The sequence below is a fragment of the Paenibacillus segetis genome, assembly GCF_014639155.1.
Taxonomy (GTDB): domain Bacteria; phylum Bacillota; class Bacilli; order Paenibacillales; family Paenibacillaceae; genus Fontibacillus; species Fontibacillus segetis.
Map to the genome: position 1 here is coordinate 2,710,562 of NZ_BMFT01000001.1, position 57,671 is coordinate 2,768,232.

General features: G+C 43.2%; 52 protein-coding genes (2 of these 52 running past the window's edge). 9 read left to right on the forward strand and 43 right to left on the reverse strand.

The features are described 5' to 3' along the window. The 13 genes from metG to adhE all read right to left on the reverse strand — a co-directional run. Positions 1–932, reverse strand: partial view of a methionine--tRNA ligase gene (gene metG, locus IEW05_RS12725; protein WP_188540854.1) — the beginning only. It extends 1,075 nt beyond the left edge of the window; the window shows 932 of its 2,007 coding nt (coding positions 1–932); its start codon is at positions 930–932; its stop codon lies beyond the left edge, outside the window. Positions 933–1,267: 335 nt separating this feature from the next. Continuing rightward, positions 1,268–1,534 carry a membrane protein insertion efficiency factor YidD gene (yidD, locus tag IEW05_RS12730; RefSeq protein WP_229753437.1) on the reverse strand — a complete coding sequence of 89 codons (267 nt, stop codon included), beginning with the start codon at positions 1,532–1,534 and terminating at the stop codon, positions 1,268–1,270. Position 1,535: 1 nt separating this feature from the next. Next, entirely contained in the window at positions 1,536–1,997 is a 462-nt protein-coding gene (locus tag IEW05_RS12735; protein ID WP_188539257.1) for a Fur family transcriptional regulator, read from the reverse strand. A 194-nt stretch (positions 1,998–2,191) separates the two neighbouring features. Further along, positions 2,192–4,354, reverse strand: coding sequence for a stalk domain-containing protein (locus IEW05_RS12740; protein ID WP_188539259.1), 2,163 nt, complete (start codon positions 4,352–4,354; stop codon positions 2,192–2,194). A 201-nt stretch (positions 4,355–4,555) separates the two neighbouring features. Continuing rightward, on the reverse strand, positions 4,556–6,184 hold the full coding sequence (gene nagZ / locus IEW05_RS12745) for a beta-N-acetylhexosaminidase (RefSeq protein ID WP_188540855.1): 1,629 nt from the start codon (positions 6,182–6,184) through the stop codon (positions 4,556–4,558). 19 nt (positions 6,185–6,203) lie between these two features. Continuing rightward, positions 6,204–7,814 (reverse strand): response regulator transcription factor, encoded by a 1,611-nt coding sequence (locus IEW05_RS12750; protein WP_188539262.1) that lies wholly within the window; start codon positions 7,812–7,814, stop codon positions 6,204–6,206. After that, positions 7,811–9,634: a cache domain-containing sensor histidine kinase gene (locus IEW05_RS12755; RefSeq protein ID WP_188539264.1), complete on the reverse strand. Its 1,824-nt coding sequence runs from the start codon at positions 9,632–9,634 to the stop codon at positions 7,811–7,813. Before IEW05_RS12755 ends, IEW05_RS12750 begins: the two co-directional genes overlap by 4 nt. A 64-nt stretch (positions 9,635–9,698) precedes the next feature. Continuing rightward, positions 9,699–10,526 carry a carbohydrate ABC transporter permease gene (locus tag IEW05_RS12760; protein ID WP_188539266.1) on the reverse strand — a complete coding sequence of 276 codons (828 nt, stop codon included), beginning with the start codon at positions 10,524–10,526 and terminating at the stop codon, positions 9,699–9,701. Further along, the gene (locus IEW05_RS12765) at positions 10,526–11,410 is read right to left on the reverse strand and encodes a carbohydrate ABC transporter permease (protein WP_188539268.1); all 885 of its coding nucleotides are present in this window, start codon (positions 11,408–11,410) and stop codon (positions 10,526–10,528) included. The genes IEW05_RS12760 and IEW05_RS12765 overlap by 1 nt, the downstream gene beginning before the upstream one ends. 88 nt (positions 11,411–11,498) lie before the next feature. Beyond that, positions 11,499–12,881, reverse strand: a complete 1,383-nt coding sequence (locus tag IEW05_RS12770) for an ABC transporter substrate-binding protein (RefSeq protein WP_188539270.1) — start codon at positions 12,879–12,881, stop codon at positions 11,499–11,501. A 209-nt stretch (positions 12,882–13,090) separates the two neighbouring features. Further along, on the reverse strand, positions 13,091–13,834 hold the full coding sequence (pflA, locus tag IEW05_RS12775; RefSeq protein WP_188539272.1) for a pyruvate formate-lyase-activating protein: 744 nt from the start codon (positions 13,832–13,834) through the stop codon (positions 13,091–13,093). A gap of 60 nt (positions 13,835–13,894) precedes the next feature. Beyond that, on the reverse strand, positions 13,895–16,165 hold the full coding sequence (gene pflB, locus IEW05_RS12780) for a formate C-acetyltransferase (RefSeq protein WP_188539274.1): 2,271 nt from the start codon (positions 16,163–16,165) through the stop codon (positions 13,895–13,897). Positions 16,166–16,409: 244 nt separating this feature from the next. Continuing rightward, positions 16,410–19,025 carry a bifunctional acetaldehyde-CoA/alcohol dehydrogenase gene (gene adhE / locus IEW05_RS12785; protein ID WP_188539276.1) on the reverse strand — a complete coding sequence of 872 codons (2,616 nt, stop codon included), beginning with the start codon at positions 19,023–19,025 and terminating at the stop codon, positions 16,410–16,412. A 477-nt stretch (positions 19,026–19,502) separates the two neighbouring features. Between adhE and IEW05_RS12790 the strand changes: the two genes are divergently transcribed. Further along, on the forward strand, positions 19,503–20,219 hold the full coding sequence (locus IEW05_RS12790) for a Crp/Fnr family transcriptional regulator (protein ID WP_188539278.1): 717 nt from the start codon (positions 19,503–19,505) through the stop codon (positions 20,217–20,219). 93 nt (positions 20,220–20,312) lie between these two features. Here IEW05_RS12790 and IEW05_RS12795 read toward each other — a convergent pair whose 3' ends face one another. From IEW05_RS12795 to IEW05_RS12835, 9 genes are all read right to left on the reverse strand, one after another. Beyond that, positions 20,313–21,092: a formate/nitrite transporter family protein gene (locus IEW05_RS12795; protein WP_188539280.1), complete on the reverse strand. Its 780-nt coding sequence runs from the start codon at positions 21,090–21,092 to the stop codon at positions 20,313–20,315. A 55-nt stretch (positions 21,093–21,147) separates the two neighbouring features. Next, positions 21,148–21,489 (reverse strand): nitrite reductase small subunit NirD, encoded by a 342-nt coding sequence (nirD, locus tag IEW05_RS12800; RefSeq protein WP_229753359.1) that lies wholly within the window; start codon positions 21,487–21,489, stop codon positions 21,148–21,150. Positions 21,490–21,533: 44 nt separating this feature from the next. Further along, entirely contained in the window at positions 21,534–23,963 is a 2,430-nt protein-coding gene (gene nirB, locus IEW05_RS12805) for a nitrite reductase large subunit NirB (RefSeq protein ID WP_188539283.1), read from the reverse strand. A gap of 231 nt (positions 23,964–24,194) precedes the next feature. Beyond that, positions 24,195–24,905, reverse strand: a complete 711-nt coding sequence (gene ric, locus IEW05_RS12810; RefSeq protein WP_188539285.1) for an iron-sulfur cluster repair di-iron protein — start codon at positions 24,903–24,905, stop codon at positions 24,195–24,197. A 196-nt stretch (positions 24,906–25,101) separates the two neighbouring features. Further along, positions 25,102–25,668, reverse strand: coding sequence for an NAD(P)/FAD-dependent oxidoreductase (locus IEW05_RS12815; protein WP_188539287.1), 567 nt, complete (start codon positions 25,666–25,668; stop codon positions 25,102–25,104). A 73-nt stretch (positions 25,669–25,741) separates the two neighbouring features. Next, on the reverse strand, positions 25,742–26,053 hold the full coding sequence (locus tag IEW05_RS12820; RefSeq protein WP_188539289.1) for a winged helix-turn-helix transcriptional regulator: 312 nt from the start codon (positions 26,051–26,053) through the stop codon (positions 25,742–25,744). A gap of 186 nt (positions 26,054–26,239) precedes the next feature. Beyond that, on the reverse strand, positions 26,240–27,208 hold the full coding sequence (locus IEW05_RS12825; protein WP_188539291.1) for a sugar phosphate isomerase/epimerase family protein: 969 nt from the start codon (positions 27,206–27,208) through the stop codon (positions 26,240–26,242). A 113-nt stretch (positions 27,209–27,321) separates the two neighbouring features. Further along, on the reverse strand, positions 27,322–28,404 hold the full coding sequence (locus IEW05_RS12830) for a Gfo/Idh/MocA family protein (protein ID WP_188539293.1): 1,083 nt from the start codon (positions 28,402–28,404) through the stop codon (positions 27,322–27,324). Then, on the reverse strand, positions 28,397–29,167 hold the full coding sequence (locus IEW05_RS12835; protein ID WP_188539295.1) for a sugar phosphate isomerase/epimerase family protein: 771 nt from the start codon (positions 29,165–29,167) through the stop codon (positions 28,397–28,399). The genes IEW05_RS12830 and IEW05_RS12835 overlap by 8 nt, the downstream gene beginning before the upstream one ends. Positions 29,168–29,296: 129 nt before the next feature. Here IEW05_RS12835 and IEW05_RS12840 point away from each other — a divergent pair, with 129 nt between their 5' ends. After that, positions 29,297–30,115, forward strand: a complete 819-nt coding sequence (locus IEW05_RS12840; protein ID WP_188539298.1) for an AraC family transcriptional regulator — start codon at positions 29,297–29,299, stop codon at positions 30,113–30,115. Positions 30,116–30,183: 68 nt separating this feature from the next. On the opposite strand, the gene IEW05_RS12845 is transcribed toward IEW05_RS12840, so the two are convergent. Then, positions 30,184–30,873, reverse strand: a complete 690-nt coding sequence (locus IEW05_RS12845; RefSeq protein ID WP_188539300.1) for a TerC family protein — start codon at positions 30,871–30,873, stop codon at positions 30,184–30,186. A gap of 338 nt (positions 30,874–31,211) precedes the next feature. Here IEW05_RS12845 and IEW05_RS12850 point away from each other — a divergent pair, with 338 nt between their 5' ends. The 3 genes from IEW05_RS12850 (at position 31,212) to IEW05_RS12860 (ending at position 33,073) form a co-directional block, all read left to right on the forward strand. Then, positions 31,212–31,817 (forward strand): TVP38/TMEM64 family protein, encoded by a 606-nt coding sequence (locus IEW05_RS12850; protein WP_188539302.1) that lies wholly within the window; start codon positions 31,212–31,214, stop codon positions 31,815–31,817. Between the two features lie 64 nt (positions 31,818–31,881). Continuing rightward, positions 31,882–32,853 carry a peptide-methionine (R)-S-oxide reductase MsrB gene (msrB, locus tag IEW05_RS12855; protein WP_188539304.1) on the forward strand — a complete coding sequence of 324 codons (972 nt, stop codon included), beginning with the start codon at positions 31,882–31,884 and terminating at the stop codon, positions 32,851–32,853. 46 nt (positions 32,854–32,899) lie between these two features. Further along, positions 32,900–33,073: a DUF2188 domain-containing protein gene (locus tag IEW05_RS12860; RefSeq protein ID WP_188539306.1), complete on the forward strand. Its 174-nt coding sequence runs from the start codon at positions 32,900–32,902 to the stop codon at positions 33,071–33,073. A gap of 45 nt (positions 33,074–33,118) precedes the next feature. On the opposite strand, the gene IEW05_RS12865 is transcribed toward IEW05_RS12860, so the two are convergent. Further along, positions 33,119–33,781 (reverse strand): YitT family protein, encoded by a 663-nt coding sequence (locus tag IEW05_RS12865; RefSeq protein ID WP_188539308.1) that lies wholly within the window; start codon positions 33,779–33,781, stop codon positions 33,119–33,121. Positions 33,782–34,226: 445 nt separating this feature from the next. On the opposite strand from IEW05_RS12865, the gene hmpA reads away from it, so the two are divergent. After that, positions 34,227–35,444, forward strand: coding sequence for an NO-inducible flavohemoprotein (hmpA, locus tag IEW05_RS12870; RefSeq protein WP_188539310.1), 1,218 nt, complete (start codon positions 34,227–34,229; stop codon positions 35,442–35,444). Between the two features lie 95 nt (positions 35,445–35,539). Here hmpA and IEW05_RS12875 read toward each other — a convergent pair whose 3' ends face one another. Next, on the reverse strand, positions 35,540–36,037 hold the full coding sequence (locus IEW05_RS12875; protein WP_188539312.1) for a Crp/Fnr family transcriptional regulator: 498 nt from the start codon (positions 36,035–36,037) through the stop codon (positions 35,540–35,542). A 242-nt stretch (positions 36,038–36,279) separates the two neighbouring features. Between IEW05_RS12875 and IEW05_RS12880 the strand changes: the two genes are divergently transcribed. Next, on the forward strand, positions 36,280–37,533 hold the full coding sequence (locus IEW05_RS12880) for a DNA polymerase IV (RefSeq protein WP_188539314.1): 1,254 nt from the start codon (positions 36,280–36,282) through the stop codon (positions 37,531–37,533). Further along, complete coding sequence (locus tag IEW05_RS12885; protein ID WP_188539316.1) at positions 37,530–38,012, forward strand: YhjD family protein; 483 nt, start codon at positions 37,530–37,532, stop codon at positions 38,010–38,012. The genes IEW05_RS12880 and IEW05_RS12885 overlap by 4 nt, the downstream gene beginning before the upstream one ends. Before the next feature lie 103 nt (positions 38,013–38,115). Here the strand turns inward: IEW05_RS12885 and IEW05_RS12890 are convergent, their stop codons facing one another. The 11 genes from IEW05_RS12890 to IEW05_RS12940 all read right to left on the reverse strand — a co-directional run bounded on the left by IEW05_RS12890 (position 38,116) and on the right by IEW05_RS12940 (position 49,441). Continuing rightward, on the reverse strand, positions 38,116–39,219 hold the full coding sequence (locus IEW05_RS12890; protein WP_188539318.1) for a Gfo/Idh/MocA family protein: 1,104 nt from the start codon (positions 39,217–39,219) through the stop codon (positions 38,116–38,118). 22 nt (positions 39,220–39,241) lie between these two features. Then, positions 39,242–39,973, reverse strand: a complete 732-nt coding sequence (locus IEW05_RS12895) for a ThuA domain-containing protein (protein ID WP_188540856.1) — start codon at positions 39,971–39,973, stop codon at positions 39,242–39,244. A gap of 30 nt (positions 39,974–40,003) precedes the next feature. Beyond that, complete coding sequence (locus IEW05_RS12900) at positions 40,004–41,164, reverse strand: Gfo/Idh/MocA family protein (RefSeq protein ID WP_188539320.1); 1,161 nt, start codon at positions 41,162–41,164, stop codon at positions 40,004–40,006. A gap of 1 nt (position 41,165) precedes the next feature. After that, positions 41,166–42,245, reverse strand: a complete 1,080-nt coding sequence (locus tag IEW05_RS12905; RefSeq protein WP_188540857.1) for a LacI family DNA-binding transcriptional regulator — start codon at positions 42,243–42,245, stop codon at positions 41,166–41,168. A 148-nt stretch (positions 42,246–42,393) separates the two neighbouring features. Continuing rightward, on the reverse strand, positions 42,394–43,140 hold the full coding sequence (gene map, locus IEW05_RS12910; protein ID WP_188539322.1) for a type I methionyl aminopeptidase: 747 nt from the start codon (positions 43,138–43,140) through the stop codon (positions 42,394–42,396). Between the two features lie 14 nt (positions 43,141–43,154). Then, the gene (locus IEW05_RS12915) at positions 43,155–43,772 is read right to left on the reverse strand and encodes a TetR/AcrR family transcriptional regulator (RefSeq protein WP_188539324.1); all 618 of its coding nucleotides are present in this window, start codon (positions 43,770–43,772) and stop codon (positions 43,155–43,157) included. Between the two features lie 177 nt (positions 43,773–43,949). After that, positions 43,950–44,240 (reverse strand): stage VI sporulation protein F, encoded by a 291-nt coding sequence (locus tag IEW05_RS12920; protein WP_188539325.1) that lies wholly within the window; start codon positions 44,238–44,240, stop codon positions 43,950–43,952. A gap of 83 nt (positions 44,241–44,323) precedes the next feature. Then, positions 44,324–46,369, reverse strand: a complete 2,046-nt coding sequence (gene recG, locus IEW05_RS12925; protein ID WP_188539328.1) for an ATP-dependent DNA helicase RecG — start codon at positions 46,367–46,369, stop codon at positions 44,324–44,326. A gap of 14 nt (positions 46,370–46,383) precedes the next feature. After that, the gene (gene fakB, locus IEW05_RS12930; RefSeq protein ID WP_188539330.1) at positions 46,384–47,253 is read right to left on the reverse strand and encodes a DegV family protein; all 870 of its coding nucleotides are present in this window, start codon (positions 47,251–47,253) and stop codon (positions 46,384–46,386) included. A gap of 42 nt (positions 47,254–47,295) precedes the next feature. After that, positions 47,296–49,065 (reverse strand): DAK2 domain-containing protein, encoded by a 1,770-nt coding sequence (gene fakA, locus IEW05_RS12935; protein WP_188539332.1) that lies wholly within the window; start codon positions 49,063–49,065, stop codon positions 47,296–47,298. 16 nt (positions 49,066–49,081) lie between these two features. Continuing rightward, entirely contained in the window at positions 49,082–49,441 is a 360-nt protein-coding gene (locus tag IEW05_RS12940; protein ID WP_188539334.1) for an Asp23/Gls24 family envelope stress response protein, read from the reverse strand. A 293-nt stretch (positions 49,442–49,734) separates the two neighbouring features. Here IEW05_RS12940 and rpmB point away from each other — a divergent pair, with 293 nt between their 5' ends. Further along, positions 49,735–49,923, forward strand: a complete 189-nt coding sequence (rpmB, locus tag IEW05_RS12945) for a 50S ribosomal protein L28 (protein ID WP_188539336.1) — start codon at positions 49,735–49,737, stop codon at positions 49,921–49,923. 160 nt (positions 49,924–50,083) lie between these two features. On the opposite strand, the gene spoVM is transcribed toward rpmB, so the two are convergent. The 7 genes from spoVM to IEW05_RS12980 form a co-directional block, all read right to left on the reverse strand. Continuing rightward, complete coding sequence (gene spoVM / locus IEW05_RS12950) at positions 50,084–50,164, reverse strand: stage V sporulation protein SpoVM (protein ID WP_188540858.1); 81 nt, start codon at positions 50,162–50,164, stop codon at positions 50,084–50,086. A gap of 206 nt (positions 50,165–50,370) precedes the next feature. Further along, positions 50,371–51,039, reverse strand: coding sequence for a ribulose-phosphate 3-epimerase (rpe, locus tag IEW05_RS12955; protein WP_188539338.1), 669 nt, complete (start codon positions 51,037–51,039; stop codon positions 50,371–50,373). 4 nt (positions 51,040–51,043) lie between these two features. Then, positions 51,044–51,952, reverse strand: coding sequence for a ribosome small subunit-dependent GTPase A (gene rsgA, locus IEW05_RS12960; RefSeq protein ID WP_188539340.1), 909 nt, complete (start codon positions 51,950–51,952; stop codon positions 51,044–51,046). 27 nt (positions 51,953–51,979) lie between these two features. Beyond that, on the reverse strand, positions 51,980–54,037 hold the full coding sequence (gene pknB / locus IEW05_RS12965) for a Stk1 family PASTA domain-containing Ser/Thr kinase (protein WP_188539342.1): 2,058 nt from the start codon (positions 54,035–54,037) through the stop codon (positions 51,980–51,982). Next, positions 54,034–54,807: a Stp1/IreP family PP2C-type Ser/Thr phosphatase gene (locus IEW05_RS12970; protein ID WP_188539344.1), complete on the reverse strand. Its 774-nt coding sequence runs from the start codon at positions 54,805–54,807 to the stop codon at positions 54,034–54,036. Before IEW05_RS12970 ends, pknB begins: the two co-directional genes overlap by 4 nt. Before the next feature lie 6 nt (positions 54,808–54,813). Next, positions 54,814–55,860 (reverse strand): dual-specificity RNA methyltransferase RlmN, encoded by a 1,047-nt coding sequence (gene rlmN / locus IEW05_RS12975; RefSeq protein ID WP_188539346.1) that lies wholly within the window; start codon positions 55,858–55,860, stop codon positions 54,814–54,816. A gap of 218 nt (positions 55,861–56,078) precedes the next feature. Continuing rightward, positions 56,079–57,671: the 3' end of a DUF5704 domain-containing protein gene (locus tag IEW05_RS12980; RefSeq protein ID WP_188539348.1), read on the reverse strand. 1,638 nt of this gene lie beyond the right edge of the window; the window shows 1,593 of its 3,231 coding nt (coding positions 1,639–3,231); its start codon lies beyond the right edge, outside the window; the stop codon is at positions 56,079–56,081.

Sequence of the window (57,671 nt, forward strand, 5' to 3'; positions counted from 1 at the left end):
ATTTTACCTTCCTTAGTAAGCAACCATCCGTGTCCAAACACTTTCTTTGGAAGTGGAAGATCAAGCGCCATCAACATGATTGGCCAATAAATCGTATGGAAACGAACGATCTCCTTGCCAACCAAATGAACGTCCGCTGGCCAAAATTTTTGAAACTGCTCATCTTGGTCCGTACCGTATCCGAGCGCAGTAATATAGTTAGACAAAGCATCAATCCAAACATAGACTACATGTTTTGGATCTCCTTTAACTTTAACTCCCCATTCAAACGTCGTACGGGATACCGCCAAATCTTCTAGGCCTGGCTTGATGAAATTGTTAATCATTTCATTCTTACGAGATTCAGGTTGAATAAAGCCTGGGTTATCCTCATAGTACTTCAATAGTCGATCCACATAATTACTCATCCGGAAGAAATAAGATTCCTCTTTTACCAGCTCCACCGGATGTCCGCTTTCCGGACTTTTACCACTAACGATTACGCCCTTGTCATCGCGTACAACATCCACGAGTTGTGTTTCTGTATAGTAGGTTTCATCAGGAATACTGTACCATCCTTCGTACTCCCCTTTATAAATATCGCCTTGTTTCAACAATCGATCGAATATTTCCTCTACAACGATCTTATGACGGGGTTCTGTTGTACGAATAAAATCATCATAAGAAATATCAAGCTTCTTCCATAATTCCTTAATCCCAACAACGATGTCATCGACGAATTGTTGAGGTGTCTTCCCCTTCTCCTGAGCTTTACGCTCGATCTTCTGTCCATGTTCATCGGTTCCCGTCAAATAATGGACGTCGTACCCACGCAACCTTTTATAGCGCGCCATTGCATCTCCTGCGACGGTAGTGTAAGCATGCCCGATATGCAATTTATCGCTCGGATAATATATCGGTGTAGTAATATAGAACGTTTTGTTTGTTGACATTAGTTCTTCCTCCTTAAGTTTATGGGCATACAAAAAAACTCTCACCCCTAATGGGACGAGAGATTGCTCACGTGTTACCACCCAAATTCCCCATGTCTTCGCAGACAACGGGCTCTGTCGGTCTTTACGACCCTCCATTAACGCCGGATTACGCGTCATTCCCTTACCATAGGCAGATGCCGTAGGCTCGAAAGCGATTCCTCCAGGACCATGTTCCAAAGCCAATTCAGACCGGTTTGCAGCTCCCCCGGCTCTCTGTTGCTGAATCCCTTCCTTGTACTTATCCATTCATCGGAAATGTATATGACTAATATTAAGAAAAGATAGTAACCCTGTCAAGTTATCTCATCTTCTTCATGTTGTTTCTTAGCTGTATTTGACTTGGGAGGAACAAGATCTATCCCTCCGGGATGAAAAGGATGACATTTCACGATCCTTCTCGCTGCAAGCCATGAACCCTTTAGAGCCCCGTGAACCTCAATCGCCTCTAGCGCATAAGCAGAGCAAGTTGGATAAAAACGACATGTCGGTGGCTTCAAAGGAGAAATGAATTTACGATATACATGAATAGGTCCCTGAACTACTTTACGCATGACAGCCATGTTAAGAGTTTCCATCCTGATGTGATTCTGAATGCGTTCCTTCTTGAGCTTCTGGACGACAAAGTTTACAATATCCAAAAACTTCAAACTTATGCTTCACCACTTGAAACTGATCCGGTGCATCCGTAAGTGGCATAGGGCAAAAATGAATGGGGTACGTCTTCTCGCATTGTAAACAAATCATATGATGATGATGGTCACCTTCATTACAACTAGCTCTGAATTTAAGGCCATCCTCAAACATCACTTGTTCTAGTACTCCCAGTTCTTCCATGACGCGTAGATTCCGATATACTGTATCAAAACTGAGTCCGCTATACTGCTTCCCCATATATTCATATACATCCTTGGGAGTTAAATAACCGTCCTGCTCTGCGAACAGTCTGGCTAGACTCTTCCGCTGGTCCGTAATCCGTAACCCCCGGTTAGACATAACTCCGATTATTTGGTCTGTCGACAACATATGACCTTCCTCCAGTCTAAACCTTGCACCATATACCTTATCTCTACTAATAATGCCTCAAAATACATACAGCGTCAATGTTCGAAGGCTACGAAAGGACTATAGACTATGTTAAAAAAGGACGCGGATATGAAAACCCGCGTCCTTTTCGTTCTTATCCTGAAAATCAAGTTTCTCAAGAGATTGAATGTTTATTAACGTTTGATCTCCGGCATCGGTTGTAGAAGAAGGTTCACCGATAAGTTACTACCTGGTGCAGCTGTGAATGTGAACTCCACTGTCTGTTCACGATCGCCTGAACGGAACAATACACTGTTCTCATTCGGCGCAGACAGACTTCCCGAACTCGACAATTGTACAATGTCTCCATTCACCATGATAGATCCATAATATCTTCCCCCACGAGGGTTAAAGGTAATCAATGTATTTGGTGCTACACGATATAACTTGATATGGTAGACAACCCCGAAATTACCTGCATTCATTTTATATTCGCCTTTTGGACCCGTGCCGATTATGAATGGATCCAAAGAATTGTCACCTATCATAAGACGAACTGGCGAATTACCAACTAAATCCCCATATTCAATAATACGAGTTGCATCCTTATAAGTCCCACGGTTATGCACATCTTCATCTAGTAAATTTAGATATGGTAGTGTTTTGAACGGATCCTTATTGGCATCAATCATGATGACGTCGTATTGAAGGGTATTATCACTATATAAATCTGCGAACAAAGAGATGACCTCTCCCTGCTTCATGGCAACAGCGTTCAACTCTGGCATGATAATTTTACTTTCACCTGGAGCAATCCATACATCCTTGTATTTATCGCCAGTTTGCATCGATTTATAATAACGATCAACCGAAACCTTTCCAGCCGCTGTTGCAAATGGGGATGGTCCACCAAAACCAAAATTAGTTTGAGTCAAACGCGTTGTTTCCGTATTCTTATTGGTAGCAATGACATACATCTTCACATTTTTACCGGTAGCATTCACATGGTGAATCATAAAACGCGTATTGCCGCTGGCTGTTTCCGTATACACACGACCATCAGAATATACCGTTTCCGGGCTGTTAACACGGATCAAGGTCGTAGGCTCAGATGAGAAAGTATAATTAAGTTTATCCCAGCTTGGAACTCCTGTTCCATCAAAGGTATATTTATCACCAACAGGGGTAAAGATCTTATTAAATTCATCTCTGGTATATAATACTTCATCTGTAATTGTGATTGTCTTCTCTACTGTTGAGTACAATCCGTATTTATTTACAACTTTCAAGCGAATAGTTGTTCGTCCTGGATTAAAGAAGGCCAGTTCCTTATTTTCCCATACCCGATCCTTAATCGAGTTTTCTTCATCCGTACTTAAATCCGTATAGGTAATAAGTTCACCCATTTTGTAAGTGTCTTTGTCTGTCGTAAAATTAGCTACTGGTGGTGTATGTGGCTTAACGACATTTAAAGTAAGGGAGAACGGATTACTCCATTGTCCATTGGAATCTTTGACACGATAAGTTACAACATAACTCCCCGGGGTAGTGAAAGTATCTTCGCGACCTTCCCACTGCTCTTCAACGATTTGAAGTCCCGACGGAGAATAAGAGTTAGTATTGTATTGAACAACCGTCTCACCCGCAACGATCTCTTTGTTTCCCACACTAAAAGAAGCCACTGGATTAGTAGAAAGACTCAGAATAACCCGCTTACCAGGCTGATCGACTGTATAAGGAATATTTAATGCACTTGTAATTGCTGTCAGTGGAACCATGAAGTTATTTTTTGCTGAATAGGACATGCCTTTCATCGGTTTAGCTACACCATTTACTTTATAATTGCTTTTGTTCATTTGGAAACGTAATTCGTCGCTACCTCGTGTAATAATTGTTTCTTTGGTCTTATTATCAAAACTCAATTGTAATCCGGCACGTTCCACAATTGCCCGGATCGCAACGTAGGATACTCCGTTTTTAACTTCCATTGGGTTGCCCGCAAGATATAAAGTGCCGTTTTGATACATCTTGTTGCTGTTCATCATCAGAATCAGTTCGCCTGCTCCTGCTCCTGCCTTACCTTGATCAATTGGGTCAGTTACAGGATCTGTCACGGGCTCTGTTACAGGAGGAAGGACTTCACCCTCAGTTCCCTGCTCTTCATTCTCAAGAGCTTTCTCTGCATCCAACTCAGCATTTAAGTCTACATCGTTATCCTCTACTTGATTCTGATTCTGATAAACTTGTTCAGTTACATTTGTAGCTTGTAGGGGTGCTTCTTCCGCACTAACAGGAAGGACCATTGCCACTTGTGATGTTACCAATATCGCAGTGATCAGTATTCTCTTGAAATTCATGCCTTAACTCCTTCTGCTTCCGATTTATGACTCTTTCAATTTTTACACATACATATTAAACGCTGTAAAAAGGGAAAAGTTGCTCCAAATATTATAACAATGTAAAAACCGGTAGAAAAACCGCAAAAGCGGTGGTTCTACCGGCTCATTTGTAAGTTGTTAGCTTAATAGTAATATAACTCTTTATTTGAGTTTATTCTATTATAATAGACCATGTCCAACAGGATACTCAGAATTCAAGCTCACAGGTAGGATGCCCTTTGGCTTCAATTCACCCGTTAATACTTTGGCAAGTGCCTCCAATGAGAATACTCTATTCTCATATAGACACAAATATGTTCCGATATTTGGAAAACCTTGTATATCATATGGATTTCTTGTCGATACAACGACTAATCTTGATCCATCTTCACTTTCCAAGGCTTCAACCAAACGACGTTGTCCTTCTGGAATTTGACCTTCCGACGTATACGTCACGACAACGATCTGTTCATATCCAGAGCTTTGATCAAGTACAGCTTGTATTTCTGCTTCCTCAGGATGAGTACCAATAATGCTTAGAGCAATGTTATCCATATAAGGCTCAAGTGCATCCTTAAGACTGTATGAGTGTAGGGATGGTTCATCGACCTCGGTACGATGTCGCAATTCTGGCCAAACTACTAACACAGGCTTATTTCTCTGCAATGGTACATTACCTGAATTACTAACCAATGTAACGCTATGCTCGGCAATCTCACGTAAGAGAGCTTCGCTCTCTTCTACCGGTGTCAGAACGTTTCCTACTGGAATGTAATCAGAAGTTGAATCCACATCTGCCAATCGCTTGGCCTTCAACTCCAAGACACGTCTTACAGATTCATCAATCTGTTCCTCCGTTAGAATCCCCTGAGCAACTGCATCTCGAACTGCTTGAATCGCCTGTACCTGACCTTCCAAGGTATGACTAACTAACACTATATCGGCACCCGCTTGGATCGCTCGAACAGCTCCATTAGCAATTCCGTAATGCTCCGAAATCGCGTGCATTTCAAGACAATCCGTGATAATCAATCCCTCATAACCCATTTCTTCTCGCAACAAGTCATGAAGTACACGACGAGATAACGTTGCTGGAATTTCCTCAGGCTCAAATGCCGGGAAAATTACGTGAGCGGTCATCATGACATCAACGCCCTCTTCAATCGCTTTACGGAAGGGCAGTAATTCTATTTGATTCAATCTTTCTTTATCATGAGGAACTACAGCCAGACCTAAATGTGAATCTACCGCAGTGTCACCATGTCCCGGGAAATGCTTAGCCGTTGCGCTAACACCTTGACTCTGATATCCACGGATAGCAGCAGCGCCGTGTTCAGCAACGCGCACAGGGTCCTCACCAAATGATCTTACACCTATGACAGGATTCATAGGATTATTATTAACATCCACACAAGGAGCAAAATTTAAATTGATACCTAATTTGAGCATTTCTTTCGCAGCAAGTACAGCTGCTCCTTCTGTCAATTCTAGGTTATTGGCTGCTCCAAGTGCCATGTTCCCTTGAATCCGGCTTACACCATCGTGATCCAAACGAGATACCATGCCACCTTCTTGGTCTATCGATATAAACAATGGGATATCAGGTGTACTGCGTGGAATTTGCTGCAAACTATGCGACAATGCAGCCAACTGCTCAACAGACTCGATATTCCGACGGAAATATACGACACCGCCCACATGAAATTCACTGATTAATTTCTTAATTTGATCATCCGGAACAAGACTATGAAAACCACAAATAAATAGCTGCCCGATTTTTTGATCCAACGTCAATGAAGATAAATCCATCATAGTTCACCTTCTTTTCTTATGATCCAACAGAATCCTTTAATCGGTATTCCGATGGGGTCATTCCCGTGTATTTCTGGAACACCTTCGTAAAATACCGACGCTCATGATAACCAACCTCAGAACCGATTTGAGTAATCGATTTGTCGCTGCTATAGAGCAAAGATTTTGCCATTTCCATACGCTGTTTGGTCAGATATTCAACAAATGTTTCACCAAAGTAGTTTTTGAAGAGAAGACAGAAATAGCTACAACTAATCCCAAGATATTCAGAAATATCATCGATTCCAAAATCGCTCTCTAAATTATGTTGAATGTAATTTTGCGCGGACATCATTAACAGTTCAGAGGACTTTTTGGTTGATAGAGAGTCTCGGGACTGCTCTATCAATGATACAATTAGAGACAAGAGCTCTTTTAAACTTAACGACCCTTGCAGCCTTTGCCAAATATTTTCCTCTTGTTCCCCAGATAATAATTGCATCTCACGCATTTCACGAAGCAAGTGGATCAAAAGATAATGCAGCATTTTTTGCGATTGGCCAATGCTGTTCTCTTGCAAATGGCCCACAAAAGATTTAAGATCGTGAGTCATTTGAGCAAGGACCTCTACATTCCCATTCCGAAGTCCACTGCTTATCTTCTCAATCCAATGCCACTTCGATTCTGTTACACCTAGCTCTGGTCTGGATGTCGATTCTAAATTATTAGTACCCGCTTCCAAAAACCATTCATTAGGTGAGTTAAGTATTAGCTTTTGCTGCATTCTTTCGTATACCATGGCTAACTCATTTAAGGAAAGATAGTTTTGTTCTAAGCACATTTGAAATAACATACCATCGTTGTTGTCGACTAGGGTCTGTAAAATGATATATCCCGGGTACAATTGTTCTTTTGTAATCGGGTGGTCCTGATCTGGAGAAGGGAAGATAATACACCATTCCCCCTCCCGAATCTGCAAGACCGTTTGTCCTTTTAGGATCGGGCTGAAAATATCTTTTAGCATGTTTTTAATCCGTAGATTCCATGCTTTCCGTTCGAGAACGGTCCAGGATATAGACCGGTGTGAATAACCCTCCAGGTCAATTAACAAGACGGAATAAGCCTTTTTATTAGCAAGTCCATCCTCTTCATCCCACAATACGCCCTCTTCCTCCGTCTCCTGTCCCAATAACGAATGAAGCATATAGTTTTCATTAGCCAGGTAAGCTACCCGGTTTAACCTTTGCTCCTTCTTCTGTTTCTTACTCTTCTCTCTAATTTCGGCAGCAAGATTTCGAACGGTATCTTCCAGTTCAAAATAATTAATCGGCTTGCAGATATAATCCCTTACTCCATGCCGAATCGCCGTTTGAGCATACTCAAATTCCTGATAACCTGTTAATAGTAGAATCTCGCAAGTTAACCCTTGTTTGCGGATTTCCTGAAGCAGAGTCATTCCATCCATTACAGGCATGCGGATGTCGCTTAAGATCAAATCGGGATGATGCTGGATAGCTGCTTCTAAAGCATCTATACCGTTCTTAGCCAAACCAACAATTTCTATGTCCATATCTTCCCAAGGAAGTACCTTAGATAAATTGTTTAAAATGTGGACTTCGTCGTCAACTAGCAAAGCTTTCAGTCTCAATCTTTATCACCCAATTCATATTTAGGAATCACGCATTGTATAATGGTGCCTTGCCCCGGTTGCGAGCAGATGAAAAGTCCGAATTTATTACCATATTGAAATCTTAAACGATCGAACACACTTCTTAATCCCAAACCCCGACGTTCATGACTTGGATACGGTTGCAGCAAATGATAATCAGGATCGTCTATATCTGCATATTGAATGGAAGACAATTGTTCACTCGACATCCCAATACCATTATCCTCAATTCTCAGTAATATCCTTTCCTCTTCCATTTTACCTGTAACCGTGATTCTACCTTTATAGTCGATGCCTTCAAATCCATGTTGAATACAATTCTCCACAAGTGGTTGAAGCGTAAGCTTGAGGAGTAGACAGTTCATCATCTCATCTGGGATCTCTATATGATATTCAAACAAATCATCAAATCTGAACTTCTGAATTTCCAAATAACTCCGAAGATGTTCGATTTCGAGACTCAACCTGATCTCTTCCTTGTCCTGAATACTGATACGCAAAATACTTGCAAGACGTAATACCATCTCGCTGACCTTACGTCCCTCATTCTGGACAGCAAGTACATTAATTGACTCTAGTGTGTTGAACAGGAAGTGTGGCTTAATCTGGGCTTGCAATACTCTAAGTTCGGCATTCGTCTTCTGAAGTTGTTCACGTTTAACCTGATGGAACAATTCATTGATTTTATCCATTTGATTGTTAAATCCCTTTTGCAATAACAGTAGTTCATCATCGCCCTTTTCATCCACCCTGGCGTTCAAATCACCGTCCTCGACTTTACGCATGAAACGTACAATCAAGCCGATCGTACCGGTAATCCGATTCATGAACAAGACGTTAAAAAGGATTGCAGCAACCACACAGATAGAAATAATTAATACAAACCATTTAGCAAAGGTTGTTAACTCCTGAGATAAATAACTCCAAGAAGTCACCGACACCAAACTCCATGGGTACTCCTTTAAATTATAAATCGATATAACGCTTTCTTCCCCGTTGAATTTCCCTCTAAAGCTTTGATAATCGCTATTCAATTGAAACTTTTGCTTCATATGATCCTGAATCAATTCGCCATCAAATTCAGATTTATAATCATATAAAATAAGTCCTTTATCGTTAACGAGCATAAATTTAGTGTTCCGTTTACTGCTTCCCAATTCCAAGTTCTGAAAAATCTTTTCAAATTCCCAATCCTTGATTTGTACTACCAAAACTCCTGCCCTTTGCAAATTGCTCAATTCCTTAATTAAACGAATTTGCGTAAAAACCTTATCTGACCCTGTTAATTCAGGATATTCATGGGGAGCAATCCATTTCGGTAATCCTTTCAAGGACATCACTTCATTATATAATGGATGCTCCTTAAACTTTTCGTAAGGCAAGGTTTGGAAATTTTCTTTATTGAAAATAGAGATTACATTGGACCCTTTTCCACCATGTACATCATATAAGAACGCATAATCAATAGCAGGATGGTTGTATAATAAGGAACGAAAATTTCTCTGGTTAGCATTTAGTTCAAGTTGAGTTGACGCCGTCAAATTTTGCGAATCAGGATCCTTTGCAACAATCGCCGCTTGAAATACTCCCTTAGCGATCCCATTGTCGGTCACAGTATCCATTTCTTTAAATACGCTCTTGATACTGTAACTAATCGCTTTAAGCGAATATTCTTCCTGCTGACTATGCTTCGTCTCGATCGAACGAAACGTAACAAAGAAGGTAATAATCCCAAGAATAAACAAAGGAATAATAACTAGCGCAATAAAGGCCGTAAATAATTTGATTCGCAGGTTCATAAGCGGCAGCTCCCAAATAGACTACTAACGCGTCATATAATGACAGAGATATTATTCACCTCTATTATCCTTTTACGCTGCCCGCCGTTACCCCTTCAATAATCTTCTCTTGCAGAATCGCATAGATGACCAATACAGGTACAACGCTAAAGACAATACCAGCAGACATTTGGGCATAGTTCGTGTTATAAGCATCTCTGAAGCCAACCATACCTACAGGAAGTGTCTTCAATTCATTACTAGATAGGAAGTAGTTTGCAAGCAAGAATTCGTTCCAGTTTCCTAGGAAGTTAACGATGAATACGGTTACTACGGCAGGAATGGTAAGCGGTATTATAATTCTAGCAAATAACCCTGCAGAGCTCAATCCATCAATAACCGCTGCTTCCTCAATTTCCCCTGGTAGAGATCGCATAAACGCAGCTAGGATGATAACCGAAAATGGAATCGCGTTAGCCACATAAGGTAGAATCAGAGCCATGTGCGTGTTCAAAATATCCAAATTTCTCATTATTCCATAAATCGGAAGCAAGAGAGAGTTGTTCGGAATCAACATACCAATGAGAATTAATTGAAACACAATTGCACTAATCTTGTTGTAACGCATACGAGTCACGGCAAATGCAAGCATCGCTGCAAACAAGATAGATACACATGCAGATAATATACCGATGTACAAACTGTTAAAGAAATACGTACTAATTTTAGCATTTACCCAGGCATTCACGTAGTTATCAAACATGATGGAACTTGGAAGCCCAAACGGATTAGCAGCAATAGATTGGTTATCCGTCTTCACGGAAGAGAATAGAACGAACAAAAAAGGATATAGAATAATGAGCAGGTAACCCATCAGAAAGATATGTGGAATAAATTTTTTGAGTGCTCTCATTAGTATTCAATCCTTTCTGAACGTCTAGCAATCAAGACTTGATATAGTACTGTGATAATCATTGTGAAAATAAAGATCAGGATAGCGATTGAGTTACCAAATCCATGTCTAAAGCTTGTGATCGCATATCGGATCATATACGTTGCCATAACATCCGTTGAACCAGCAGGTCCACCTTTCGTCATAACGAGAATGATATCCGCCGCTTTCATTGCACCAGCTACTGACAACATGATGACTACAGAAACAATTGGCATAATAAGTGGAAGTGTAATCTTCATAGCTCTTTGGAAACCAGTTGCTCCGTCGATCGCAGCCGCTTCATCTAGCTCTTTAGGAATAGAAAGAATCGCTGCTAGTACCATGATGATATAAAATCCGGTCCATTGCCATGCATTGGTGATCAGGATCGCTATCATGGCCCAATTCTTATCAGACAACCAATAAATCGGTTCGATTCCGAATATACCCAACAACTCATTCATGAGACCGAAATCTGGGTTATAAATGAACCCCCACAAAATCCCAATAACTGCTGTTGACATAATAGATGGCATAAATACTGCCGTTTTGTATAGACCTTTGAGTTTCTTCACGTTAGCGATAAGCAAGGAGAAGATAACAATGAGTGGTACTTGAATGAGACAAGAGAATAAAATGAAATACAAGTTATTACGTACAGACTTCCAAAATGCAACATCTTTGAATGCCGTTACGTAGTTGTCCAATCCAATATAGGTCATATGTTTAGATATTCCGTTCCAGCTAGTCAAACTGTTATTTACCGCAGTGAAAATTGGATAAATGAAGAATGCGAGAAACAGGACAAATGCCGGCAATATAAACACAATGTAGATCAGAGGGTTTCTTAGCGCTTTATTCATGGTAACCTCCGTAGTTTATGCCTTACTTAATATAAAAGGGTGCCCCCACATGTATCGAGGCGGGTGGCACCCTTTCAATAATTCTAAATTATTCCGCTGTTGCATTTGCTGCATCTTGAGCAGCTTGCACGTTTTCTAACATTTTCGCAGGGTCGATTTCGCCACCGATGACTTGTTGGATACCCATGCTAAGCGCTGTGTTAACTTCTGCTTGAACAAGAGCATCAAATGCTGGGAATGAAGTTCCGATTTCACTAACTGCTTTGAAAATATCTTGCATTAATGGATCGTCGGAAGTCGATTTCATTTGATCAAGGCTAATTTTCATAGCTGGAAGAACTCCATCATCTTTCAATCCACGAAGCTGCATTTCATCAGTCCACATGTTCTTGATGAATTCTTTAACTGCTGCTAATTTACGAGGATCTTCAGCAACTGCACTAGAGAAACCATAACCATTGTTAGCATCTTGCATCACGATAGCTTTGTCTCCAGCGTTTACAGGAGGCATATTGAAGTAACCAATTTTACCAACCATGTCACCAGCTTGAGCTGGATCTCTGAATACGGAGTTAGCCCAAGATCCGTCCATCATCATGATAGCTTCACCAGTGATAACTTGGTTTCTCATATCAGCGTACTCAAATCCGAGTTCGCCTTTTTTGTAGTAGCCTTTTTGAACCCATTCTTGGTGCTTAGTAACCGCTTTCACTACGTTTGGATCAGTCCATTTAGTAGTGCCTGATTTGAATCCGTAAGTAATGTCAGCTCCTGCATAGTACGACCACAGGTTGTTCGTAGTCATCAAAGGAATCCATGCGTCTTTTGAAGATTGAGCGAAAGGAACTTTACCGTCCGCTTTAATTGTTTCAGCTAATTTGTCTAACTCATCAAGAGTTGCAGGAACTTTAAGTCCTTTTTGTTCAAAGTACTCTTTGTTATAGAAGAATCCTTCGATTGATCCACCGATTGGAAGACCATAAACTTTATCTTGGTAAGTAAATGGAGCTAAAGTATTAAATTTTTCTTTGATACCGAGCTCATCCAAAATTGGAGTCAAATCAAGCATCAAACCTTCTTTAGCATAGAGTTGAGCATCTGGACTACCAAATACATCAAATACTTCAGGTGGTTTACCCGCAGCCATTTCGCCTCTGAGCTTTTCTTTACGGTTAACTTCAGAATCTACACCGTCTAGCTTGATTTTCAAACCAGGAACAGCCGCTTCTGTTTGCTTGATTACATCTTCTAGCATTGCCAAACGGAATTTCTTAGCTTCCCCTACTTGAGTGTGACGAATTGTAATTTCAAACGGTTCGTCATTCACCTTTGGTTCATTTGTTGCGGCATTCGTTGCAGCTGGTTCTTGTGTCGGAGTGTTCTTAGCTTCGTTGTCTGATTTACCGCAACCTGCGAGTAAACCGGATGCTACGAATACTAGTGATACTAGCAGCACCAAACTCTTTTTCATATTTCTTAGACCCTCCTCAAGATCGGTTTGTGTTACATCTTTATTATAGAAAGCGCATTCACTTTTGTTAAGGAGGACATTTTTCTATTATAGGGATAATATCATCCAAACCTCAATAAAATGAAAACGGTTAAACCTCACATCTGCTGTAGGGTTTAACCGTTTAATGGAATTTTACACGTTTTGCGTCATGAAACATGACACGAAGCTTATTTAGTTGCAGACACTACCTGCTGCCGCCCCTCTTCAATTAGGCGATTTGCCCGCTCGATTTCCTCAGCCGTAGGAGATGGAACTCCTTCCAACTCATATTTCCAGCCGAGCTCCTGCCATTTAAACACACCCATTTGATGATAAGGAAGAAGTTCAAATTTCTCAACTGCATTCAGTCCACCAATAAATCTGCCTAAATTCAACAAATCTTGCTCATCGTCATGAATTCCAGGTACATAAACGTGGCGAATCCACATATTTCGATTATGGTCAGATAACCATTTTGCCATATTTAGCATTCGTTCGTTTGATTTACCTGTCAACTTGATGTGCTTCTCATCGTCAATATGCTTTAAATCGAGCATGACCAAATCAGTAACATCCAGAAGGTCGCGAATTTTATCCCCTTCATTATAACCGTTTGTATCCAGCGTAGTATGAAGATTCCAACGCTTCTTCACTTCTCTGAACAATTCGGTTACAAAAGGCGCTTGAAGCGTCGCTTCCCCGCCGGATACCGTTAACCCACCGCCTGATGAACGGTAATAGCTTAAATAAGGTTCGATTTCAGACAGAACCTCTTCTAGGCTCATTTCCTTACCGTCCGTCAGGCTCCAAGTATCTGGGTTATGGCAATACTGGCATTGCAACAAGCAGCCCTGCATAAAGAGTACGAAACGAATACCGGGTCCATCGACCGTTCCGAAAGTTTCTAATGAATGTATACGACCTTTTAGCATCTTTCGTCACTCTCCATTCGGCTACTATAGTTTGAACATGCTAGTTATATGAAGAAAAAGTTACATCGAACCGTGGAAGGTCCGGTTAATTACATCAAGTTGTTGCTCACGAGTCAATTTAATGAAGTTAACGGCATAACCAGATACACGAATGGTAAGTTGCGGATAGTTCTCTGGGTGCTCCATTGCATCCATCAATTGCTCACGGTCAAATACGTTAACATTCAAGTGATGTGCATTACTACCGAAATAGCCATCCATCATGGATACCAGATTGGATTTACGTACTTCTTCTTCTTTACCCAGTGCTTTTGGCACGATGGAGAATGTATTAGAAATACCATCCAAGCTGTGCTCATATGGAAGTTTAGCAACGGAACTCAAGGAAGCGAGTGCGCCTTTCTTATCGCGACCATGCATTGGGTTAGCACCTGGAGCAAACGGTTCGCCTGCTTTACGTCCATCTGGTGTAGTTCCTGTTTTCTTACCATAAACAACGTTAGACGTAATTGTCAACACAGATTGTGTTGGCATAGCATTACGATACGCTTTGTGTTTACGGATCATACCCATAAATGTTTCTACCAATTCAACAGCGATTTGGTCAACTTTATCGTCGTTGTTACCGTAGCATGGGTATTCTCCTTCAATTTCGAAGTCAACAGCAATACCATTTTCATTACGGATTGGTTTTACTTTTGCATATTTAATTGCACTCAAGGAGTCGGTTGCTACAGACAAACCGGCGATACCACAAGCCATGGTGCGAAGAATATCGCGGTCATGCAGAGCCATTTCGATCCGTTCGTAAGAATATTTATCGTGCATGTAATGGATGACATTAAGAGTGTTCATATATAGTTTAGCTAGCCATTCCATCATCGGTTTGAAACGTTTCATAACTTCATCATATGTTAAATATTCAGAAGTGATAGCTGGGAATTCAGGTCCCACTTGCACACCAGACTTCTCATCTTTACCACCGTTAATAGCATACAGCAAAGCTTTAGCCAAGTTCGCACGAGCTCCGAAGAATTGCATTTGTTTACCGATTTCCATTGCGGATACGCAGCAAGCAATACCATAGTCGTCGCCATAGATCGGACGCATCAAATCATCGTTCTCATATTGAATGGAGCTTGTTTCAATGGATACTTTTGCACAATATTTCTTGAAGCCCTCAGGTAATTTCTCAGACCAGAGCACTGTCAAGTTTGGTTCCGGTGCAGGTCCCAAGTTATATAGAGTGTGCAAGAAACGGAAGCTGTTCTTTGTTACGCGAGTTGCACCAGTTACAGACATACCACCGATGGATTCAGTTACCCAAGTAGGGTCACCACTGAACAAATCATTGTAGTCTGGAGTACGCAAGAATTTAACAATCCGCAATTTCATAACGAAATGGTCAACTAATTCTTGAGCTCCTTCTTCTGTCAATGTTCCTTCTGCAAGATCACGTTCAATGTATGCGTCAAGGAACGAAGATACACGACCAAGGGACATTGCCGCACCATTTTGTTCCTTAATAGCTGCTAGGTAACCGAAATATACCCATTGAAATGCTTCTTTAGCAGTATTTGCTGGTTTGGAGATATCAAAGCCATGAGCTACTGCCAATTGTTTCAATTCGCCAAGTGCACGAATTTGTTCAGATAGCTCTTCGCGAAGACGAATAACATCTTCATCGATTACATCAACTTCAAGGCTCTTTAACTCTTGTTGTTTTTGTTTGATTAGGAAGTCTACACCGTATAGAGCAAGACGACGATAGTCACCGATAATACGTCCACGTCCGTATGCATCTGGAAGACCTGTGATAATACCAGCCTTACGGGCAGCTCTCATTTCTGAAGTATATGCATCAAATACGCCTTGGTTATGCGTTTTGCGGATATTCGTAAACATGTCTACAATATTGCTAGGAAGCTCGAATCCGTAAGCTTTACAAGCATCGATCATCATTTTGATGCCGCCAAATGGTTGAATGGAACGTTTGAAAGGAGCATCAGTTTGTACACCGACGATTTGTTCCTTGTCTTTATCCAAATAACCTGGAGCATGTGATACGATCGTCGAAGGTGTGTTAACGTCTACGTCAAGCACGCCGCCAGCTTCGCGTTCTTTCTTAGTCAGATCCGATACAATTTCCCATAATGCTTTTGTGTTTTCAGTTGCACCTTGCAAGAATGATTCATTTCCGGTGTAGGAAGTAATGTTACTGTCGATAAAATCGCGAACATTAACTTCTTTCATCCATTTACCTTTTTTAAAACCTCTCCAACTCGACTGTACTTCTTTAACTTCTTGGATTTCTCTTTCAATCACCGACATCTTTATTCCCTCCATTTATATTGTTTGGAGTACGCGGTTTGAAGGATATGTTCCGCGTCTCATGATCCCTAAAATTTGTGATGTTTTTCACAACTTTGTCACTGATAATTCCAACCTATAATAATAGCTATCAATGAACAAGGAATCATTTATGCTATTATCATATAACAATTACTATATAAGCAGTGTGACAAATATCACTTTTGGAGTGATATTTGTCACCTTTTTCAAACTAATTGTTCACTTATTCTTCAAATCTTCCGTAGAACGCGTCACGGTAAACTTCAGCTAGTTCGGTAACCAATGGAAGCTTAGGATTAGCTGTAGTACATTGGTCTTCAAAAGCACGGTCTGCCAAGTAATCTACGCGTGATTCGAAATCTTTCGGATCGAAACCAAGTTCTTGGAAAGTTTCAGGAATTCCAAGTTTCTTGTTCAAATCGCGGATAGCTTTGATCAAGCTCTTAACGCCTTCTTCTGTTGTACGAGCTGGCAATCCCAAGATACGAGCAATTTCTGCATAACGCTCGTCAGCAACGAAGTGAGTGTATTTAGGGAATGCAGCAAATTTAGTTGGTTTCTTAGCATTGTAACGAATAACGTGTGGCATTAGAATTGCATTCGTACGTCCGTGCGCAGTGTGGTATTGACCGCCCCATTTATGCGCCAAGCTGTGATTGATTCCTAGGAATGCGTTGGCAAAAGCCATACCAGCCAATGTAGATGCGTTATGCATTTTTTCGCGAGCAAGTTTGTCGCCTGTCAATGCCGATTTTTCTAACCATTGGAATACCAGTTGAATCGCTTTGATCGCAAGTCCATCTGTATAGTCACTAGCCATAACGGATACATAAGCTTCAATCGCATGTGTCAATACGTCCATACCAGTGTCAGCAACAGCGAACTTAGGCAAGCTGTATACGAATTCTGGATCGATGATTGCAACGTCTGGAGTTAATTCGTAATCCGCAAGTGGATACTTCGTGTTACCATTTTCTTTGTCTGTGATAACTGCGAATGATGTAACTTCCGAACCTGTACCCGAAGTTGTTGGAATCGCTACGAATTTTGCTTTTTGTCCAAGACGTGGGTATTTATAGATCCGTTTACGGATATCCATGAATTTTTGTTTCAAGTTGTTAAAGTCTGTGTCTGGATATTCGTAGAACAACCACATACCCTTAGCAGCATCCATTGGAGATCCGCCACCTAGTGCAATGATGCAGTCAGGTTGGAATTTTTCCATCATTTCAGTACCACGTTGTACTGTTGTAGTCGATGGATCTGGCTCAACATCCGAGAATACTTCGATAGCTACTGGTGTTTGACGTTGACGAAGATAATGTTCAACTTTTTCTACATATCCTAGTTTAACCATCATAGGGTCAGTTACAATCAGTACGCGAGTAATATCAGGCATTTTCGCAAGATATTGAGTGGACCCTTTTTCAAAGTAAATTTTGTTAGGAACTTTGAACCATTGCATATTCACAGTACGACGATTCACCCTTTTCACGTTGATTAGATTGATAGCCGTTACGTTCGACGAAGTCGAGTTACGTCCATAAGATCCGCAGCCAAGTGTCAGCGATGGCAAGTTTGTATTATAGATGTCACCGATACCACCTTGCGAAGAAGGTTGGTTGACCAAGATCCGGCATGTCGGCATACGATCGGAATATTTTTGAATAATTTCTTCATTATTAGAATGAATTACCGAAGAGTGACCCATACCACCGAAATTAACAACTTCAAGTGCACGTTCGATACCTTGTTCAGCGTTCTTCACTTTGTAGCAAGCTAGAATAGGGCTTAGCTTCTCTGCAGAAAGTGGATATTTAGGTCCAACACCTTCAATCTCAGCTACTAGAATTTTAGTTCCAGCTGGTACGCTGATTCCGCAAATTTCAGCAATCTTCGTTGCAGGCATACCTACGATTGTTGGATTCACTGCGCATTTGTCTGCAATAATAGCACCTGCAGTCAATTTTGCTACTTCTTCTTTATTTACAAAATAGCATCCGTTTGCGATCATTTTCTTCTTCACTTGATCGAAAATCGGTTCTTCGATGATAACTGCTTGCTCAGAAGCACAAATCATACCATTATCAAATGTTTTGGATAGAATCAGGTCGTTAACAGCTTGATCCAGATCAGCAGTTTTCTCAATGAAGCATGGTACGTTACCTGGGCCTACACCTAGTGCTGGTTTACCACAGCTATAAGCCGCTTTAACCATTGCAGATCCGCCAGTTGCAAGAATGCAAGCTACGTCTTTATGATTCATAAGTGCGTTGGTACGATCCATCGAAGGATTCTCGATCCACTGAATGCAATTTTCAGGAGCCCCATGTTTCACTGCTGCTTCTAACAAAATCTTAGCTGCTTCAGTACTACATGCTTGAGCAGATGGATGGAAACCGAAGATGATTGGATTACGAGTCTTGATTGCAATCAAGGCTTTAAAAATTGTAGTTGATGTTGGGTTAGTTGTTGGTGTAATACCCATGATGATACCCACTGGTTCAGCAATTTTTTGGAAGCTGTCATATGGATTATCTTCAATAACGCCTACCGTTTTGTTGTTCTTAATGCTGTGGTAGATATACTCTGTTGCGAACATATTCTTAATGATCTTATCTTCATATACACCACGACCAGTTTCTTCAACAGCCAATTTTGCCAGGTGCATGTGTTTGTCGAGTCCTGCCAGTGCCATAGCCTGTACGATATCGTCAATTTGTTCCTGGTTCATTTCAAGGAAAGCTTCCGTTGCTTTATTTGCCTTGTTAATCAGACTTTGAATGTAATCCTGTGCAGTAGGTTCTGCCTTTGTCGTCACTTCGTTTTTAATCGCCATCTCTCTCATCCTCCTAAGTATTGGTAGCGGATCGACCTTGGAAAGTTTCGTGAAAATTTTCACTTACCAGTTCGCCCTGCGAAGCTTTGTGCTTCTCTTTATGAATAAAGCATATCACATGAATTACGTCTTGTATAGTGAAATATTTCACATACTATAAAGAAAATGAAAATATTTCAATTACGTGAGTGTATTTTCATGTATTATTTACAGAAAAAGTATGTTTAGCAAGATGAAGGCCTTACAAAAAATAGTCACTTTTTTTCCCTTCTATAAAACGTCACAAAATGATGCATCATAAAAAGGCTATCCGATTACCTTGCATGTTTTTCCAATTGAAAAAATAAAGTGAAATTAGTCACAATGTTGAAAATTCGACACTTTTTCACGCTTGAAATGTCCCTCAAAACTAAATAAACAGGTTATAATTAATTTAAAATTTTCAGAAAAATTTGGAGTACAAAGGGGAAATAACTGATGAATGAAATGATGAATGCTGCCCTGCCCCGTGGGAATACGAGTTGCTTCTCAGAGCAAAACTTCAATCGACTTCTCGTGACCATGAAAGATAAGGCGTATCCAGAAGGAACGCATTTGTTCTGGGAAGGCGACTTTTCCGATAAACTGTTCTATATTAAGCGCGGACGCGTTAAATTAACCAAATCAACCGACGAAGGCAAAGAACTTATTCTCTATATGTATGGCCGCGGCGATATGGTCGGTCAAGCAGATCCATTCTTTAGCACGAAGCACAGTTTTACGGCTGAAGTTATTGAAGATAGTGAAATTGGAGTTATTGAGCAAAAAGATCTAGAAATTATGATCTGTCAGCACTGTGACTTTGCCATTGACTTTATGAAATGGATGGGTATCCATCACCGTCTGACTCAAACGAAATTCCGCGATCTCATGATGTACGGCAAACCAGGTGCTCTCTGCTCCACACTCATTCGGTTGAGTAACACATACGGCGAGAGAAATGGTGACACAATCCTAATCAACAAGAAGATCACGCATACGGATTTGTCCAACATGATTGGAGCAACTCGCGAAAGTGTAAACCGGATGCTTAGTGATCTGCGTAAAAAAGATGCTTTGGAATATGAAAATGGGATGATTGTCATTAAGGATCTTGTTATGTTACAGGATATTTGTCACTGTGAACTGTGTCCTAATGAAATTTGCCGAATTTAATGTATGGTGCCTGGAAATTATCTGTTTCATGTCCTGTATATGCAAAAACAAGGTTGGGGGGATGTTACCCTCAACCTTGTTTAATTTATAGTTCTATTTTTTTCTCACAGGGGAGATAAACCAATAAGCCATTCCAACGAATACCGCTCCACCCACCATGTTGCCGAGGGTAACCGGAATCATGTTGTGCATCCAGCCTGCGATCGTAATCGTATCCGGATGATTCGGCAAAATCAAGGACAAGCTAAGCAATGTCATATTAGCTACGCTATGTTCATATCCACTAGCGATGAACGCGTATAGACACCACCAGATCAAGACAAGTTTGGAGATATCATCTTTGGCCCGATTAGCCATCCATAGGGCAAGACAGACAAGCCAGTTACACAAAATGCCTCGGAAAAACAATTCTGAGATCGGAGCTGCCATCTTTTTGGCTGATGCGGCAAAGATAAGATGTTCGGGAGCGGCGGTCTTAAATATACCGCTACCTACTACAAGCAAAGAGAGCAACACTGCACCTGCTAAATTACCCAGGAAAACTATAGTCCAGTTCTTAGCTGTATCCCTCACTGTAGTTCTTTTTGCGAGTGTACTCATTGTAAAAAACATATTATTGCCCGTAAACAGTTCGGATCCCGCAAATACGACAAGTGTGAGCGCAAGCCCAAACGACATCCCCATCAATGTCGTCTGGAACGGTGATTTGACTGCTGCAAGTGGCGCACCAATACTGAATATCAATATAATCCCCAGCCCCACATAAGCCCCAGCTAACATGGCAGCAACGATATATCGCGGTAAGCTCTCATTCATCTTCTCTTTCTTTTTTACTGCCGCTTCAATGATGGTCTCCACATTTTGTGTGAACATTCCGGCCTGCCTCCCCAAACTCTTATATGATTACTTAATTAATCAACGGCTTAGGTTATACCGCCAAAAATTCTGACGTAGCAACCCATACTTGACCATCTTCCAATCTCACAGGATATGTTTGAACCCTTCCGTTATCTGGAGCTTGAACATTCCCGGTCTCCAGATCAATTTTCCAATCGTATAATGGATCGTATAAATAATGACCTGATACGATGCCTTCAGCCAGCGGTCCACCTTTGGGGTGTGGACTCTGATTCCGTATAGCAAACACATTGCCGTCTGAAGTGCGGAATACCGCGATCTGCAGCCCATTTAATTCAATTACACGGCCTACTTGTATCATAAATTGATCCAGTGAACCAACAGGATAGAACGCTTCATTTGATAAGCTCATATTCATGACTCCCTTCTCTCATACCGCTATGATAAGCCTACAACTTAATGACTGACTTCCAATCGGTGGAACATTCTATTGCGACTCTTATCATCACTTAGCATCTTTTTCCAAGGATCTTCAACTTGCTGAAGTGCAAATTCGATCCGATTTACAAGTTGCTTGCGCGAATCCATGTTATCTACAATAACTGCTTTGATCTCTTCGAGCCCGATCCGCTCTACCCACTCGGAAGTTCGCTCTAGATAGTTGCCCGTCTCACGGTAATGTTGAATGATAGCTGAGCAAATATCGATCAATTCTTCGTCCGTCTTCACCTTGCAGAAAGAATCCGCGAGACGAGCTTTGATCCCGCCATTGCCACCAATAAAGATTTCCCATCCACCATCGTTACCGACGATGCCGATATCTTTCGTGCAGGATTCAGCACAGTTACGTGGGCAGCCGTTGACTGCCATTTTAAATTTTGCCGGAAGATCGAGCCTTTCGAACTTGCGTTCCAGCAGTGCTCCCATACCCATTGAATCTTGTGTACCAAAACGACAGAACTGTGAGCCTACACAGGTTTTTACTGTGCGTAGTGACTTGGCATAACCATATCCCGATGGCATATCAAGCTCTTGCCAAACCTTCGGCAAATCTTCTTTCTTCACACCAATTAAGTCAAGACGTTGGCCACCTGTCACTTTTACAACTTTGACATCATATTTCAAGGATACATCTGCAATCTTCTTCAATTCCTCGGGTGTGGTAACCCCGCCATACATTCTCGGAATAACCGTATACGTTCCATCCTTCTGGATGTTAGCGCTCATCCGTTCATTGACAAAGCGTGATTCCTTTTCATCCTCATGACTGTCTGGGTAGATCATACCTAGATAATAGTTAACTGCAGGACGACACTTCGAGCAGCCCTCTGGTTGGCTCCATCCCAACACGTTCATCACTTCTTTAGTTGTTTGGAGACCTTTGGCTTTGATCTCCGCCACAATTTCATCCCGTCCCATGGTTGTACATCCACAGATGCCTTGTTTGGCCGCGGTTTTAAATCCATCTCCAAGTACATATTGTAAAATTTGTTCCACTATTGGTTTACAGCCGCCGCATGAACGAGTTGCTCCGGTACAAGCTTTAATCTCATCAATGGTCGTTAATCCTTGATTCGTAATAACATCTACGATGGTGCCTTTCGTGACACCATTACAACCGCATACTATTTCTTCATTAGACATATTTTCGACTGAAGTAGATTTCTTACCCGCTCCACCACAGCATCCCGAACCCATCAGAGATTCGTATAGTTCATCTGTCATCTCTGCTTTCTGCTTAATGAGCTTTTGCAGCTCTGCGGAATCTGAAATATCACCGAACAACACTGCCCCGACCATAACTTTCTCCCTAAGCAAAATCTTCTTATATGTCTGTTTCCATTCATCCTTGTTTGCAATGATCATATGACCCGGTCCATCGATAAACTCTCCGGTTGAGAACACGTCAACACCCGATATTTTCAATTTAGTTGACACAACGGATCCTTCGTATGGTGCAGTTTCAACGCCACAAATATGTTTAGCCAAAATCATTCCTTGCTCAAACAAAGGAGCTACAAGGCCATAGCAAGTTCCACGATGTTCTGTGCACTCTCCAACCGAATACACACCTTCCATCGAGGTTTGCATGTAATCGTTCACGACGATTCCACGGTTCACCATAATCCCGCTCTCTTTAGCCACCGCAATGTTCGGTTTAATCCCCACTGCCATGACTACGAACTCCGCTTCCAATACGGAATCGTCCGCAAATCGCAATCCGCTTACTCTTTCATCGCCTAGTAACTCAGCCGTTTGCGCGCCCATTTTGAATTTAATTCCTTGACGCTCAAGTTCTGCCTGAAGCATTGACGAAGCCTGATGATCGAGTTGACGCTCCATTAAGTCTTCCATTAAATGAACAACCGTTACGTCCATGCCGAGTTGGACCAGGCCCTTGGCTGCTTCTAGTCCAAGTAGTCCACCACCGATTACCGCAGCTTTTTGATATGTTTTGGCCGCTTGTAGCATTTGGTTGCAATCCGCGATATCACGAAATCCAACAACGCCCTCTTTATCGCTGCCAGGAACCGGAAGAATAAACGAATTTGATCCAGTGGCAATAAGTACTTTGTCATAGGGAACCCGTACTCCATCAGCGGTTACAACTTCCTTCGCTTGTTCATCAATCTTGGTTACCGTTGTTCCGATATGCAAGGTAATTCCGTTATCCTGATACCATTGCAGATCATTAAGCACGATATCATCGATCGTCTTGCTCCCCTCCAAAACATAGGAAAGCATGATCCGGTTATAATTCGGATGTGGTTCACTTCCGAACACGGTAATGTCAAATTTAGTAGTAAGTTTTAAAATTTGTTCAACCGCACTGATTCCCGCCATTCCGTTACCAATCACTACAAGTTTCTCTCTATACGTTGTCATTATAGATTGCCTCCTTCAAAATCCTACGGATACGACGATATGACGATCACAACTTCTATTTCAGAATCATGCTGAAAGTCTACAGTAATAGGCATCACTAGATTGTGATTCCATTCACATTAATTGTGAAATTTTGCACAATAATTGTCATACTTATCTATTTATAGTTATTGAAAAATCCGCAAACCCTCCTATTGCAGAGTGCTTGCGGTTAAATGAGCCGAATTTATTTTAAGCTTTCATATAACGTGGAAATAATATATTGTTTTCCAAATGCACATGTGTAAATGTCATGCCTTCCAATTCTTCCAGACGTGCATAGGTCATCCGGTAGGTCGTACAGGCGTGTGCAGGAGGTACAAAATCACCCGTTAACTCCCGAAGCTTCTTCAGAATATTCCCCGCGGCATCATGTTCCGCCTCTAATTCATCAATAGAGGAGCGAAGTTTAGATAACGTATCATCGTGCCGGTCTAATTCCCATTGAATCATTTTGGGGAACACTTCTGCTTCTTCTTTCTCCGTATGTTCTAATAATTCAGACATAAGTTGTCCATATAGACGCTCTACCTCTATCAAGTGAGGCCCACTGTCACCATGAACGCGTGCCACTTTCATCACACTTTTCTTTAGTTCGGGTAACTCTTCACGCAAATAACGATGGTGTTTATTAACAATATGCTCAATCAAATCCCCTGACTTCGCTCCGTTTAAAAAGTCTCCTTCTTCCTTGTCGGGATGATCCGCGGCTAGCTGGGCTAAATCCACCAGCAATTCGTTTACATCAATACCCTTCTCCTCCGCCGCTTCTTGAAGAGGACGGTTTCCTCCACAGCAGAAATCTACTCTACGGTTACGGAAATAATCCGCGGACTTCGGGAACCTCACAACAATGTCCCTAACTAAATCATCTTTATCAAAATACAGCTGTGCGTTAGCCATATCATATTCCTCCTTGGAAATAGGATGTTGAAGTAATTTTCTTCAAGACCATCGTACTCCAAGGATTCGAAGCCCCTTGTGATTACAGTCACTTGTGATACGCGGTTAACTAAAAACGTCAAAAAAGGCCTCCCCCACTGGTATCCAGTTGAAGGAAGCCTTTCCTCATCAAACGTTATTCCATCACAATACTTATTTATTTAAGAACGTCGTGATCCACATAACGTTCACCGTTCAATTCGCTAATCAGCTCAATCGCTACCTTAGCTCCATCTCCCGCTGTAATGATCGTGTGTACACTGACCCCAGCTACCGTTCCGGCTGCCCAGATACGCGGCTTGCTCGTACGTCCAAATCCGTCAGTATCAATCACGGTCTTGATACGTGGCTCTCTGCCATCTCGAAGTTCTAGCCCGATAGCGCTTGCAAGTTCAGTTATAGCACCTGTTGCCAAAATAATGTGGGCAGCTTCGTAGCTGCGGCCAGATTCCGTTTTGACGGTAACCTTTGTCCCGCCATTCGTATCCACGACAGTAACTTTTTCTGTAATAAACTTAGCGCCGAATGTCTCAGCTTGTTCCCGTCCAGTTTTAAGCAAATCTGGTCCGGTTACATCTTTGGCACCATAATGGTTCCTAAGCCAAGCTCGTTTCGTCATACTGGCATTGCTATCAAGGACAAGCGTTTCCTTTCCCGCTTTTGCCAGGAACAAAGCTGCGCTGACTCCCGCTGGCCCCGCTCCGATTACAATTACCTCAGCCACAAATACACCCACTTTCATTTTTGTTCATGCCGCACTTTCACTAGGAACGGCATGCCTTATGCCTTGCTTACTACTACACCCACTGCTCAGCCCAATTTTGTACCTGATCCATCACTGGACTTAGCGCACGTCCCTTGTCAGTTAACTCATACTCAATTCGAACAGGTGTCTCTGGATAAACATGACGAACAAGAATTTCTTCATTTTCTAAATCCTTCATACGCTCTGATAACATCTTATCACTCATCGAAGGAATTTGGTTGGAGATATCCTTGAATCGCTTCGGTCCACTCATTAAGGTATAAATAATAAGCCCGTTCCAGCGTTTTCCCAGAATAGAAAATGCCGTTTCAAAGCGCGGACACATTGCACATTGCTCCTCCATTACAATTTCACCCCTTTACTAGTTAGAAGGTAACAAACCTCATGAAAACTTACGTTTAGTTAGTATATATCATTTTAGCACACTTTTGAGTTGGTGCATACCGAGATGATTTGTTCATTATTGCTAATAAGAAACGACCACCTGGGCGGTGGCCGCTATTCATAGTATATTTTGTTCTATACTTACTTATACCCACCAAGCTTCAGTAGGAGCATCTTCTATAAGAATACTTTGCAAATTGCGCACAGCTTTGGTTAAGCCTTCCTCAATTGACATCAGCCCATCCTCATGCTCAATGCTGACCGCATAATCATAACCAATCAAACGTAATGCACTGATGATATCAGCCCATGTCTTAAGATCATGACCATATCCAACAGTACGGAACTGCCAAGCGCGATCTAACATAGCCGTATAAGGCTGCATATCAGTAATGCCATATTTGTTCACATTTATTGGATCAAGCGATGTGTCCTTCGCATGGAAATGGTGAATCGCACCTGCCCGGCCAAGAATGTTAATCGCTTGTACAGGGTCAATTCCTTGCCACCACATATGACTTGGGTCCAAATTGGCCCCAATAACTTCCCCTGCGGCTTCACGAAGGCGAAGCAATGTAGCTGGTGTATGCACGGAGAATCCACCATGAAGCTCTAATCCAATTTTTACATTATGATCGGCAGCATATTTGCCCCACTCTGTCCAATAAGGAATTACCTTATTGTCCCATTGCCATGTCAGGATCTCTTGAAAATCATTTGGCCATGGAGCAACGGGCCAGTTCGGATATTTAGCATCTTCATGATCGCCAGGACAACCCGAAAATGTGTTAACTACTGGTACTTCCAGTAGTTCAGCAAGCTGAACCGTTTTAACGAATGTATCGTGAAATTCTTTGGCAATCGCCTTCTGTGGATGGAGCGCATTACCATGACAGCTAAGTGCACTAATCACCATGCCACGGGACTCCACTGCCTTCTTAAAAGCATCCCGCGCTGCCTTATTCTCCAAAAGTTCATCCGGATTACAATGAGCATTACCTGGGAATCCACCAGTACCGATCTCTACCGCCTTCAACCCTTGAGCCGCTGCTAAATCCAATGCCTTCTCAAATGGTTGGCCCCCAAACAATACTAGAAAAACTCCGAGTTTCATATCTGTTTCCTCCTAAAAGTTTTGTTTAGCATTACATCTATGATTCATCTTCGGACAAAACTTGCTTCGTAAGCATATGCTTAGTTTTGTTTAGCATTACTTCTACTTATTAATTAATCAAAATAGACCGCTTTCCCTGTCTTAGCTGACTCGTAGATAGCCTCTAAAATTTGCGTTACAACGAGTGCTTGTTCGGGTTTTACCAATGGCTCTTTATCCTCAAGTATAGCTTCTACCCAAGCTTTTGCTTCCCGAGTAGCATCTGTCTCCTCTTGTCCATCAAAGAAAGCTACGCCGCCTGCTCCAAGCTCTACCTTCGTCTCATACAATCGGCTAAGCTTCTCCCCATTGATACGAAGACCATCAGTCATATCTGCACCGCCTTCAGTACCGCACAGCAATGTCTTGGCTTCACCCGTTTCGACCACGTTCAACGCCCAGCTTGCTTCCAACATAATCGTAGCGCCGTTCTTCATCGTAATGAACCCAAACGCTGAATCTTCAACCTTAAATTGTTCTGGATCCCAAGGGCCAAAAGCATTAGCTGCATTTGCACGGCCGCCTAGCTTATGGAATACGGATCCTGTTACACTCTTTGGTTCGTAGTTGTCCATCAACCATAATGTCAAATCGAGTGCGTGCGTACCGATATCGATTAATGGTCCGCCGCCTTGTTTCTCTTCATCTAAGAACACACCCCAGGTTGGCACCGCACGACGTCTAACCGCCAACGCTTTACCGAGATAAATATCTCCTAGCTCCCCGTTCTCACATAGTTCCTTCAAATACAGACTGTCACTACGGAAACGATTCTGATAAGCAATGCTCAGCTTCTTACCGGTACGTTTCGCCGCTTCCAGCATTTCGCGTGCTTGTGCTGTCGTCTTTGCCATCGGCTTCTCACACATCACGTGTCTACCTGATTCCAAAGCTGCCACGGAAATTTCAGCATGCGAATCGTTTGGTGTACAAACGTGAACCACATCAAGCTCACATTCTTGAAGCATTTTCCGGAAATCTTCGTATACTTTGGCACCCTCTGCGCCGTACTTAGCTGCTGCTTGTTCTGCACGATCTACAACGATATCACAAAAGGCGACCAATTCCACCTGAGGTTGAACTGAAAGACTTGGCAAGTGCTTGCCATTAGCAATACCTCCGCATCCGATAATCGCAACTTTTAACTTTTTAGACATTTAAATTTCCTCCTTGTTTAGCGTAACCTTTGATCCAGTCCATACTAACCTTAATACTTTCAAGTGGGTCTTGCGCACAATAGTCTTGTTCTACAACCAACCACTCAACTCCTGCTGCCACTGCAGCGTCTGCAATTGCTTTAATCGCAATCTCACCTTTACCAAGTTCCACAGTCTCCGGAGATCCATCTTCCTTGGTAACCATGTCTTTGAGATGCAGGATCGGTAGCCGATCACTATATTTTGCAATGTACTGTAAAGGGTCGTAACCAGCATACGATACCCAGCACGAATCTAACTCTACTTGAAGCAGAGATGATGGAACTTCATCATATATAGTATCCAGAACGGTCTTATCCCCAAGCAACTGCGTTAATTCAAACTCATGATTGTGATAGCAAAGGACGAGACCTGCTTCTGAGCAACGTTTACCGATTACTTTCAAATCCTCAATCACTTCGTTCCACCGATTACGATCTTCTTCAGTCAAATACGGACAAATAAGAAAGCGGTTACCAATGGCTAAATTAAAAGCAATTTCTTCTTCTAGTTGATCACACAGATTTGTATATGGTGTATGAGCACCTAGAACGATCAGGCCTGTCTCATTTAGAATTGAAGTTACCTGTTCAGCTGAGCGACCGTAGAATCCTGCAAATTCAACGCCCTGATAGCCAAGTTCAGCCACCTTGCGCAGTGTTCCTTCAAAATCATTTTCCATAGCTTCACGAACCGTATAGAGCTGTAATCCTACTTGTGCCAAATGAATCACCTCTTAATGTTTAATTTCACTCTCTCATGGTATTTCAATTTGCATCAATGTAAAATGAATAATATGATTGAAACATGAACAATCTGATCATTATTTTTGATAAAACAATGGAGGACGGTCATGAATGAGAAACAAAACATAGCAATATTAACAGCAGGATACTCGATGCATCGCAAACCTTACCTCATGATTCGAATGGATGGATTAGATCATTATTTAATTCGTCTGCAGACTTCAGGTAAATGTCGTATCCGTTTGAATGGACGCTTAGAGCTTATAGAGCCCGGGGATTTGGTTCTTTTCGCACCTAACGAGCCTTACGAGCTTAGAATAGAATCAGAGCAGAACCAACTAGGAGAAGCCTATGTCTCAAGCAGTGATTACCATATTTTCTTGGAAGGGGAATGGGTTGAGAACTGGTGGAAGCAACATCAACGTCCGAACAAAATTAAAGTTCCGCTCTCCGAAGGGATTATCGGCGCTTGTCGACAGATTATGACTGAGCAACGAAGAATTTCAAATCCTTGCCCAGAAATTGCGGAGTATTATTTAAAAATATTATGTATGGATATCGATCGAAATCTACTGCAGCAGCCGCTACCAGCCTATCGAACCTATCTTGCCCACCGTATCAAGAATTATATCGAAGAAAATGCTTCATCTACATTTAAACTTGAGGATGTCGCTGCTCATGTTGGAATCAGTGTGTCTCGTGCTGTTCATCTGTTCAAGGAAGCGTTTGCCACAAGCATTATCCAATACACATTAGAGGTTAGGCTTACTATGGCCCGTGAGCGTATTCTTTTCAGTCCCTTGTCTCTAGAGCATGTCGCAGAGAGCTCTGGCTTTCCGAATTATAATTATTTCCATAGAGTTTTTCGCAAGCGTTATGGTATGTCTCCAAAACAATTTCGCCTTGATGCTCAGCAGAATGAGTAGGTATTGTGGACATATAAAAGCCGCTTGACAGAAATCATCAAGCGGCTTTTTTGTGTATGAGTGCTCTTTTAGCTATGTGGATGATTCATTATACTAGGTTGCTTCCGGTTTTTCTTAACATAAGTTCCTATTCCTACAATTACCACAATAACAAGCAATTCAAAACCATATTTTATAAATCCATTTGCGAACCAATCATGTACGAGTGGTTCTTCTACAAGCATCTTCGCTGCTGTCCAAGCTAGCACTGCCGCACCAATTGTAATGACAATCGGAAAGCGTTCTGTGAGCTTCAAAATCATGGTGCTACCCCACACCATAATCGGTACAGAAATTGCCAGCCCAATCACTACTAACAAAAAGTCGCCATGCGCCGCTCCTGCTACGGCAAGTACGTTATCCAATCCCATCATCGTATCTGCGATAATAATAGTCCGGATAGCGGCCCACATTTGATTACCTGCTTTAATATCATGATTCTTCTCATCCACGAGTAGCTTATATGCAATCCACATAAGCGCAAGCCCCCCGGCAAGGCGAAGACCTGGAATGTTAAGTAATTGAACCACGAGTACCGTCATAATAACCCGTACTACTATAGCACCGACCGTTCCCCACAAAATAACTTTTTTCTGATCAGCTTTTTGTACATTCCTTGCTGCAAGTCCAATGACAATCGCATTGTCGCCAGCTAGCACAAGGTCAATCAGTACAATAGACAGCAATGCTGTCCAAAACTCTACTGACATGAAATCCATTTGCTTTCCCCCTTTGTTGTTTATGATGCCCAATTCAAAAAAAAAATGCGCCGTGCCAGTTACTTGGGCACGACGCAAAATCGCATCAAAAGAGACCTTTACCCAAGTACTAACGCCGGGCAAAGGTCTCGCTAACAACATCAATTGTTGTCAATAAAGCCGGGGATTTCTCCCGTAATGACGACTTTACTGTTATAAGCTACTCCCCTTTGGGAACCATGCATGTTTAATTGTCCACATTATAGCACGTACTTTTCCTTTGCGCTAGATTTTTTCCCGCTCTATTAGATGCAGAGTCCTGTTTTTGATATGATAGCAGGAGTTAACAGGAGGTATTTATGAAGAAATGGCTAACTTTTGCTACATATGTCGCATTATTCGTTTTAGCTTTTACATTTAGGGAAGATTTAGCTACCTTAACTACAGGTCATCCTTCCATTTGGAGCTTATTTGCTCTCTCCATATTATTGGCTATGTTTCCTGTTATTCCTTATAAAATTGTAATCGCTGCTGTGGGTTTTGTAGCTGGTACATGGACCGGTGGTGTAATCACATTGATTGGCTCTACAGTAGCCGGAGCATTCATATATTGGGGTTCTGCATATGGATTCCGCGAGCCTGCACTAAAATGGATCTCATCACTTAAGACATTAGACCTGGTAACCCAGTTTATCAATCATCGACCCTTTGCAGCTATTATCGTATGTCGCCTCATTCCCGTGTTACCCCAGACCGCAGTTAATATTTATGCTGGGGTTGCTGGTATTCCGTTCATAACCTTTTTGCTAGCCTCCATCATAGGAAAACTCCCCAGTATTTTCTTATATGCTTATCTGGGTAATTCTATTCTAACTGCCCCTATGACGGCACTGAGTGTTTTCGGAGTGTACTGCGTATTTCTCTTGGTCGTATTTTGGGCATATCGACGTCTCAAAAGAGACTAAAGCAAGTAATTTTTGGTTTTTATCTCAAAATTGATATAATAATTCATGAAACGGAGGGATAGATATGAATCAAGCTACAGATAGAGAATTAGCTACTTTTGCTGGCGGTTGTTTCTGGTGCATGGTATCACCATTTGAAGAACTACCCGGCATTCATAGTATAGTCTCGGGTTACACGGGTGGGCATACGGACAATCCGACTTATGAAGAAGTTTGCTCCAGTGACACCGGTCACTACGAAGCCGTACAGATCACGTTTGATCCAAGTATTTTCCCTTATCGGAAATTACTTGAGTTATTCTGGCAACAGATTGATCCGACGGATGCAGGAGGACAATTTCACGATCGGGGCCAGTCGTACCAGACAGCTATTTTTTATCATAACGAGCAGCAACAAAGAGAAGCGGAGGACTCCAAGCAGCAACTTGCACAGAGCGGCCGATTCGACAAACCTATAGTTACACCGATTTTACCCGCTTCCCGGTTCTATCCGGCAGAAGATTATCATCAGAATTACCATAGGAAGAACCCAGGCCACTATAAGCGGTACCGCAAAGGGTCCGGCCGAGAAGATTTCATTGAACATCATTGGTCTGGTCCAGTAAATAAGGAAGAACTTAAGCAACGACTAACGCCAATTCAATACGAAGTCACGCAGAATAGTGGTACGGAACGGCCTTTCACCGGCGAATATTGGGACCACGAAGGTGAGGGTATCTATGTTGATATCGTATCGGGTGAACCATTGTTCAGTTCCCGTGATAAATATGATGCAGGTTGTGGATGGCCCAGCTTCACACGCCCACTTCGCGAGTACAATATCAAAGAGAAGGTCGATTCGAGTCATTTCATGATCCGAACTGAGGTCCGTAGCAAAGAAGGTGACTCCCACCTTGGTCATGTGTTTAATGATGGACCGGGACCTAACGGACTTCGTTATTGTATCAATTCTGCAGCGTTACGCTTTATACCTACAGAAGATCTGGAGAAAGAAGGATACGGAGAGTACCTTCCGTTATTCGGGACGAACGTTTAAGAAATGGGTAATAACAAGGTATATTCCCTTATAAGGAGGACAAAACATGCCTTGGAATAAACAGGAATACCCACCATCCATGAAAAACCTTGATGCTCGCGTTCGGAATAAGGCGATTGAAATCGCCAATGCCCTACTGGAAGAAGATTATGAAGAAGGTCGTGCAATTGCTACGGCCAAAGCCGAGGAATGGGATCAGAACCATCCACAGGATGAATGATCGGTAACTCCCCCAGTCACAAAACGCAAAAAAACGGCCTGAGCTTTAAGCTCGAGCCGTTTTCTTTTTCATGCCATATGGAATGCGAAGCGGTGCCAGATCTCTCTTCCCGTAATTCACGATCCATGTGATTACTTTCCCTGAAATCAATACTGCCATAATCGTAAACATTGTTTCTGCAAATGGTAAGAAGAACAATGATATCGTTAGTACTACTGCATCCATCAGAATAAATACAGTTCCGATCTTGATACCAGACCACGAACTTACGATCAGAGATAAAATATCATCCCCGCCCGTCGCTCCTCCAGCTCTCAGCACCATACCCGCACCAATTCCAATAAACACGCCAGACAACAAAGCTGCTAGCGGCAAATTGTGATGCAAATTAAAAGTAAGTGGCGAGAACCTCTCGCATAACTCGTAGAACGCAGAGAACATCATCGAAGCGAACAAGCTGCTTACAATGAATTTTCGTCCTTTCAGAAACAGAGCTAGAATAAAAATGGGAATATCTAATGCAATCATCGATAACGCAGGTGGCAAATCAAATAAGTATTTACCTAGGAGCGCAAGCCCCACAAAACCGCCTTCCGACAGCCCATTTTGAAAATTAATATGATAATAAGTAAAAGCTAATAAAAAAGACCCAAGCAACATCATTAATAACTGTGAACCTTCAATTTGCCATTTGTGCGCTTTCCTCATCCGGAATCCCTCTAATCGTAGTTTTGTTGACCTTACGGCAACTCCCTACGAAGAAGGTCCTTGAGGACTCTATCCTTCGCATTGTCACACTCTTCTTTCGTAGGGTTGTTGGCCATAAACCGACACGCCACGAAAGAAGCTAAGTATAAGAGAGATCACAACGTTTCCAAATCGTCCTTTGGGGATTCGTCCTTCGGGAACTCATGGTATCCTGATCCTTTCATGTTTATTTATTTATAATTATTATAACACAGACTCGTTAATGACTAAACAGTATGAAAATAAACTTTTTATTTACATCCTTGATTTGTGATAAATTTCATTGCACGATTTTCAGAGTTCATATTTTAGAAAATATTTATGTGACCAAAATCACATTCCCGTTTTTTTCTGCTGCCTATACTGATGAGGTATTTGATTAACTCTTTAGGAAGAAGGTTCTTACATGCTCGACTCAAAAATGATTGAAATTATTAAATCCACCGTCCCGGTACTTGAAATTCATGGACAAACCATTACAACAACATTCTATCAAGCTATGTTTAAAAATCATCCCGAACTCCTCAACATATTTAATCATGCTAACCAACGTCAAGGTAAACAACCTACAGCGTTAGCCAATGCTGTCTATGCTGCCGCTGTACACATTGATCGTCTTGAGGAAATTCTCCCTGTTGTCAAAGGGATCGCTCAAAAGCATCGGGCTCTAGGTATTCGGCCAGAGCATTACCCCATCGTAGGAGAAAACCTGCTAGCTGCGATCAAGACCGTACTTGGTGATGCTGCGACGGACGATATCTTGGAAGCATGGGGTCAAGCTTACGGTATCATCGCCGATGTGTTCATTAGCGTTGAAGCGCAAATGTATAATGAAGCCGCACAGCAAAAAGGCGGATGGGACGGTTTTCGTCGTTTCGTAGTTGATCGTAAGGTGAAGGAAAGCGAGGTTATTACCTCCTTCTATTTGAAACCAGAAGACGGTAACGAAATTGCTTCCTATCAGCCAGGACAATATATTACAATTCGCGTCAAACCCGAGAATCAGGAGTTCACCCATCTTCGTCATTACAGTCTGTCTACTGCTCCTGGCCATGCTTATTATCGGATTTCCGTTAAGAGAGAAGATGCCATCTTGAACCAACCTGCGGGTATCGTGTCCTCTTATCTGCATAATGAAATCGGAGAAGGAGATATTCTAGAGCTCACTGCACCAGCTGGAGATTTTACTTTAGACCAGTCGAAACAAACTCCAGTTGTCTTGCTAAGTGGCGGTGTCGGACTCACTCCAATGGTCAGTATGTTAGAAACGATTGTACAGAATACTCCGGAGCGGAAAGTCACCTATATCCATGCTGCACGTAATGGAAGCCAGCATGCGATGAAGGAACATATCATTGAACTCACTAACCAGTATTCAAATCTTCAGTCCTACCTCGTCTATGAATCACCTGAAATGGATGAAAGCTGTGATAAAAGCGGATATATTGACCTTCCATGGTTACAAACCATCGTTGATCCCCAAGCGGATTTCTACTTCTGCGGGCCTGTACCGTTCATGCGAGCGATCAACCAGGCACTTCGAGAATGGGGTGTACCCGAAGAACGTATTCATTTCGAATTTTTTGGTCCGGCGGATACCCTAGAGAACACAGCATCAGAATAAGCACATCGATAGTTTTCATCCTCCTACGCCAAAAGGCAACGATCTCTATAAGAGATCGTTGCCTTTTTAATATTTTACATAGCGAAATTTATGATCTAATGTCCACGCAGTAATCGATTAACCGTCTCCCGCCTAACACCAATCAGCTGGCCTATCTCTTCCTGCGTTAAATATTCAGTCAGAGGGATACCCTCCGCATGGTTTGTCAACCATTTCTCCAGCAGCTTGAGCCGCTCGGCAGGTGTACCCACGGTGAGATGATCCAGTCGTTCCTGCATGAACCTTACCTTTTCCTGTAACAACTTAGCTACTTCAAGCGGTTTCTTAGGATCCTCCTGCAACTCTCGGTACCATTCCTGGGCAGGAATCGTCTCTACTTCACTGCGTATAAGTGCTATTGCCGTGCCATGGGTCTCCTTAGGTGAAATTAGAGAATGATGTGGGACTGTTTCCCCAGGGTATAAAATATTGAATAAAACCATGTTCCCATTTTCATGTAGACGCGTCACTTTAAATAGCCCACTCTTGATATGATATAAGAACTCCCCGTCATCCCCCTGATGAAATAAAATCTCTCCCTTATGTAAAATCATTCTATCTCTCCATTCCGACAATCGCTATTAAGGCTTATTATACCAAAAAACTAAGACAAGCTTCACACTCAAAAATAACCTCTGGATTATTTACCCTTTGTATTATTAAACTGAATCTGGTATATAATAAAATACGAACATACTTTCGCATTTTTCATAAAATGAAGAGTCATGGAGTCAAAGTTTATGCTTGAATATACCCTGTTCCATGATCACGATCATTTTTAACGGAGGGTTAACCCATGACGAGACAAATTTTTCTAATTGACGGACAGTCCTTTTACGCATCCGTGGAAAAAGCGGCTCATCCCGAATATCGCGATAAGCCCGTTGCCGTCGGAGACCCTGCAAGGTTAAACGGTATTGTACTGGCGGCATGTCCTATCGCTAAATCTTACGGTGTAACTACGGCGTCACGAGTCGGAGAGGCATTAGCTAAATGTCCAGAATTGATTGTCATCCGTCCCAGAATGCGGACCTATATTCAAATCTCGCTATTCATCACGCAAATCTTCGAATCCTATACAGATCTTGTGGAGCCTTACAGTATCGACGAGCAATTCTTGGATGTTACGGGCTCGTCCACCTATTTCGGATCTCCTCATGAACTAGCCAAAACGATTCAAAACCATGTGCTTCTATCAACGGGTGTCTGGACGAGGGTTGGCATCGGGCCCACGAAAGTTCTCGCCAAAATGGCGACCGATAATTATGCCAAAAAGATGCCGGAAGGAATATTTGAACTCTCATTTGATAAATTAGAATCCACCCTATGGAAGCTTCCCGTGCATCATATGTTCATGGTAGCATCCGCGATGACCCGTCATTTTACCCGAATGGGTCTATCCTGTATCGGTGATATTGCATGTATGGAACTTGCTGAATTTAAGCAACGAATGCGGCGTGAAATGGGCAAACAAAGCGATATCCAGGCGGAATATTACTGGCAGGTTGCAAGGGGTATCGATCCAAGTCCCGTTGTATCTGGAATACGCCATCAATTAAAATCAGTCAGTCATGGCAAAGCGCTTCGCTGGAGTCTATATACCCAGCTCAAAGACATTGAAATCGTCTTACTCGAGCTAGTCATAGAGGTCTGCCGACGCACCAGGCGGCATCATTATATGGGCTCAGTTGTTTCCGTCTCCGCTGCGGAAACGGATGGTAAACGCTCCACTTGGTTTAGTCGACAAACAACACTACCACAACCGACTTCCCTAACCCATGAAGTTGCTGCTGCTGCACATAAGCTATTCATAGAACACTGGAGTGGATTACCTCTCAGCAACCTAAGTATTTCCTTGTCTCAACTGACGGACGATAGCACGATCCAACTTACCCTTTTTGAAGATCGATCGCTGGCTTATCGTAAAGAACGAACGATCGATGGAATCAAAAATCGATACGGAAGCGATGCTATTGTGCGCGCCTCTTCTCTAATGGAAGCCGGTGTGGCACGAGAAAGAGCCGAACAAATTGGAGGGCATTATAAATGAGTAAGCTTGACGATAACGAACGATGGAAATCTAAAATGTTATTGACAGAGCATGTTGAGGGATATGAACAACGACAACAGTCTCATGAGAATAAGATCATTACTACCGAAGAACGGACGATGATCCGTGACTATATTTTACTACCGTACATGGAAAAGATGGTTCAGAAGAGCCTGGCTGACATTGAATACTCAACTAATATTCTAAAGCGCTTGTATCTGATGGCTGGCCAAAAGATCCTAGATCAGATCGTAAACGATTTATACAGACTACGACGTGAGCTTAAACGGCGGAATATCAAACTTTTGACGGAAGAGCAATCCGAGATGGTTATCTATCATCGTTATTATTGCCGGGGATATGAGGAACAGTTTGGTATGACTCGTGATATTATGCGAGCAGAGATAAGCGTACAATTGACAAAGTATATCTCTGGGTTAACCGCGCAGCTCAAAGAATATTCCAAAGAAAAAAAATAAAATAAGATAAAATAAGATAAGGAAGCATCCTATAACTAACGACAAAAAAGAACTCTAGCCGATAGACCAGAGCTCAGCAAAAGCTTATTTAATCATTTAAACTTTAATCTAAGGTATATGGCGCAAGTCCCAATGGCAACGCTAGAGGACGGCTGCACGTACTCTTCATCTCGTAATGGCTACGGGAATCAGACGAATCATGGAAAGCCCACATCGCCTCAAGCACATGATAAGCAAGCTGGCCGCTGGCACGATGCTGCCTTCCCGTAACAATCGCATACGCCATATCCGCTGGTCCAATACCACGTGTATTCTCATCGTATCCTGGTAGCAGAGGTTGCTCCGTCCATTCGCTTTCACCTTTCCGGCGGATCTTGACCGGGCCACCAAACGTGTTCGGATCAGGTACTTGTATCGTCCCTTCGGTACCGTATATTTCGATAGGAGGAAGATCGCTACCTCCAAAAATATCAAAACTGGTAATCAATGTGGCAATAGCTCCATCCTGGAATTGTATTGTTCCCGCGACATGAGTCGGGATGTCTACCGGAATCTTTTGTCCTGCTTTCTTCTCACTTGTGATGGTCCGCTCCTGAAGTGCCTTACTAGTCATTCCCGATATCGTACGAATCGGACCCAGTAGTTGCACTAGCGCTGTTAAGTAATAGGGCCCCATATCAAACATCGGCCCCCCTCCGGCAGCGTAGTAAAATTCAGGATCTGGATGCCAATGCTCATGCCCCCGAGACATCATAAATGAGGTTGCTGCTACAGGACGGCCAATCTTTCCGTCTTCTATCAGTTGAAGCGCCGTTTGGATTCCCGCTCCAAAGAAAGTTTCCGGTGCACTTCCGACCAATAGTCCTTTGGAGTCTGCGCTCTCCAGCATTTTGCGACCATCCTCTGTTGTAACAGCCAGTGGTTTTTCTACGTATACATGTTTTCCAGCCTCAAGCGCCTTCAAGCTGACCTCTGCATGTGCTGCCGGAATCGTTAAATTAATAACCAATTCAATCGCAGGATCATTAAGCAATTCCTCGGTAGTATAGACGTGAGGAATATTATATTTATCCGCCTGCTCCTGAGCTCTCTTCAGATCCATATCAGCGCAAGCAACAAGGTCCAGTATCTCGAACTTTTGACAATTTTCCATATAAATACCGCTAATTTTTCCGCACCCGATAATGCCGACCTTTACTTTATTCATGAATGATCTCTCCCAAGAGGTTTTATTGACTATCTCCCATGCCGCTATAGCTATTTCGAAGTGTAGGGACTTCTTGTTCTGCAGACAAGGCAATTCGTTTACCGTCCGCTGCCCACAATAATCCTCTTCGCATCAGCTCTTGTACTTGGGGCATTTCAACGATGTCCGCATGATGGCCTAGAGAGTTATAATATACACGCCCTATCCCCCAACGTTTACTCCAAACTACGGGCATATCCACTGCTTTGTTCAGCGCGTGAGGTCCATCCACTACAGGAAAACGGGTTGTTGCCAGCACCTCTACAGCGGGATCGACATGCAGGTAATATTGCTCCGAGGTAACGCTGAAATCCTCTATCCCCTCAACTAGTGGACTTGTGCTCTGTCTGATTTCTACAGTATATGTAACGCCATCGTTACCAGGATGAGCTACCCATTGCCCTCCTGTCATAAACTGCCAGTCTACGTTATTGCGGAATGAATCGCACATTCCACCATGGCAACCCGCTAGTCCTGTTCCATTCTGCACGGCTGCCGATACGTTATCAACTAATTCCTGGGAGATTTCTCCCATCGTCCATACCGGGACAATAAGATCTAATCCCATGAGCTTCTTTGCATCCGCAAAGGCTTCCAGTGTATTCGATACTTCTACTTCAAACTGCTCCTGTCGTAAAATGGCTGCGAAAATGCCTGCAACCTGCTCCGGCTCATGTCCATCCCAGCCGCCCCAGACGATCAATGCTTTTCTCATCATTTGCGTTCCTCCCAGTGGTCTATTACATTACATTTCAGATATATTCACCCAGCGGCGTTCATCAATCGAGCGTTCAACGGCTTCAAGCACGGCCTGGCATTTCACTCCGTCATGGAAATTAGGCTCTGGCTGTCGCCCTTCCTCAATAGCGGATGACAGCTCTAACATTTCATGAATGAACGTGTGCTCAAAACCAATCGTATGCCCCGGCGGCCACCATGCTTCGGCATAGTCATGTGCAGGATCTGTTGCCAAAACTCGGCGAAATCCTTGTACATCCTCATGATCGGAAGTTAAATAAACTTCAAGCTCATTCATCCGTTCAAAATCAAATTTCACACTACCTAAACTTCCGTTAATTTCAAAAGAATTCGTTGAGCGGTGTCCAGCGGCAAATCGCGTTGCTTCAAAACTACCCATGGCACCGTTTTCAAAACGGGCTAAAAACAACGTCGCGTCATCAACAGTTACAGGACCCTTAGGATCATCCTTACTTCCTTTAGCGCTTAAGCCCGTCATTTCCGTGGCAATCGGACGCTCCTTGATGAAGGTCTCACTCATCCCGATAACCTCATGTATATCACCAACTAGAAAATGAGCCAAATCAATGAGATGAGCACCAAGATCACCATGTGAACCTGACCCAGCGATTTCCTTCTGTAATCTCCAAACCAATGGGAATTCGGGATCCATAATCCAATCCTGCAAGAACCAAGCTCTAAAGTGATAAATAGTGCCTAATCTTCCACTCTCCACAAGCTTCTTCGCCAATCTTACCGCGGGAGAAAAACGATAGTTAAATCCGACCATATGAACGATACCCGCTTCTTCAGCAGCATGTAGCATTTCCCGAGCATCCTCTAAAGTTAGCGCAAGCGGCTTTTCGCAAAAAATATGTTTACCCGCCTTAGCTGCAGCCAGCGCAATTTCCTTATGCGCATTGCTAGGTGCATTGATATCAATAAGATCGATGTCTTCCCGAGAGATTAGTTCCCTCCAATCCGTGACACTGTCACTCCAGCCTAACTGAACTGCCGCCTGATTCACCGCGCCAGCATTTCGCCCGCAAATAACAGACATCTCCGGCTTTATGGCCTGGGGGAAGAACATCGGCAAGCTTCGATATGCATTACTGTGAGCTTTGCCCATAAATTTATAACCGATCATTCCGATACGTAGTTGCTTCATCTTAATCCTCCTTTATTTTTTGTGGAGTAAAGTGACCTTCGGAGTCATTCTTAACTAAAGATGACTCACGCACGACGAGACTAACAGGAAGCTTGATCCGAATTGGATCTTCTACGGGAATTCCATTCCTCAGCATTTCGAGTACACTAGTAGCAGCAATTTCACCTAGATTATAGAAGGGAACTCGGACGCTGCTTAGGGCAGGCGTAGTCAATTCAGCTACCTCCGAATCGTCATAACCAACGATTGCAGGCATTTTCTCTTCCGTAATACCCAACTTTCTTAGTCCCTGCTGCAAACCGATCGCCATTCTGTCATTCGCTACAGCAATAGCCTCAATTTTGTCCAAGCAAGGCACAATGTCTTCAGCAGCTGAGATCCCGCTCTTACGGCTAAAGTTACCTTCGAATTGTAGTGAAGGGTCCCATTCTATACCGGCTTCTTCTAAAGCACGGATATAACCACTCAGGCGATCACGACTGTTCGAATAAGCCAGCGGACCATTTAGAAAAGCAATTCTCCGATATCCTTGCTGAAGCAAATGCATAACAGCCTGCCAACTTCCTTCAACATGATCAGCATCAACCTCATGAAATGATTCTCCTTCAAAATGCTGATTAATCAAACAGAAGGGATGACCTTCGTCCTTCAGACGACGTAGGGCCTCAAGCTCACCATATTCTTCTTTGGCACCAAGTATGATACAAGCATCGATCTTCCGCATTCTAAACAGCCTATTATAGTCCATGACTTCATTAGGATCACGAAAGAGCATTAACAGATCGTAACTCTCTTCCCGTGCTATACCACCGATTCCGCTCAAAATCTCTGAGAAATAATATGCCGAGAACAAGCGTGCCTTAGGCAAATAAGGCATAACAACCCCCAGGCTTCCGCTTCGTCTACGTGCAAAACTGCTTGCTAGCGAACTTGGTATATAGCCTAATTGTTTAGCCGCTTGCAGCACCCGTTGCTTCGTCTCTTCTTTGATGGGACCCACATCATTAATTACACGAGATACGGTCGCTTCAGATACGCCAGCTAGCTTTGCAACCTCTTTACGAGTAGAGATATAAATCATCCTTTCCGTTAATGTACACGCGTACATTTTCTCACAGAGAATGACCTTGGTCAATCCCAGATCTATAGATCCCACCACTTTTTAATAAAAAAGATCGTTCACCAGCTACGCTCGCGAACGATCTCCTCAATTGTCTGTCCTATGGTCCTTATTGGGCCGTCAATATTTGTGGACCACTCTCCGTAATAGCAACAGTATGCTCATATTGAGCCGACAATTTGCCATCAGCAGTTCTCGCAGTCCATTCATCATCATCGATCGAAATACGATACGTCCCTTCATTGATCATCGGTTCAATCGTTAGGACCATGCCTTCCTTCAATCGAATTCCTTTACCCGCATGCCCCACATGCTCAAAGTTGGGCTCTTCATGCAAGCTTCTGCCAATTCCGTGAGCAAGTAGATCACGTACGACGGAGAAACCGTTGGATTCCGCATGAGCTTGAATAGCTGAAGTCACATCACCAAGACGATTGCCCGGTAACGCCTTCTCGATCCCGATATATAGGCATTCCTTCGTAACCTTCATCAGTTTCTCTGCAGTCGGACTCACCTGTCCAATGGCATAAGTCCAACCTGAATCACCGAACCAGCCATCATACTCCACCACGATATCAATCGTAACGATATCACCCTCTTCTAGCTTCCTCTTTGACGGAAATCCATGGGCAACCACATCATTGACGGAAGCACATGTTTCAGCAGGAAAGCCGTTATAGCCTTTAGTAAACTGCTTTCCGCCCAATTTTGTAATATGTCTAGCGACCATATCGTTAATTTCGAGCGTGCTGATCCCAGGTCCAATGATCTTGGCAATCTCCCGATGACAGTCTGCTACAATCTGGCTTGCTGGTTTCATTTGCTCGATTTCTTTAAGTGATTTCAATATAATCAACTTTCTCTCACTCCTTAAGTTTGGACTTGCTTATGTTGAATCAGACCCTCACACAGAAAGTCAGCGATATCTCTGGCATCTTCACTCAAGCTTCCACGACTGAGGGGAGCTAAGGTACAACCGGTCATCGCGGCGAGTAACATCTCCGCTTTCCTTGTTGCGACTGACAACGACCGTGAGGTTCCATACCCAATGATTCGGGCCAATGGGATAATCATTTTCTCCTGGTAAGCAGCGCTTAGCTGCTGTGTAGTTTGCTCCTCAAACAATGAACGAAAATCATCACACTGGAGTTTACACAACAAATACATTGCGTGATCCTCCGCCCAATGTTCCATAAGCGAAACAACGACGGATTTGAGCTCCCTTTGAGTAGAGTTACCATGAGTGGCTATGTCATACATCCAATCAGATGCCCGCTCCATAGCCTGCCATAACAAATCATGAAGCAGATCACCTTTATTCTTGTAATAATGATAGACCGTTCCATACCCCAGACCAGCCTGCAGAGCCACATCCCGAATTTCCATAAGCATACCCTTATCCAAATAAACGTCGGCCGCAGCATTCACAATTTGAGACATTCTGCTTCGCCTGATTTCTTCGTTCTGTTCCCTCGTCCGTGGAGTCATAGATATATCGGCCCCTTCTTGTTTTGACCTACTGTCATGTCAATATAAAAGAAGTATATACCAAATAACAAATTTATCATAGCCCCAACGTTTGTGAATATGAAAAAAGGAAAAGACAGCCAGAGTGATCTGACTGCCCTCTCGAACAAGATAAGCTTTAAAATACCTATTTCTCCCTTACCGGAACATACCCCATAGCTTAATTAAATGGAGCGTATTACGCGGGTCGATTTTCTGATCGACCACAAATTGCACAATTTTGTCTTCGTCTGCGCTAGTCAAATTTTCATTTAACACCTTACTCGCCGACTTAACGAGTCTACGCACTTTTGCGCGATCCTGTAGATCTGATTTGGTTAATCCGTCTACAAGATTTTTGACCCGATCCTTCACAGCTGGATTTTTCATTTTGAGCTTGATTCGCTCGACTAACTGCGGACTAATTCCATATGTTTGATAACTCGCCAAAACTACTCAACACCTCCCGTCACTTGGAGACCTTCTCTAATATATGACGGAAGGACCGGAATTAGTGCCGACAAAAAGAAAAGCTAATCAATCAATTCACCTTGTAGTATTTGCTCACGTCTCAAATAACTTCGCAGCGGCTCATATTGTGGCGATGTCCAGAAGGACGGTTCGCGCACCAATCTTGCGGCGTCATCCCGCGCCGCCTCTAACACAGCGAAATCGCTGACCATGTCCGCAATTCGAAATTCCGGCACACCGCTCTGCTTCGTGCCAAAGAAATCGCCGGGCCCGCGCAGCTCTAGGTCCCGTCTAGCCACTTCGAAGCCATCGTCACTTTCGGTCATGACCTTCATCCGTTCCTGACCTACCTCTGACTTCGGATCGGCGATGAGCACGCAATAAGACGCGTGCTCCCCCCGGCCTACCCGCCCCCGCAACTGATGAAGCTGTGACAGACCGAAACGGTCTGCGTCCATCACAATCATCAAAGTTGCGTTTGGAACATCGACGCCGACTTCCACAACCGTCGTTGACACGAGTAGCTGTATCTCATTGTCGTAGAAGCCACGCATGACTTCTTCCTTCTCGGATGCCGTCATTCGGCCATGTAGTAAGCCTATTTTGAAATCCGGGAAGGCCTGACTCATCGAGACATAGAGGTCAATTGCATTCTGAACATCCAGCTTATCCGACTCCTCGATCAATGGACAAATAAGATACGCCTGACGCCCTTGTAATACTTCACGTGATATGAAGCCAAGTACCCGGTCCATCATATCCTGCTTCACCCAATAAGTTGAGATGGGTTTACGTCCCTTGGGACGCTCCGATATCGTAGACACATCCATATCACCAAATGCGGTAATAGCCAGCGTTCGTGGAATTGGGGTTGCCGTCATGCTCAACACGTCAGGATTAAATCCTTTACGCCGCAAAATGCTGCGCTGATTCACACCAAAACGATGCTGCTCATCGGTCACAACCATACTCAGAGAACGAAAGAAGACATCCTCCTGAATTAATGCGTGTGTCCCAATCACAATATCTATCAGGCCCATCTGCAATGAGCCCAGCAGGTCCTTCCGTCTTCTACCCGTAACACTTCCCGTAAGCAAGCCTACAGCAATCCCAAATGGCTCAAACAGCTTGGTCAATGAGCGAACGTGTTGCTCCGCCAAAATTTCGGTTGGTACCATAAAAGCGCCCTGATGTCCGGATTTAACCGCTGCAAATAAAGCAATCGCCGCAATCACCGTCTTACCTGAACCAACATCCCCTTGCAACAGTCGGTTCATACAAAAGGAAGCGCGCATATCATGTAAAATTTCAAGTTCAACTCTTTTCTGCGCATCCGTCAACTCAAAAGGTAGACTACGTACGAACTCACGGATCGTCGCATTATCGACTTCATGACGCACACCATCCATACGTTCGTGATTCATCGCTCGGTATGCTTGAAGCTTCAATTGAAACAGAAACAGCTCCTCATATACCATCCGCCGCCGAGCAGCTTGACCTTCCTCACTATCCTGCGGCTGATGAATACGCTGAATGGCGCGTTTGCGGGCCATCAAATGATATTCATCCAGGAGCTCCTGCGGTAATATTTCTGGAATCATCTCGCCATATTGGAGCAAAGCTTGTCCGATACTCTTACGCATCCAAGCCTGTGTGATATTTCCGCCAACGGAATAAACAGGTTGAAGACTTCCACTCCGTAAAGTTCCCTTATCCGGAAACTCTGACTCCGACACCGTTAACTGGCTGCGCCGTTGATCCCATTTTCCCGTCAGTACAATCTCCCGGCTCACCGTCAACTGGTCTCTGAGAAAATGACGATTAAACCAAGTAGCCGTGAACATCCAATCCTCCGCAATCATCTTACAGCTTAATCTGGATTTACCACCATACCGCTGTAATACGGGAACACCTATAATTTTGGCCTGTACCGTTATCTTGTCCCCATCCTTGACCTCAGTCAACGAGCGAAGTCGGTAGTCTTCATAACGATATGGATAATATTCAATTAAATCATTTACTGTAGAAATGCCAAAGGCGTGAAGCTCTCCAGCTTTCAGAGCACTCACGCCATTAACTTTTCCAACCATAATTTCTGTTAAATTCATGGTCGAACCTCCGCTTAAGCCGGCCACACGAACACTGCTAGTGTGCCCTGTCCGACATGTGTACCTACAACGGCTCCTATATTCGTACGAACCACTTCGTGTAAAGTGAAGTGCTCTGACATTAATTTCAGAAACTCTTCCGTGCCTTCCGGATTAACAGCATCACAAACCGCTATATTTAGGTCCTTATGATCACCGAAATCTTTAATGAATAACTCAATAACACGGGATAGCGCCCGTTTACGACCTCTTGCTTTATCTACCGCATATATAATGCCCTCTGAATCTACGGAAAGAATAGGTTTAATATTAAGAAGTGTGCCTAGGATTGCCGCGGCTTTCCCAATTCGGCCACCCTTCTGCAAGTATTCCAACGTATCTACTAGAAAGTAAAGTCTACGCTGCTTGCCTAAATCAATCACCTGAGCAGCAATGTCCTTAGCTGCCAGCCCTTGCTTAGCCAATCTAGCAGCATGAACCACTTGTAAACCAAAACCGTATGTAGCACACAAAGAATCAATCACGGTAATATCGAGGTCCTCACCTAACTCTTCCTCTAACATCGTTTTAGCTAATAACGCGGCTTGATACGTGCCGCTCATGCCAGATGAGAGGTGAATTGAAATGATCGAAGCACCGGGATTGTCTTGCATCAGTTTACGGTAAACTTCAACATATTGGGATGGAGACGTCTGGGAAGTCGTTGGCAACTCACGTGACTTCGCCAGCTTGTCGTAGAACTCCACCGCAGTAATGTCAATGCCTTCTTGAAAAGATTCCTCTCCAAATGCCACTCTCATTGGAACAATATGAATACCATATTCAGAAAGCATGGCCTGCGGGACATCTGCCGTACTATCGGCTACAATAACGACTTGACTCATTGGATCTCCATCCTTTCAGTTTTTCACTGATTTCAAGTCCAATCAGGATTCAACAGAAAATAAATAATAATAAATAGGTTGACCCCCTGAATGGGTCTCTACTTCCACATCAGGATAATGCTCATGAATCCAAGTCGCAAGAGATTCTGTCGTCTCGTTTGTCGCTTCCTCACCAGCAAGAATAGTGACAATTTCATCACCGCCAGCTAGCATGTTTGCAAGCAACTGCTGGCTCGTCTCCAATAATCCTGAATCAGTTGCAACAATTTTGGAGTCCGCAATACCGATATAATGTCCGGCTGTAATTTCAAGATCGTCAAATACCGTATCCCGAACCGCAGTAGTTACCTGCCCTGTCTTGACATTCTTCACAGCATTCACCATATTGCTGCTATTGCTCTCAACCTCATCTTCCTCTTGGAAAGCAAATGCTGCAGCTATCCCCTGAGGAATGCTCTTACTCGGGATCACCGTCACACTACGTTCGCCTTCAAGAAGATCCTTCGCCTGCTGAGCGGCAAGTATGATATTCGAATTATTAGGCAATACAAACACATGCTGAGCCGAGATCGAATGAATCGCTTTAACGAAATCTTCGGTACTTGGGTTCATCGTCTGCCCACCAGATAGAACGACATCTACACCTAGACTTGTGAAGATATCTGAAATCCCTTGTCCAGAAGCAACTGCGATAAATCCATAAGGTGCGAGTTCATGGGCCGGAAGTTCTGCAGGTTCTGGTTGCCGAGCTGGCTCCGCAGGCATATCTGCAAATAGCTCTGGCATCGAAGCAGCATCCATTCCAGTCGATAACAGGTCACGGTGTTGCTCACGCATATTTAAAATGTGAATCTGAGTAATTTCTCCATAACGCAGTGCCAGATTCATTACCTCACCTGGCTCTTTGGAATGGACATGAACTTTAATGATTTCATCATCCGCAATAACGATGATGGAATCCCCGTTGATGGATAGATCTTTACGGAACTTATCCTCATCAAATGCCGCATTTCTCACTCCGCCCAATTGGCGGTTAATGAAGAATTCCATGTCATATAAAAATTCGATATCCTCTGTTTCAAGTCGTGCCTGAGCTGACACAGGGGCATGAGTAATCACACGAGGTACAACCGGAGCTGCATGGGATACAGGGGTAGTAGCTTGTCCCTGAGCCGGTACATGTCCTGGAATATTACCTGCTGTTAATACTTCCATAAATCCTTCATAAATATATACAAGACCTTGTCCACCAGAATCAACGACTCCTACTTGCTTCAGTACAGGCAACAAATCAGGTGTGCCCGCGAGAGCTTCCCGTGCTTTGGCTAATACTTCAGTCATCAGCTCTACAACATCGGTTGTCCGTCTAGCACAGTAAACTGCATGCTTAGCGGATTCCTTCGCGACGGTAAGAATTGTACCTTCAACTGGCTTCACGACTGCCTTATAAGCAGTATCGACACCACTTTGCAAAGCAGCTGCAAATTGAACTGTATTTAACTCTTCATATGGAGCAGCATATCGACCAAAGCCGCGGAATAGCTGAGACAAAATAACACCAGAGTTCCCCCTAGCACCCATCAGCAAACCTTTGGACAAAGTGCCTGCAAGACTACCTAGTCCTCCAGCTCCGTTATTCTTCAGTTCGGCCACACCAGCCGTCATCGTCAAATTCATATTCGTTCCGGTATCCCCATCAGGAACTGGGAATACATTAAGGGAATTGACGTGCTCGGCTTGCTCCGCAAGCCGCTGTGCCCCGGCAAATACCATGGCGGTGAAATCTGTTCCATTTAGAGAACGCTTACTCAATTGAAAATTCCCCTTCCTAGCTTGATACACGTACGCCTTGAACTGAAATGCTGACTTTATCTACAGTCAGTCCAACGACTTCATTTAACACGTATTTCACTTTTAACTGTATGTTGTGTGCAACCTCGGAAATTTTAGTACCATAACTGACTATAATATGAAGATGGATTGATAATCGATTATTCTCCAGGTTTACTTCCACACCCCGGGCTAGATTCTCACGCCCGAGCAATTCGGCGATGCCGTCTTTAAACTGCTTTCGGCTTGCCATTCCTACCAGTCCATAACATTCCATGGCGGCCGATCCGGCGATAACCGCTATTGCTTCATCCGATATATTGATTTGTCCATACTCGGTATCCAGTTTTATAGTCACGCCCGTACTCACTCCTCCCTTGAAATTATTATGGACTAAACAATATTGTACTATAAGAGCAAGGAGAAATAAATAAAAGAAGCCGGCAGGACAGAAATTAAATTTAATGATCGGTTGACGGCGCTTTTTTTACTATGATATTATAGGTAAGTATTGTTTTATGAGGTTTCCATTGCCTAAGCGGCATTGATGAAGGAAATCAACCGGTAGCATACCGGCTTGAACAATAACTGTGCATAAATAAATTAACTGTTATTTTCAAGACAGGTGTAATTGAACAGGAGGTGTAATGAATGTCTCGCAAATGTTATGTGACAGGTAAAACTCAAGGTAGCGGTAACCATGTATCCCACGCAAACAATCGCAATCGTCGCTCTTGGGGCGTGAACGTGCAAAAAGTCCGTATCTTGGTAGACGGTAAACCAAAACGCGTATACGTCAGCACTCGGGCTTTGAAATCCGGTAAACTGACCCGCGTCTAGTGGTGGGAATAAGCATATAGACAAAAAGCACCTTTTTTGATAAGGGTGCTTTTTTGATGTTCACTTATTCCTGTATCACACTTCACAGGGCGAGCGCCGCAAACCTGGATGTTCAAGATCCGCGCACGCCCTATCCGTTTCACCTCTCCAGAGATGACCCTTAGTTTTTGTGAAATGTGTTCAGAACGGCTTTTACAAACCCTCCCAAAAACTTAGGCAGCCTGAATGTGTAAAATTTCATCGTTTACCCTCCCCATCATTCTCATGCCTTCACCCTATTCTATGTCACAAGCCCATTACCCGTGTGTTCTCGTCGCAAAAAAAAGGCTACATGAGAACCCTCTCATGTAACCCATTGTATGCACCGCACTTGATCCCTATTCCACTCAGACAAGTAGAAGAACTTAACAGATTCGAGAAAGTAGGTGCCATTCCTAGATAAAAAAATTAAAGTGGCAAATTAACACTACTACGAATTGCAGCCATGGCTGCACCGCGATCAGCCTGACCAAACACCGCACTACCAGCAACTAGGACATCAGCCCCAGCTTCTACAACAAGCGGTGCTGTGGCAGCGGTGATGCCCCCATCCACTTCAATATGAAAATCTTTGCTGTTCTGCTGCTTCCACTCACGCAGCTCCTTTATTTTGCGTACCGTTCCTGGAATGAATGCTTGCCCTCCAAAACCAGGGTTAACTGTCATCACCAGAACCAGATCAACATCCTCTAGTACCTCACGAATCGCAGACACAGGTGTAGCTGGATTTAAGGCAACACCCGCTTTTACGCCATGCTCTTTAATCATATGCAAGACACGATGCAAGTGTACACAAGCTTCCGCATGAACCGTAATCACTTGGGCTCCTGCTTTGGCGAAAGCAGGAATGTATTGTTCAGGATTTTCTATCATCAAATGTACATCCAGCGGTAGCTTTGTATGGGGGGCGATCGCCTCCATTACAAGCGGTCCAAACGTCAAGTTAGGTACAAAATGACCATCCATGACATCCACATGTAACCAATCGGCTCCCCCGCATTCTACTTCAGCTACTTCTTCCCCAAGCTTAGCAAAATCTGCTGACAAAATAGAAGGTGCAATGATAATGTTCGTCATGAAGTTAATACCTCCGTTTTTTTTCTTTCATTTCTTCATGAAACTGCACGTAATGTTCATAACGGCTTGCAGAAATTTTACCGTCTTCCAGCGCTTGTTTGACTTTGCAACCCGGCTCATGCAGATGACTGCACCCACGGAATTTACAATTTTCAGCATATTGCTGGAATTCTCTGAAGCAAGTAGATAGCTCTTCTACGCCAAGCTCTAGGAAATCAAGCTGACTAAAGCCTGGTGTATCAGCAACATATCCACCGTTATCAAGTTCAATTAGTTCCACATGCCTTGTTGTATGACGACCACGCCCAAGTCTCATGCTGATCTCGCCTGTCTCAAGTGATAGATCAGGCAACATAGCGTTCAACAAAGTGGATTTACCAACGCCCGATTGACCGGAAAATACGCTGATTTCTCCAGCTAAGTAATTTCTGACTTCCGCCGTTCCTAGCCCCGTAATGGAGCTTGTAACGATCACGTCATAACCGATACTCTTATACAATTCAGCGACTTGCTCTGTTACGTCCTTGGCTTGATGCTTCTTATCCTGTGCCAGTAGGTCTTCCTTCGTCAGGCAAATCAGCGTTCGAAGTCCCGAATGTTCAATGTGTACAAGAAACTTGTCCAACAGCTGAAGATTTAGATCAGGTTCTCGCAGGGAGAACAGAAGCACAGCTAACTTTGCGTTTGCTATCGGTGGACGAACCAATTCCGATATCCGCGGCAAAATTTCATCAACCATGCCCTCTCCATTCTCCGTTAAAGAATAGATAACCCGGTCCCCCACAAGGGGGGTTACCCCATCTTTCCGCAGAATCCCCCGTCCCCGACACTGAATATTATCATTTTGAGTTAAATCAGCGGGTTTCACATAATAATATCCGCTTAATGCCTTAACTATTAATCCCTCAGGCATATATGCCGGCCTCACTTTCATGTCTCATCAACCGTTATTCGAATTTCCTTCTACATTTTCTGGATTATAGGAATTGTTATCCGTTCCACCACTGACAGGTAGGTCTGGAATAGGTACTGTCCCCTGTTTTGCATCAAAATACGAAATCGGATAGGTATCTATTAGAATACCATCTCGCTCGACCTTAACTACCCCATTCTTATTCGGAGACAGAATTAGGTCGATGGAAAGATATTGCGGCTTCCCAATGCCTCTTGTTCCCCATTCCCGATTGTCCCCACGTGCATCATCGTAGATGATACGGATTTTACTCTTTTTGCCGTCTTCCGCTGGAGCAACTGGAACCTCAAATGTATAATTAATCGCTTCTGGCGGGTAACCGGAACTAATGGTGAGAATGAATTCAGTTCCCGGAGTCACCATGTCGCCTGCTGCAGTTGGCCACTGCTGGGTCACTTTGCCTGCCTCAACTTCAAAGCTAGGTTCTTGCTTGATTCCGTCTTTAGCAACTTTCAGACCCAGTTGTGCAAGTATTGCTTCTGCTTCCGCTTGAGTCTTCCCAATTAGATTTTGCATTTTCACTTCTTCTTTTCCTTTACTAACCGTTAAGACAACTTGGACTATAGCAGGATCAAATTCTTCATTTGCTGCAGGATTTTGTTCGATAACTTTTCCAGCCTCAATATCGTTGTGAAATTGTTCGTCCTTCTTGATGCTAGCTTGGTCCACACCGCGTTCAATCAACTGTTCGACAGCCTGTTCATAGGTCAAATCATTCAATGAAGGCATTTTTTCGAGTGGCTGGGGGCCTCCAACCATCAGATCAATACTTGATCCTTTCTTAACTGAGGAACCTTCCGGTTTACTTTGGTCGTATACTATTCCTTCTGCTATACCCTCTTTATAGATCCGATCTACCTTACCTACTTCAAGACCCTTCTCACCCAAGGTAGAAATCGCTAACGTTTCCTCCAAGTTGATTACATTCGGAACCGTAACGTCTGGAACAGTTAATGTTGTTTTGACGTACCATACTACGCCTATCATAGCTGCCAACAATAAGACAGTAAGACTAACCCATAAAACAGGCTTACCCCATGAATTCTTCTTTGGCTCATTGTCACGTTCATCGGAGAATTGGGAATCTCTCGATAATTTAGATGAGTTTCCTCCAGAATTTCTTCCCTGTGGCTTAATAGCAGGTATGATACGTGTACTATCCTCATCATCATCATCTACAAAAGCAAGCTTGGACTCCTGACGTCTCTCTGGAAGCAGACAGGTCTCTAAATCACGCAACATTTCTCTTGCCGATTGATACCGTTCATTTGGATTTTTGCGCATCGATTTGAGTATGATGTTCTCCACACTCTGAGGAATCATCGGATTCACTAAGCGTGGTTCCTCGAAATGCTCTTGCAGATGTTTCAGAGCAACACTAATTGGACTCTCGCCTAAGAAAGGCAGGCGTCCTGTTAGCATTTGATAGAGTACAATCCCCAGGGAGTATAGGTCTGATTTCTCTCCAGTCGCTACGCCCTTGGCATGTTCCGGTGAGAAATAGTGTACAGATCCTACGACTGAACCCGTCTGCGTAATTGTTGAAGAAGTAGCCGCGCGAGCAATACCAAAGTCGGTTACCTTCACGCGCCCATTACGTCCAATTAGTATATTATGAGGTTTAATGTCTCGATGTATGATTTGATTATGATGGGCATGATCTAGAGCATCAGCAATTTGCGATGCGATTCGTACCGCCTCTTCAATTTGCAAAGGCGCACGTTCTTTAATAATTTCATTCAGGTTCTGGCCTTCAATATACTCCATTACAATGTAATGAATTTCATCTTCCTGGCCTACGTCGTATACACTAACGATATTAGAATGAGACAATGACGCCGCCGATTGTGCTTCACGGCGGAAACGACGAATAAATTCCTCATCGTTCACAAATTGCTGGCGCAGAACTTTAATGGCCACATTGCGATTCAGTAGAATATCACGCGCTTTATATACAAGCGCCATTCCACCTCCGCCAATTCGTTCAATAATCTGATAACGACCACCCAATTCGTGTCCGATCATGAATTCCACTCCTTTGTGCTTGACCCAGCTTCTTCATGAAATTCCAGTAAGGCGACCGTGATATTGTCATCGCCTCCTGCATTTAGTGCAAGCTGTAGCAGGTCATCCGCTTTCTCTTTGAGAGAGCGTGAATCTGAACCTAGCTTCATGGTCATTTGTTCCGTTGTTACATAATTGCTTAGACCATCACTGCATAAGAGCAGGATATCCCCAAGCTCCAAAGTGAGCGGATCCATATCAACCGTCACCTGTTCATCGGTACCAAGCGCTCTAGTCAGCACATTGCGACGCGGATGAACACTTGCTTCTTCTTCACTAATCTGTTTATTCTTCACAAGTTCGTTGACCAACGAGTGATCATCGGTCAATTGAACCACGTTCCCTTGACGGAACAAATAAGCCCGGCTATCGCCAATGTGGCCGATAATTCCTGCCTGGTTCTTAAGTAGAACAGCAACAACCGTAGTTCCCATGTTGTGATACTCTACATTTTCCTGTGATTTTTGATATACAACTTCATTCGCATGCAAAATAGCTTGTTTCAATGCATTGTCGCAATCTTGTAGAGATAGATCAGCAGGCAGAGTACTTAAATCTTGCACCATCGTCTCCACCGCAAGCTGACTGGCTGTTTCTCCAGCCTGGTGCCCACCCATGCCATCAGCAACGATTCCTAACGTGTAGCCATTCTCTAAAGGAGCTACCCAGGCATTATCCTCATTCACCGAACGAACACGCCCTACATCACTAACATAAACTGTCCTGATCAAACTCCATCACCTCGTACCAGACTCCATATGCTTCGCTCGCAGTTGACCACAAGCGGCGGCAATATCATGTCCTTGCTCACGGCGGATCGTTACATTTATGCCTTTATCCGCCAATATACGCTGAAATTGAAAAATATCATTTCTCGAAGTTCTAACATACTTCCGCTCCGGCACATGGTTTACCGGAATTAAGTTCACATGACAGAGCATGTCCTTCAGCACGTCAGCCAGTTCCTCTGCATGCTCTGGACGGTCATTAACACCTCCAATTAGTGCATACTCAAAGCTAACTCTCCGCCCTGTCTTGGCGATATAATATCGGAGCGATTCCATCACGTCGGCAAAAGGAAAACGACGGTTAACCGGCATTAACTTAGAACGAAGCGCATCATTTGGCGCGTGGATCGAAATGGCAAGATTAATTTGAGTGCCTTCATCTGCAAACTTATAAATGTTCGGAACAATACCGCTCGTTGATACAGTAATATGCCGTTGTCCGATGTTCAAGCCCTTTTCATGAATCATAATCCGTAAAAATTTCATCGTAGCTTCATAGTTCTCAAACGGCTCACCCGTTCCCATAATAACAATACTGCTCACGCGTTCCCCACGAGTATCCAAAATCCTCTGAGCCTGAACCACTTGAGCTACAATCTCACCTGCAGTCAAATCTCGCTTCAATCCACCAAGTGTGGATGCGCAGAAGGTACATCCTACTCTACAGCCTACTTGAGTCGTTACACAAATGCTGTTGCCATAGTTATGTTTCATAACGACCGTTTCAATCGCATGATCATCATGGAGACCGAACAGGAACTTGACCGTTCCATCCTTCGATTCAAACTTCGTAATCTCGTTCAAAGTTACAAAGGAGAATTGTTCGTCCAGCTTTTGACGAAGCTCCTTCGACAGATTGCTCATTTGTTCAAAAGAGTCCACTCTCTTAACATATAACCAATCAAATATTTGACCTCCACGGAAAGCGGACTCCCCTTGCTGCACAGCCCACTCCTGAAGTTCTTCTAAAGTATAATTGTATATAAAAGGTTTCATCTTCACACACCTATTCTATAGTATATCGTAAGTCATTCCTTACTCATTCTACCCATTTTAGCATAAATCGTGCTCACACTAAAGTGCAAGCCATAAGGGAGGTATTTTGGGTATCCACTTTAGCAATGATATTTGTCTTTTTTATAAATAAAAAGACCAAATCAACGCTCCATCACGAGTGTAAATTTGGCCTCAATACTTGATAATATAAACCATACCTAATGTGTCACCATAGAACGGAAATCGTCCCGACTTGATTTGTCCGTATTATAGAGGACAACATCTCCATCCATCAAAGATAGAGTCACTCCATACGGATCCCGCACACTACTGGAGAATCCCTCCATCTGCTTCCATTGATTCATTAACTGAGCATCGATGTACTGCAGATACGGAGCCTTCACCTCCCCATTTCGCACGGTCTCAATATTAAAATTAACGACAATATAACCATTTTTCAGAAAAATTGGCGATTTATCGCTCAATCCACCATGGGTCCGACCATATTCCGCAACGTTAACTCCTGTCTTGACCGCATATACGTCGGCTGGCAAGCTATACTCTCCATACCATTTTTGCACAGAAGCATTGACTCTTGCCGGATCTACGCTAACAGGGATCGCTGTTTTTGGCCCTATGAAAGTACGGATGCTCTCCGTTAAACGTAATAGACTCAAACTTCCTATTGGCGTTTTCAGTTTAGTCGTCTTCTCTATATATTTTTGTACAAACTGAGATCTTCCAGTAGCCGCAATCTGATTAAAAGTATAATAATGATCGTACTTATACAATGCCGTATCCGTTAACTCTTCAGTGGGTACACTACGAAGCCGTTCATTTAGTATGACATACCGCTCAACCTGATCACGTGACGAACCGATCTTAACGTAACTTTTACTACTCGTTTGATAATAAAGATCCACACTTGTACGACTTCCATCTTTGGCGTTAATAAAATAAAAACTTGGCTTAATTGTAATCTGATCCAGCTTACCAAACATATTTCCTTTCGTTTTCAGGTCGAACTTAAAATGATAACCGGTTTTGATCACTGCATTTTTGTATAGCGGATGACTTCCTGGGCGGATCGGCAAGGTATATCTCTGAGTAATTCCCCGTGCCGCCCCGTCGATTCCGTTAAGTCCCACCCAATAAGATGTTCCAGTAGGAGTCGCCGCGCCCTGTGCCGTACGAAATACGGTCTCCCAGTTATAATCAGCAATATCCGTAATCCGGAAATCATACACCCGACCAATAGCATCCACTGGGACAGTATCATAAGCAATATGGTTGGTTAGATCTAAATTGGCATTTGTTTGATGTGACGCTCCTGAAGGTGCGTTATGAGCGATCGTTCGAAATTCAACGTCGTAGAACCCTTCGTCCACCCATACCGGAAGGAAGAACGGGAAAGTTTCCTGCGACTTCTCAACTTCTATCCACGTATTTTTAGGATAAAAAGTGGTCTTCGAACCGTCATACACATCAAATGGGAAACGTACTTGCTTACTGCCTATATACTTAAGATAATTACGATTCCCGTAACCAAGATAATTTGTGTGTTGGCCACTATTTGGCATGGTAACCGTGAATGGCCGATCAAGGATAATTGCTGATCGTCCAGCTGCAGCTTTTGTCTTCTGGTTATGTGCTTTGTCATCCGATACATCCGGATAGATGACAACGGGTGTATGTACAGTAACTGAGTTGATTCCATAGATCGGATAATTCAAAGTCTCAGACCCATTCACCTGGTTATAATAAATGGTTCCTGTGCTTGGCTGGCTTGCCTTATTTGTTTTAGACATCGG

Excerpts from the sequence above, each read along its gene's own strand:
- ric (WP_188539285.1), bottom strand. The coding sequence starts at position 24,905 with ATGGCTAACGCACAGCTGTATTTTGATAAAGATGATTTAGTTAGGGAC.
- fakB (WP_188539330.1), bottom strand. The coding sequence starts at position 47,253 with ATGAGTCAAGTCGTTATTGTAGCCGATAGTACGGCAGATGTCCCGCAG.
- IEW05_RS12890 (WP_188539318.1), bottom strand. The coding sequence starts at position 39,219 with ATGAATAAAGTAAAGGTCGGCATTATCGGGTGCGGAAAAATTAGCGGT.
- IEW05_RS12795 (WP_188539280.1), bottom strand. The coding sequence starts at position 21,092 with ATGTTCACACAAAATGTGGAGACCATCATTGAAGCGGCAGTAAAAAAG.
- pflB (WP_188539274.1), bottom strand. The coding sequence starts at position 16,165 with ATGTCGGTGATTGAAAGAGAAATCCAAGAAGTTAAAGAAGTACAGTCG.
- msrB (WP_188539304.1), top strand. The coding sequence starts at position 31,882 with ATGAATCAAGCTACAGATAGAGAATTAGCTACTTTTGCTGGCGGTTGT.
- IEW05_RS12765 (WP_188539268.1), bottom strand. The coding sequence starts at position 11,410 with ATGAATAAAGCGCTAAGAAACCCTCTGATCTACATTGTGTTTATATTG.
- pflA (WP_188539272.1), bottom strand. The coding sequence starts at position 13,834 with ATGCTAAAAGGTCGTATACATTCATTAGAAACTTTCGGAACGGTCGAT.
- yidD (WP_229753437.1), bottom strand. The coding sequence starts at position 1,534 with ATGGCTGTCATGCGTAAAGTAGTTCAGGGACCTATTCATGTATATCGT.
- IEW05_RS12820 (WP_188539289.1), bottom strand. The coding sequence starts at position 26,053 with ATGGAGGAGCAATGTGCAATGTGTCCGCGCTTTGAAACGGCATTTTCT.
- IEW05_RS12915 (WP_188539324.1), bottom strand. The coding sequence starts at position 43,772 with ATGACTCCACGGACGAGGGAACAGAACGAAGAAATCAGGCGAAGCAGA.
- rsgA (WP_188539340.1), bottom strand. The coding sequence starts at position 51,952 with ATGCCTGAGGGATTAATAGTTAAGGCATTAAGCGGATATTATTATGTG.
- IEW05_RS12830 (WP_188539293.1), bottom strand. The coding sequence starts at position 28,404 with ATGTCTAAAAAGTTAAAAGTTGCGATTATCGGATGCGGAGGTATTGCT.
- spoVM (WP_188540858.1), bottom strand. The coding sequence starts at position 50,164 with ATGAAATTTTACACATTCAGGCTGCCTAAGTTTTTGGGAGGGTTTGTA.
- IEW05_RS12875 (WP_188539312.1), bottom strand. The coding sequence starts at position 36,037 with ATGATTTTACATAAGGGAGAGATTTTATTTCATCAGGGGGATGACGGG.
- IEW05_RS12770 (WP_188539270.1), bottom strand. The coding sequence starts at position 12,881 with ATGAAAAAGAGTTTGGTGCTGCTAGTATCACTAGTATTCGTAGCATCC.
- IEW05_RS12895 (WP_188540856.1), bottom strand. The coding sequence starts at position 39,973 with ATGAGAAAAGCATTGATCGTCTGGGGCGGCTGGGATGGACATGAGCCG.
- IEW05_RS12825 (WP_188539291.1), bottom strand. The coding sequence starts at position 27,208 with ATGAAACTCGGAGTTTTTCTAGTATTGTTTGGGGGCCAACCATTTGAG.
- IEW05_RS12905 (WP_188540857.1), bottom strand. The coding sequence starts at position 42,245 with ATGATTTATATCTCTACTCGTAAAGAGGTTGCAAAGCTAGCTGGCGTA.
- recG (WP_188539328.1), bottom strand. The coding sequence starts at position 46,369 with ATGAATTTAACAGAAATTATGGTTGGAAAAGTTAATGGCGTGAGTGCT.
- rpe (WP_188539338.1), bottom strand. The coding sequence starts at position 51,039 with ATGACGAACATTATCATTGCACCTTCTATTTTGTCAGCAGATTTTGCT.
- IEW05_RS12840 (WP_188539298.1), top strand. The coding sequence starts at position 29,297 with ATGAATGAGAAACAAAACATAGCAATATTAACAGCAGGATACTCGATG.
- IEW05_RS12755 (WP_188539264.1), bottom strand. The coding sequence starts at position 9,634 with ATGAACCTGCGAATCAAATTATTTACGGCCTTTATTGCGCTAGTTATT.
- pknB (WP_188539342.1), bottom strand. The coding sequence starts at position 54,037 with ATGATCGGACACGAATTGGGTGGTCGTTATCAGATTATTGAACGAATT.
- hmpA (WP_188539310.1), top strand. The coding sequence starts at position 34,227 with ATGCTCGACTCAAAAATGATTGAAATTATTAAATCCACCGTCCCGGTA.
- adhE (WP_188539276.1), bottom strand. The coding sequence starts at position 19,025 with ATGGCGATTAAAAACGAAGTGACGACAAAGGCAGAACCTACTGCACAG.
- rpmB (WP_188539336.1), top strand. The coding sequence starts at position 49,735 with ATGTCTCGCAAATGTTATGTGACAGGTAAAACTCAAGGTAGCGGTAAC.
- IEW05_RS12760 (WP_188539266.1), bottom strand. The coding sequence starts at position 10,526 with ATGAGAGCACTCAAAAAATTTATTCCACATATCTTTCTGATGGGTTAC.
- IEW05_RS12865 (WP_188539308.1), bottom strand. The coding sequence starts at position 33,781 with ATGAGGAAAGCGCACAAATGGCAAATTGAAGGTTCACAGTTATTAATG.
- IEW05_RS12900 (WP_188539320.1), bottom strand. The coding sequence starts at position 41,164 with ATGAAGCAACTACGTATCGGAATGATCGGTTATAAATTTATGGGCAAA.
- nirD (WP_229753359.1), bottom strand. The coding sequence starts at position 21,489 with ATGAGCTTATCAAATGAAGCGTTCTATCCTGTTGGTTCACTGGATCAA.
- nagZ (WP_188540855.1), bottom strand. The coding sequence starts at position 6,184 with ATGGATTTATCTTCATTGACGTTGGATCAAAAAATCGGGCAGCTATTT.
- IEW05_RS12740 (WP_188539259.1), bottom strand. The coding sequence starts at position 4,354 with ATGAATTTCAAGAGAATACTGATCACTGCGATATTGGTAACATCACAA.
- IEW05_RS12850 (WP_188539302.1), top strand. The coding sequence starts at position 31,212 with ATGAAGAAATGGCTAACTTTTGCTACATATGTCGCATTATTCGTTTTA.
- rlmN (WP_188539346.1), bottom strand. The coding sequence starts at position 55,860 with ATGAAACCTTTTATATACAATTATACTTTAGAAGAACTTCAGGAGTGG.
- IEW05_RS12860 (WP_188539306.1), top strand. The coding sequence starts at position 32,900 with ATGCCTTGGAATAAACAGGAATACCCACCATCCATGAAAAACCTTGAT.
- IEW05_RS12880 (WP_188539314.1), top strand. The coding sequence starts at position 36,280 with ATGACGAGACAAATTTTTCTAATTGACGGACAGTCCTTTTACGCATCC.
- nirB (WP_188539283.1), bottom strand. The coding sequence starts at position 23,963 with ATGACAACGTATAGAGAGAAACTTGTAGTGATTGGTAACGGAATGGCG.
- IEW05_RS12845 (WP_188539300.1), bottom strand. The coding sequence starts at position 30,873 with ATGGATTTCATGTCAGTAGAGTTTTGGACAGCATTGCTGTCTATTGTA.
- IEW05_RS12790 (WP_188539278.1), top strand. The coding sequence starts at position 19,503 with ATGAATGAAATGATGAATGCTGCCCTGCCCCGTGGGAATACGAGTTGC.
- IEW05_RS12885 (WP_188539316.1), top strand. The coding sequence starts at position 37,530 with ATGAGTAAGCTTGACGATAACGAACGATGGAAATCTAAAATGTTATTG.
- IEW05_RS12735 (WP_188539257.1), bottom strand. The coding sequence starts at position 1,997 with ATGTTGTCGACAGACCAAATAATCGGAGTTATGTCTAACCGGGGGTTA.